51 protein-coding genes (1 of these 51 running past the window's edge) are annotated in these 57,671 nt (G+C 70.8%); 31 read left to right on the top strand and 20 right to left on the bottom strand.

The window, feature by feature from the left end; genetic code table 11:
- The 4 genes in view from IE316_RS34780 to IE316_RS34765 are tightly spaced (each overlapping or abutting the next) and all read left to right on the top strand, a layout consistent with a single transcriptional unit that may run on beyond the window.
- Positions 1 to 237, top strand: partial view of a hypothetical protein gene (locus IE316_RS34780; protein ID WP_190208565.1) — the final stretch only. It extends 411 nt beyond the left edge of the window; the window shows 237 of its 648 coding nt (coding positions 412-648); its start codon lies beyond the left edge, outside the window; it ends in the stop codon at positions 235 to 237.
- On the top strand, positions 234 to 617 hold the full coding sequence (locus IE316_RS34775; RefSeq protein WP_190208564.1) for a hypothetical protein: 384 nt from the start codon (positions 234 to 236) through the stop codon (positions 615 to 617). Before IE316_RS34780 ends, IE316_RS34775 begins: the two co-directional genes overlap by 4 nt.
- A complete protein-coding gene (locus IE316_RS35825) occupies positions 614 to 1,621 on the top strand; it encodes a hypothetical protein (RefSeq protein WP_229910697.1) in 1,008 nt (335 codons plus the stop codon). Before IE316_RS34775 ends, IE316_RS35825 begins: the two co-directional genes overlap by 4 nt.
- The gene (locus IE316_RS34765) at positions 1,618 to 2,751 is read left to right on the top strand and encodes a site-specific integrase (protein ID WP_190208563.1); all 1,134 of its coding nucleotides are present in this window, start codon (positions 1,618 to 1,620) and stop codon (positions 2,749 to 2,751) included. Before IE316_RS35825 ends, IE316_RS34765 begins: the two co-directional genes overlap by 4 nt.
- A 337-nt stretch (positions 2,752 to 3,088) precedes the next feature.
- Here the strand turns inward: IE316_RS34765 and IE316_RS34760 are convergent, their stop codons facing one another.
- Positions 3,089 to 3,646, bottom strand: coding sequence for a hypothetical protein (locus IE316_RS34760; protein ID WP_190208562.1), 558 nt, complete (start codon positions 3,644 to 3,646; stop codon positions 3,089 to 3,091).
- 154 nt (positions 3,647 to 3,800) lie between these two features.
- On the opposite strand from IE316_RS34760, the gene IE316_RS34755 reads away from it, so the two are divergent.
- Positions 3,801 to 5,171 (top strand): IS4 family transposase, encoded by a 1,371-nt coding sequence (locus tag IE316_RS34755; protein ID WP_190208561.1) that lies wholly within the window; start codon positions 3,801 to 3,803, stop codon positions 5,169 to 5,171.
- 174 nt (positions 5,172 to 5,345) lie between these two features.
- On the opposite strand, the gene IE316_RS34750 is transcribed toward IE316_RS34755, so the two are convergent.
- From IE316_RS34750 to IE316_RS34740, 3 genes are all read right to left on the bottom strand, one after another.
- Positions 5,346 to 5,696 carry a DUF6233 domain-containing protein gene (locus IE316_RS34750; RefSeq protein ID WP_190208560.1) on the bottom strand — a complete coding sequence of 117 codons (351 nt, stop codon included), beginning with the start codon at positions 5,694 to 5,696 and terminating at the stop codon, positions 5,346 to 5,348.
- A 116-nt stretch (positions 5,697 to 5,812) separates the two neighbouring features.
- The gene (locus tag IE316_RS34745) at positions 5,813 to 6,496 is read right to left on the bottom strand and encodes a hypothetical protein (protein WP_190208559.1); all 684 of its coding nucleotides are present in this window, start codon (positions 6,494 to 6,496) and stop codon (positions 5,813 to 5,815) included.
- A 21-nt stretch (positions 6,497 to 6,517) separates the two neighbouring features.
- The gene (locus tag IE316_RS34740; protein ID WP_190208558.1) at positions 6,518 to 7,222 is read right to left on the bottom strand and encodes a type II toxin-antitoxin system Phd/YefM family antitoxin; all 705 of its coding nucleotides are present in this window, start codon (positions 7,220 to 7,222) and stop codon (positions 6,518 to 6,520) included.
- Between the two features lie 300 nt (positions 7,223 to 7,522).
- On the opposite strand from IE316_RS34740, the gene IE316_RS34735 reads away from it, so the two are divergent.
- Positions 7,523 to 7,918: a hypothetical protein gene (locus tag IE316_RS34735; RefSeq protein ID WP_190208557.1), complete on the top strand. Its 396-nt coding sequence runs from the start codon at positions 7,523 to 7,525 to the stop codon at positions 7,916 to 7,918.
- Positions 7,919 to 8,255: 337 nt separating this feature from the next.
- On the opposite strand, the gene IE316_RS34730 is transcribed toward IE316_RS34735, so the two are convergent.
- Complete coding sequence (locus IE316_RS34730; RefSeq protein WP_190208556.1) at positions 8,256 to 20,858, bottom strand: helicase-like domain-containing protein; 12,603 nt, start codon at positions 20,856 to 20,858, stop codon at positions 8,256 to 8,258.
- Positions 20,859 to 21,343: 485 nt separating this feature from the next.
- Entirely contained in the window at positions 21,344 to 21,634 is a 291-nt protein-coding gene (locus IE316_RS34725) for a hypothetical protein (RefSeq protein ID WP_190208555.1), read from the bottom strand.
- 303 nt (positions 21,635 to 21,937) lie between these two features.
- On the opposite strand from IE316_RS34725, the gene IE316_RS34720 reads away from it, so the two are divergent.
- The 3 genes from IE316_RS34720 to IE316_RS34710 all read left to right on the top strand — a co-directional run bounded on the left by IE316_RS34720 (position 21,938) and on the right by IE316_RS34710 (position 24,494).
- Positions 21,938 to 22,645 (top strand): hypothetical protein, encoded by a 708-nt coding sequence (locus tag IE316_RS34720; RefSeq protein WP_190208554.1) that lies wholly within the window; start codon positions 21,938 to 21,940, stop codon positions 22,643 to 22,645.
- Positions 22,646 to 22,827: 182 nt separating this feature from the next.
- Positions 22,828 to 23,595: a ParA family protein gene (locus tag IE316_RS34715; protein WP_190208553.1), complete on the top strand. Its 768-nt coding sequence runs from the start codon at positions 22,828 to 22,830 to the stop codon at positions 23,593 to 23,595.
- Positions 23,595 to 24,494, top strand: a complete 900-nt coding sequence (locus tag IE316_RS34710) for a hypothetical protein (RefSeq protein WP_190208552.1) — start codon at positions 23,595 to 23,597, stop codon at positions 24,492 to 24,494. The genes IE316_RS34715 and IE316_RS34710 overlap by 1 nt, the downstream gene beginning before the upstream one ends.
- 55 nt (positions 24,495 to 24,549) lie before the next feature.
- On the opposite strand, the gene IE316_RS34705 is transcribed toward IE316_RS34710, so the two are convergent.
- From IE316_RS34705 to IE316_RS34650, 12 genes are all read right to left on the bottom strand, one after another.
- Positions 24,550 to 24,804: a hypothetical protein gene (locus tag IE316_RS34705; protein WP_190208551.1), complete on the bottom strand. Its 255-nt coding sequence runs from the start codon at positions 24,802 to 24,804 to the stop codon at positions 24,550 to 24,552.
- Between the two features lie 100 nt (positions 24,805 to 24,904).
- Positions 24,905 to 25,366, bottom strand: a complete 462-nt coding sequence (locus IE316_RS34700) for a Pycsar system effector family protein (protein WP_190208550.1) — start codon at positions 25,364 to 25,366, stop codon at positions 24,905 to 24,907.
- Between the two features lie 104 nt (positions 25,367 to 25,470).
- Entirely contained in the window at positions 25,471 to 25,809 is a 339-nt protein-coding gene (locus tag IE316_RS34695; protein WP_190208549.1) for a hypothetical protein, read from the bottom strand.
- An 11-nt stretch (positions 25,810 to 25,820) separates the two neighbouring features.
- On the bottom strand, positions 25,821 to 26,321 hold the full coding sequence (locus IE316_RS34690; RefSeq protein WP_190208548.1) for a hypothetical protein: 501 nt from the start codon (positions 26,319 to 26,321) through the stop codon (positions 25,821 to 25,823).
- A gap of 85 nt (positions 26,322 to 26,406) precedes the next feature.
- Entirely contained in the window at positions 26,407 to 28,776 is a 2,370-nt protein-coding gene (locus IE316_RS34685) for a hypothetical protein (protein WP_190208547.1), read from the bottom strand.
- A gap of 113 nt (positions 28,777 to 28,889) precedes the next feature.
- Entirely contained in the window at positions 28,890 to 29,369 is a 480-nt protein-coding gene (locus tag IE316_RS34680; RefSeq protein WP_229910696.1) for a conjugal transfer protein TraB, read from the bottom strand.
- Positions 29,370 to 29,380: 11 nt separating this feature from the next.
- Positions 29,381 to 31,525, bottom strand: a complete 2,145-nt coding sequence (locus IE316_RS34675; RefSeq protein WP_190208546.1) for a hypothetical protein — start codon at positions 31,523 to 31,525, stop codon at positions 29,381 to 29,383.
- Positions 31,526 to 31,831: 306 nt separating this feature from the next.
- Positions 31,832 to 32,056 (bottom strand): hypothetical protein, encoded by a 225-nt coding sequence (locus tag IE316_RS34670; RefSeq protein WP_229910695.1) that lies wholly within the window; start codon positions 32,054 to 32,056, stop codon positions 31,832 to 31,834.
- A gap of 3 nt (positions 32,057 to 32,059) precedes the next feature.
- Positions 32,060 to 32,617, bottom strand: coding sequence for a hypothetical protein (locus tag IE316_RS34665; RefSeq protein WP_190208545.1), 558 nt, complete (start codon positions 32,615 to 32,617; stop codon positions 32,060 to 32,062).
- Positions 32,618 to 32,701: 84 nt separating this feature from the next.
- Positions 32,702 to 34,513 carry a coiled-coil domain-containing protein gene (locus IE316_RS34660; protein WP_190208544.1) on the bottom strand — a complete coding sequence of 604 codons (1,812 nt, stop codon included), beginning with the start codon at positions 34,511 to 34,513 and terminating at the stop codon, positions 32,702 to 32,704.
- Between the two features lie 58 nt (positions 34,514 to 34,571).
- The gene (locus tag IE316_RS34655) at positions 34,572 to 34,874 is read right to left on the bottom strand and encodes a hypothetical protein (protein WP_190208543.1); all 303 of its coding nucleotides are present in this window, start codon (positions 34,872 to 34,874) and stop codon (positions 34,572 to 34,574) included.
- A gap of 112 nt (positions 34,875 to 34,986) precedes the next feature.
- A complete protein-coding gene (locus tag IE316_RS34650; protein WP_190208542.1) occupies positions 34,987 to 35,373 on the bottom strand; it encodes a hypothetical protein in 387 nt (128 codons plus the stop codon).
- Between the two features lie 494 nt (positions 35,374 to 35,867).
- Between IE316_RS34650 and IE316_RS34645 the strand changes: the two genes are divergently transcribed.
- The 18 genes from IE316_RS34645 to IE316_RS34560 all read left to right on the top strand — a co-directional run bounded on the left by IE316_RS34645 (position 35,868) and on the right by IE316_RS34560 (position 51,742).
- A complete protein-coding gene (locus IE316_RS34645) occupies positions 35,868 to 36,668 on the top strand; it encodes a GntR family transcriptional regulator (RefSeq protein ID WP_190208541.1) in 801 nt (266 codons plus the stop codon).
- The gene (locus IE316_RS34640) at positions 36,665 to 37,252 is read left to right on the top strand and encodes a GNAT family N-acetyltransferase (protein WP_190208540.1); all 588 of its coding nucleotides are present in this window, start codon (positions 36,665 to 36,667) and stop codon (positions 37,250 to 37,252) included. Before IE316_RS34645 ends, IE316_RS34640 begins: the two co-directional genes overlap by 4 nt.
- 556 nt (positions 37,253 to 37,808) lie before the next feature.
- On the top strand, positions 37,809 to 39,113 hold the full coding sequence (locus IE316_RS34635) for a hypothetical protein (RefSeq protein WP_190208539.1): 1,305 nt from the start codon (positions 37,809 to 37,811) through the stop codon (positions 39,111 to 39,113).
- 88 nt (positions 39,114 to 39,201) lie between these two features.
- A complete protein-coding gene (dnaB, locus tag IE316_RS34630; RefSeq protein WP_190208538.1) occupies positions 39,202 to 40,599 on the top strand; it encodes a replicative DNA helicase in 1,398 nt (465 codons plus the stop codon).
- Positions 40,577 to 40,843, top strand: a complete 267-nt coding sequence (locus tag IE316_RS34625) for a hypothetical protein (protein WP_190208537.1) — start codon at positions 40,577 to 40,579, stop codon at positions 40,841 to 40,843. Before dnaB ends, IE316_RS34625 begins: the two co-directional genes overlap by 23 nt.
- Complete coding sequence (locus tag IE316_RS34620) at positions 40,840 to 41,130, top strand: hypothetical protein (protein ID WP_190208536.1); 291 nt, start codon at positions 40,840 to 40,842, stop codon at positions 41,128 to 41,130. The genes IE316_RS34625 and IE316_RS34620 overlap by 4 nt, the downstream gene beginning before the upstream one ends.
- A complete protein-coding gene (locus IE316_RS34615) occupies positions 41,123 to 41,419 on the top strand; it encodes a hypothetical protein (RefSeq protein WP_190208535.1) in 297 nt (98 codons plus the stop codon). Before IE316_RS34620 ends, IE316_RS34615 begins: the two co-directional genes overlap by 8 nt.
- A 584-nt stretch (positions 41,420 to 42,003) precedes the next feature.
- Positions 42,004 to 42,348 (top strand): hypothetical protein, encoded by a 345-nt coding sequence (locus IE316_RS34610; RefSeq protein WP_229910694.1) that lies wholly within the window; start codon positions 42,004 to 42,006, stop codon positions 42,346 to 42,348.
- 90 nt (positions 42,349 to 42,438) lie between these two features.
- Complete coding sequence (locus tag IE316_RS34605; RefSeq protein ID WP_229910693.1) at positions 42,439 to 43,008, top strand: hypothetical protein; 570 nt, start codon at positions 42,439 to 42,441, stop codon at positions 43,006 to 43,008.
- 138 nt (positions 43,009 to 43,146) lie between these two features.
- Positions 43,147 to 43,650, top strand: a complete 504-nt coding sequence (locus IE316_RS34600; protein ID WP_190208534.1) for a hypothetical protein — start codon at positions 43,147 to 43,149, stop codon at positions 43,648 to 43,650.
- A 185-nt stretch (positions 43,651 to 43,835) separates the two neighbouring features.
- Positions 43,836 to 44,864: a hypothetical protein gene (locus IE316_RS34595; RefSeq protein WP_190208533.1), complete on the top strand. Its 1,029-nt coding sequence runs from the start codon at positions 43,836 to 43,838 to the stop codon at positions 44,862 to 44,864.
- Positions 44,865 to 44,953: 89 nt separating this feature from the next.
- Positions 44,954 to 45,832 (top strand): phosphoadenosine phosphosulfate reductase domain-containing protein, encoded by an 879-nt coding sequence (locus IE316_RS34590; RefSeq protein WP_190208532.1) that lies wholly within the window; start codon positions 44,954 to 44,956, stop codon positions 45,830 to 45,832.
- Positions 45,833 to 45,926: 94 nt separating this feature from the next.
- Positions 45,927 to 46,541: a DUF6248 family natural product biosynthesis protein gene (locus IE316_RS34585; protein WP_190208531.1), complete on the top strand. Its 615-nt coding sequence runs from the start codon at positions 45,927 to 45,929 to the stop codon at positions 46,539 to 46,541.
- Positions 46,542 to 46,703: 162 nt separating this feature from the next.
- Positions 46,704 to 47,345, top strand: coding sequence for a hypothetical protein (locus tag IE316_RS34580; RefSeq protein ID WP_190208530.1), 642 nt, complete (start codon positions 46,704 to 46,706; stop codon positions 47,343 to 47,345).
- 605 nt (positions 47,346 to 47,950) lie between these two features.
- A complete protein-coding gene (locus IE316_RS34575; RefSeq protein WP_190208529.1) occupies positions 47,951 to 49,606 on the top strand; it encodes a DNA cytosine methyltransferase in 1,656 nt (551 codons plus the stop codon).
- A 154-nt stretch (positions 49,607 to 49,760) separates the two neighbouring features.
- Positions 49,761 to 50,987 carry a helix-turn-helix domain-containing protein gene (locus tag IE316_RS34570; RefSeq protein ID WP_190208528.1) on the top strand — a complete coding sequence of 409 codons (1,227 nt, stop codon included), beginning with the start codon at positions 49,761 to 49,763 and terminating at the stop codon, positions 50,985 to 50,987.
- 108 nt (positions 50,988 to 51,095) lie between these two features.
- Positions 51,096 to 51,530 (top strand): ATP-binding protein, encoded by a 435-nt coding sequence (locus IE316_RS34565; RefSeq protein ID WP_190208527.1) that lies wholly within the window; start codon positions 51,096 to 51,098, stop codon positions 51,528 to 51,530.
- Positions 51,527 to 51,742 carry a hypothetical protein gene (locus IE316_RS34560; protein ID WP_190208526.1) on the top strand — a complete coding sequence of 72 codons (216 nt, stop codon included), beginning with the start codon at positions 51,527 to 51,529 and terminating at the stop codon, positions 51,740 to 51,742. Before IE316_RS34565 ends, IE316_RS34560 begins: the two co-directional genes overlap by 4 nt.
- A 311-nt stretch (positions 51,743 to 52,053) precedes the next feature.
- Here IE316_RS34560 and IE316_RS34555 read toward each other — a convergent pair whose 3' ends face one another.
- Positions 52,054 to 52,434, bottom strand: coding sequence for a hypothetical protein (locus IE316_RS34555; RefSeq protein WP_190208525.1), 381 nt, complete (start codon positions 52,432 to 52,434; stop codon positions 52,054 to 52,056).
- Between the two features lie 198 nt (positions 52,435 to 52,632).
- On the opposite strand from IE316_RS34555, the gene IE316_RS34550 reads away from it, so the two are divergent.
- Genes IE316_RS34550 through IE316_RS34540 form a run of 3 tightly spaced genes read left to right on the top strand, consistent with a single transcriptional unit; the run spans position 52,633 to position 56,035 of the window.
- Complete coding sequence (locus IE316_RS34550) at positions 52,633 to 53,115, top strand: plasmid mobilization protein (RefSeq protein WP_190208524.1); 483 nt, start codon at positions 52,633 to 52,635, stop codon at positions 53,113 to 53,115.
- Positions 53,112 to 54,878: a relaxase/mobilization nuclease domain-containing protein gene (locus IE316_RS34545; protein WP_190208523.1), complete on the top strand. Its 1,767-nt coding sequence runs from the start codon at positions 53,112 to 53,114 to the stop codon at positions 54,876 to 54,878. The genes IE316_RS34550 and IE316_RS34545 overlap by 4 nt, the downstream gene beginning before the upstream one ends.
- Before the next feature lie 14 nt (positions 54,879 to 54,892).
- Positions 54,893 to 56,035, top strand: coding sequence for a hypothetical protein (locus tag IE316_RS34540; protein WP_190208522.1), 1,143 nt, complete (start codon positions 54,893 to 54,895; stop codon positions 56,033 to 56,035).
- Positions 56,036 to 56,095: 60 nt separating this feature from the next.
- Here IE316_RS34540 and IE316_RS34535 read toward each other — a convergent pair whose 3' ends face one another.
- Positions 56,096 to 57,160 carry a C40 family peptidase gene (locus tag IE316_RS34535; protein ID WP_190208521.1) on the bottom strand — a complete coding sequence of 355 codons (1,065 nt, stop codon included), beginning with the start codon at positions 57,158 to 57,160 and terminating at the stop codon, positions 56,096 to 56,098.
- Positions 57,161 to 57,451: 291 nt separating this feature from the next.
- Between IE316_RS34535 and IE316_RS34530 the strand changes: the two genes are divergently transcribed.
- On the top strand, positions 57,452 to 57,671 hold a 220-nt coding region (locus IE316_RS34530), incomplete at its 3' end, for a hypothetical protein (protein WP_190208520.1).

The following is a 57,671-nucleotide window of genomic DNA, read 5'->3' as shown; positions in this document are numbered from 1 at the left end:
GAGGACGACATCGTCGGCGCCGTCACCGAAGGCCGGGGCAAGCGCGGCGGCACGGTCTGGCACGCGGCCATCGGGCCCGAATTCCGCCCGCCCGCCCGTGGCCTGTCGGGCTACGCGGTCTGGGCGAAGACCAGCGGCGAGAAGCCGTTCACGTCCGTCGCCGCGGCGGCGAAGTGGGTGGCGGCGGAACTGGACACGGCCGCCGCGACCGAGACGAAGGAGGACCAGGAGCAGTGAGTGCCACCGACCAGATCGACGGCACGGCCGTCGTCGCCACGTACTTCGAGGACCGGATCACCGAGGCGCAGAAGGAGGTCGAGGCGGCCCGGGCCGCGCTCGCCGCCGCCGAGGCCAAGGTCGAGCAGCGGCAGGGTGAGCGGGACGCGTTCGCCCGGGACGGCTCGCTGCCCCCGGCCGCGTACAACAGCGCCACCGGCCAGCCGGAGTGGGAGCTGTGCCAGTGGGCGCAGACCCGCAGCGCCCGCCTGGCCTTCAAGGACCTGACCCCCGCCGGTGACCGCGCCTTCGACCGGTCGCGGGCCGAGGAGAAGGCGGTCCACCTGTGGCTGCGCGAGCGCGGCCGCATCGTCCCCGCACCGTTCGGAGAGAAGGCATGACCGACCAGCACACCTCCGAGAACACGGTCCGCCGCCCCAGAGACGTTCCGGCCGGCACACCGCTCACGGTCCTCGCGCAGCACCGCGCCGAGGCCGGTGCCCGGCTGCACACCGAACACGACCGCGACCAGGACGCCGTCGTCGGCGACGCCCTGACGCAGCTCGCCGTGGGCGAAGCGATCCGGCGGGCCGTGCGCACCGAGCGCGGCGGCATGGTTGCGCAGGCGCTGCGGCTCGGGGCGACGTGGGACCAGGTGGCGGCCGCGCTCGACACCACCGTGCTGGCGGCGGTCGACGACCTGCGGGTGTGGGCCGAGGGGCAGCGCACCCTCTACCACCAGCACCTCGCGCAGAACGCGGACGTGCTGGTCGGCCTGGACGAGGAGACGTACGACGCGGTGATGCGGTGGGTGGCGTTCGGCCTCGGATGGTCCGCCGACGAGGCCCGTGACGCCCGTGCAAAGCAGGCGCCCCGGCTGCGGGCAGCGGTCGCCGCGGCGCCGATGGTGGACACCGTCGGCGAACTGCGGGCCCTGCTGGAGCAGCTCCCCGAGGAGATGCCGCTGTCCTTGGACGACCACCACCGGGCCCTGCCCGGTGAACCCGACCAGGTGCACACCATCCACCCCCGGCTGGTCGCCACCGTCTCCGGGCTCACCACCGAGGCGGAGACCACCCAGCCCGGACTGATGCTCACCCAGGTGTACGTGCCCTTCCCCGCGGAGGACGAGGAGCAAGCCGCCGTCGCCACCCGCGACGACCTGCCCGCGTACGGCGAACTCCCGCGCGCCGCCTACCACCTGGAGCGCGGCGAGCTGCGTCCCGGACTCAAGGACGTCGCCGAGGTTCTGGCGGAGCTGGCCCACCTGGTGGGCGAGGTCGCGGCGGACTTCACGGAGCACGACGAGGACGGCTCGCAGCTCAAGGTCGAGGCGAAGCGGATCAGCCACGCCGCCGAGCGGGTCGGCAAGCTGGCCGACACGGTGGATGAGGTCGCCGAGTGACGACCGCCGAGGAGTACGGGACCGCACTGGAGCCGGTGGAGGTGGTCGACGCCGAGCTGGTGGAGGACGACGTCCCCGGCGCCGGCGAGGTCGCCGTGCACGACCCGGTGGCCGCCGTCCTGGCCGCGCTGGACACCAAGGCCGTCGAGGACCTGTACGACCGCCGCCCACACAAGACCAAGACCGGGTACGCCCGGGACTGGGAGCTGTGGCAGGAGTTCCACCGGTGGCTCGAAGACCAGACCGGCACCCGCCTGCCGGACAGCGCCATCACGGTCGGCACCTACGTGGCGTTCGTAAAGTGGCTGGACGAGGTCAAGGAGGCCGCCCCGAACAGCATCGAGCGCCGGGTGACCGGGGTGGCCTCCGAGGCCCGCAGGCATGGCTACGAGGTGCCCAAGGCTGCCCGGGCGGCGGCCACACAGGCACTCAAGCCGCTCAAACTGGACGAGGAGCGGCAGAGGCGCGGCCGCGGGAAGGCCGCCGCGATTACCCCGGCCGACCTGCGGAAGATGAACACCGCGCCGCGCGAGCGTGCCCCGCAGCCGGACGCCCGACGCCGCCAGGTGCTCATCGTGCCGGAGCTGGCCCGGCTGCGGGACAGGAGCCTGCACACCATGCGGTTCGCCATCGCGGGCCGCAACAGCGAATTGAGCAAGCTGGACGACACCGGCATCCGTCTCGTGGCGGAGGGCCTGGAAGTCCACGTGCCCAGCGTGAAGGGCCGGCCAGCCCGCGACGTCGTCGTCTCCTACGGCGAGAACGCCGACACCTGCGCGGTGCGCTGCTGGCTCGCGTGGAAGGAGGCCAAGCTCGCCGCCGGCGCGGAGCCCGACGGACCCGCGTACCTGCCCGTCGATCAGTGGGGAAACCTCGGCGCTGGGCGGCTGTCGCCCGACGGCTGCGGCCGGGCAATGACCCGCTCCGCGAAGTACGCGGGGATGACCGGGCGGCGGATCACCGGGCACTCCGGCCGCCGAGGACTGGTCACCACCGGTCGCCGCAAGGGCAAGCGGTCGGAGAAGCTGCGGACCCAGGGCGGCTGGTCAAAGAACTCACCGGTGTTCTGGGAGTACGTGGACGAGGGCGACAAGTGGGCAGACAACGCGACCGAGGGGATCGGCCTGTGAAGAGGGAACTCGGCGGCACGCTGTACGAGGGGACGCCGCGGTGGTGGCCGTGTCGACCGGCCTGCCCGACACCGACCTGATGACCCTCGGTCGTCACCTGGGGCCGTACGGCGGCCCGTACTGGCACCTGAGCGTCGGTTGCATCCCGCTCTGACGCCCGATCACGCCCGCCGGACGGCACAGGCCGCGGTGCCGTCCGGCGCGCACCCAGCGCAACCCCTCTCTTCCTGCCCGCGCCGGTCGGTGCCGCGGGGAGCGGGGGTCTGGGGGCCGGCGAAGGCCAATGCAGTTGCCTTAAGCCGACGAACTCCTAGCGTCCGTCGTAACCGTCGACGATTTAAGGACGTCGGTTGAGTTCTTCCTGGGCTGCTGCGGTGAAGGTGCGGATTGCTTCGTCCAGCTTCTCTCGATCGTCGTAGAGCTCGTTGACGGTCTCCCGTCTTGCCGCGCCCCTGGCCCCCCAGGCCGCAGTTGCCACGAGCCCTTCCGCATGGTCGTGAGCTGCACGGACGGACTCTGTAACGCTCTCCGGCCCCTCCAACTCCACTACGGCAAAGGCGGCCCGCACTGGCTCGATGGGAGCTGCCTCAAGCAGTTGGCAGACTCGAACCGCTTGTAGGGCCAGATCAGGAACGAGAACCCCTGCGGCTTGAAATTCTTCATAAGCCTGCCTGTTACAGCGGTCCACGTCGGTTGCGCTCGCGAACTCTCGGAGAGCCTGAAGAAGGGCCGCGTAAGCGTCGCGCTGGTGCTGTCGACGTACTGCGTCAATCGGCCCGTGGTGTGCTCCTCGGGCTTGCAGGCGGCCGGCGGCATAAGCAGCCCCCGCTGCGAGAACAGCAACGGGCGCAGCGATCAGTGCAGAGGTGACGGCAGGATCCACATGCGCGATCATTGCGCACCTGGCCAGCCACATGCACCCGGTATGCAGGCTTCTACTCGCCTCCGTCAACGGCTCGTAAGGCCAGTGCGGTTGCTCTTGAACGGGGTGTGTCGTTGCTCAGCTCGTGGATGGGTGGGGGCCGGGGTGCCGGTCGCGTATAGGGATCTTGACCAAGGTGTTCACGCCGGAATTGGTGGACGCGGCCGTCGTCAAACACGGGCGGAGCGAGCAACGCCGCCGCCTGCTACCCGCCCGGCTCGTTGTGTACTTCGTGCTTGGCCTGTGTCTGTTCGCCCGGGAGTCGTACGAAGAGGTGGTACGCATGCTGACCAGCGGAATACCCGGGAGTCGTGCCCTAGCGAAGGTGAATCGCTCATCGTTGTGCCGGGCACGCAACCGACTTGGTGAAGAAGTGCTGGAGACGGTATTCCGGCAGGTAGCCGGTCCACTGGCCACCCTGGAGACGCCGGGCGCCTGGTGGCGCGGCCTGCGCCTGCTGGCCCTGGACGGCACGCAGTTCGACGTGCCGGACTCGGTGAGCAACGGCGACACCTTCGACGGCCCCTCCACCGGCGGCACGCCGTTCGGCTTCCCGCAGGTGCGGGCCGCCGTGCTCGCGGAGATCGGCACCCACGCTGTCCTGGACGCCGGTCTGGGCGGCTACCGGGACGGCGAACGCCGCCTGGCCTACCCGCTGGCCAGCTCGACCGGCCCCGGCGACCTCGTCGTCGCCGACCGGGGGTTCTGGTCTGTTGAGTTCGTTAACGCCTTCACCTCCTCCGGCGCTCACCTGCTGGTCAGGCTCCAGTCCAACCACCTCGGCACCACACAGGCTGACCTTCCGGACGGCTCTCGGCTGTCGCTGATGCGCCCCGGCAAGGACGTCCGGCTCCGGGCCGCCCGCGAAGGGCGGGTCTTGCCGAAGGAGACCACCTACCGCGTCATCACCTTCACCAAGGACGACAAGGTGGTGCACCTGGGAACGTCCTTGCTGGACACCCAGCAGTACCCGGCGGACGAGCTGATCGCCCTTTACCAGCAGCGCTGGGAGATCGAGCTGGCCTTCGACGAGATCAAGAACCACCTGGGGCCCGGTGGACCACTCCGATCCCGCACCCCTGAAGCGGTGCGACAGGAACTGTGGGCCCTGCTCGCGGTCCACCAGGCCGTCCGCCGGTTCGCGCACGACGCCGCGGCCAACGGCCCCGTCGTGGACCCGGACCGGCTCTCCTACCTGCGCTGTGTCCGGATTGCCCGCCGTAGCGTGCCGCTCCAGCACGGCGCCGGCCACCGCAAGGTGATGGGTGCCTGGGCTGAGGCCGCCGCCGAAGCACGTACCCGACTGCTGCCGCCTCGGTCGGGCCGAGACTGGCCCCGAGCGATCAAGAAACCGTCACGGTGGCCGATTCTCAGAACTCGGAGTGGCCGCAGCAAGGTCGAGCCGGGGCGGTGGGCCGCCAACCAGACCAAGAAGGTGAAGAAGTACCGCGGCGCTGGCAGGCCCGTGCCTCGTGCTCAACCCTCTTCACCTCCCTAAAGCAACTGCATTGGCCGGCGAAGGCCCCCAGCGGCCACCGGCTTCACCCCGTACAAGCCCGTCCGGAGCTGTTCCCGGGCCTGGACCACGTAGGGCGGGCCCGGCTGCTGTGCGCGCGGTGGGCTGTTGCCAGGCTCACGTGTGGGCGAGTTCCCGCACGGGCGCCGGTCCGCGTCAGTCGAGCACGCCCAGTTCTGTGTCCGGGCGGCAGTGCACGCACGGCGTCACGTGCTGCCGCAGGGCATCGAGGGCCTGTTCCCGGCTGACTGGCCGGCACCGGCCGCTCTTGGCTGCGGCCCAGCAACCGCCGAGGTGGACGGCGTCGAGGTTCGCACGGTTCAGGCCGTACTGGATCAGCCAGGCCGGAGGTGGCGGCCGCCGCTCCTCTGCCTGTCGGCGTTCGGCATCGCGCCGTTCCTCGTCAGCGATCCACCCGTCGATCTGGGCCAGCGCCGCCGTCGCCTGCTGGACCACGACGCGGCGCGCGAAGTGGAGCAAATCGAGACGAGACGGCTTGTCGTTCACGCGTTCGATTCTAGACCGAGGCATCTGCCCCGGCCCGACCGGCTCCGTGCTCCGCCCTTCACAAACGAAGACCTCCGGGCGTCCCGGAGGTCTTCACATGCGTACACACGGTAGCCTCAGCCCGTGCGCCCCATCTCGCGTGAGGTAGCCGTGGGGAGCTTGGCGAGCGGGGACCGGCGTCCCTTCGGTGTCGCACGGACGGCATCCCAGTCGACCCGGGACGAGCGGAGCACCCGGTCGAGGTCGGCTTGCCGGTACAGCCGGACGACGACGCCCTTGTACCAGGAGGAGACGGTGGTCTCCGAGTGGGTGAGCAGGCCCGCGCGCAGGAGATGGTCGAAGTCGGCTGCGCGCAGCCCGAGGGCGGCCGCAGCGTCGTCCCGGGTGTAGGTGCGGCCGGCGGCGGAGGCCCGGGCGACCTTGCGGCGGTCGGTGAAGCGCTCCAGCGTCAGCCCGCAGTACAGCGTGTGTCCCTTGTACTCCCCGCGCCGCGGAAGGTGGCCCCGCCGGGCGAGTTCGGCGGCGGTGCCCGGGTGAACGGTCAAGCCCACGAACTTCTCGGCGAGGTGTTTCTCCGCGCGGTCCGCACCGACGTCGGGCAGAGTGCCGACCTCCGCGCGCACCGCGTCGAGGCGTGCGGTGACCTCGTTGAAGACGTCCGCCGACCAGCGGCCGCCCCGGTCGGCGGGCGGGATGAGGCCCAGGCGTAAGGCCCGCTCGACCTGCCACTCCGCGAAGCCGAGCCGGTCGCCGAACTGGCGCGGCCCGTAGTCGGCGAGGGGCTTGAAGGTGGTGGTCACGTCGCTCCTTGTCGTGAGGGGTCAGAACCGTTCGGCGGATTCGGGCAGGTCGGTGACGGGCGGGGAGCCCCAGGGGTCGAACGGCGGCTCGCTGGAGTACACGTGCGCGGGCGGGCGCCACAGGCGCAGCAGGGCCTCCGCGACGCTGTCGCCCTCGCCCTGTCCGATCTCGCGGCCGTCCGCTTCCATGGCGCGGGCGATGTAGCGCTCGGGGATCGGTTCCTGGAGCAGGTCGCCGTCCTCGTCGGTGGCGCCGTCCTGTCCGGGGTCGAATGCGAGGGTGATGGTGCCGCCCTCTTGCAGGAAGGTGTCGATGTCGATGCGCTCGCCGTCGGGGGGCAGGTCGACCAGCGTGAGGGCGGCGACCAGGGCGACGACCGGGCGCCGGTGGCGGGTGAGGATCTGCGGAGCCCCGTCGGGGAAGCGGGTGGCAGCCAGCACCACGTCCGCGAGCTTGGGGCGGGCCGAGGTGAGCGGCCACACCGGGCACCGGCCGGGGTCGGCGACCTTGTCCAGGGGGGCGAGGGCGGCCCATGTCGGGTAGCCGAGGCTCGCCGTGGTGTCCATGGCGATCAGGGTGACCGTGCCGGTCTCGGCGGCGGCCACCAGCTTGCCCCAGCGCGTGCGGGCGTCTTCCACCCCGACCGCCGGGCCCCACTGCTCCACCAGCTCCTTGTAGCGAGGGGGCACCCGCGCGGGCACGCCGGCGGGTCCTGCGGGCTTCATTTCTTCCATCCTCACACCGTAAGGCACCTTACGGAGATTACGCAAGGCGCCTTACGGAATTGACCAGATCGCACACTCCGACACACGGGGCTTCCGGCATTCACCCTCAAACTCACCTCTTAAGAGGGGGGTTGAGAAACGGGCGAATCCGGCCTAGGGCGTGGCGGGTATTCGTCCGAGCCCCGTTTCTCCGCCCCGGACGTCGTCGTTGATCCGATCTAGTCCTGACGCAAGCAGCGTCGGGGCCGCACAGCCCCCCTCACCACCGAAGAACGAACGCAGCATCCCGAGGACACAGCAATGCCCCAGATGTTCAAGCTCCCGCCTGCCCACGCCGGCGCGGTCGTGGCGGCCGCGACCGTCGCCCTCGCCGGATGCCTCACTGCCTCGCCCGCCTCCGCGGCCAGCTCCGGTCACGTGTACTCCAGCGGCAAGGGCGCCGAGGGCTGGTACTACTACGGCTCCGAGCGGGTCTACGCCTGCGACATCAAGAGCGACGGCTACCAGGCCGTCACCCAGGTCTTCTCCAAGGACGACCGCCTGCTCGTCACCGTCACCGACACCCGCAACAACGGCTCGTGCTCCTGGAAGAAGCCGACCCTGTTCGAGGGCACGCACAAGATCCGGGCCTGCGTGCAGAAGGGCAGCGCCAAGCCGAAGAAGTGCGGCACCAAGCGGTCCTGGTACGTCGACTGACGCTCCCTTCCAGATCACCGCTGCCGGGCGGGTCCATCAAGGGCCCGCCCGGTGCCGTTCACGCACACAGCGGAACACCGGTCCCGCAACCCGGGGGCGCTGCGCGGCGCCTGAACAGCCCGGCGGGGGTCCGGCACCATCAGCAGTTCTCCATGCTGCTGATGCCGGGCCCCGCGACGTTCCGCGCCATGCCGATGAGCCCTCACCGGTAGAACCTTGGGGGACCGTGGGAGCGCGCGGGTTATCTGGCCAGATAGACCACCGTGGGCCGAAGCCCGGGCGCCGCGTAGGTGCCCGGGCTTCGGCTTCGAACTGTTCCAATTGGAGCGATGGCCAGTTAGCGCTGGGTGGGCTTGCGCGCCTGTGGCTGCTCAGCGCCGCCGCGGCGAAGGTGGCCGGCCTGCTCGGCGCCGCTGCCGGGTGCAGGGTTCTTTCCTCGCTGTTTAATGGTGGTCGACCGGCCCCGTGCTGCGGTTGCTGATACCCGCTTGGCCCCGGGCATCGGCCGGTTCAGAGCCTCTCCCATCTTGCGCATCGCGGGGATGTCCACCGGGGCGGCCGTTCCGTTCGCCGAGGGCGGGGTACTGCCGCCGCCCGCGCGCCGCGGGCCGCGATATTCAAGGGCCGCATCTCCCAGTCGCAGCAGTGCTTCCGCGCTCGGCAGTTCCTCGCGCCTGGCCGTACCGCGCTCGTCCGGGCGGCGCAGCTTGTCGGCGGCGGCCTGTGCCCACCCGGCGACCGTCTCGCACGCCTTGATCGAGACGCGACGCACGAAGTCGGCGACGCGTCCGTCGGCCATGAGCTTGCCGAAGTGCTCGCCCGCTCGCTCCTTCATGACGTGCATCAGGTGGCCGAAGGCCCCCCGCACGCTCTGGATGCGCTGCCACTCTGGCAGGTCCTGAAGCGCCGGCGCGTGGGCGTCTGCCTCCCGCAGCGCCACGTTGACCGCGTTCGCCGACTGCTTGCGGTCCGGTGCCTTCTCCGCTTCAGCAGGTGCCGCAGCCGCCGGGGCGGTGGGGGCGGGCTGCACCTCGGCGGGCGGGTACAGCTTGGAGAGGGCGTCAGCGAACAGCGCCTCCAACCGCTGAAGTTCGTCCTCCACGGTGGCGAACAGGTCCGCGCTCGTGCCCTTGTCGGCGGGCACGTGCTCGTCCCACGCCTCTTGGACGGCCGCGAAGTCGGCGACGATGTCGAGCGGTCGGTCCTCCTCCGGGCCGGAGGCCCCCGTCGGGCCGGTCCACAGCGGCAGGTCGACGTCCGACTCCGGGGCGGCGGGCGGCGCGGGTTCGGTGGGCCCAGTGCGTTCGACGCGGCCCTCGCGCTGCGAGATGTCGGCCGGTACCTGTTCCTTACCCGGCTCGGCGGCGCCGTCCGGGCCGAGGGCCGCCGGGCTGTCGGGCGTGGCGGGTTGGGCAGGCGTGGCCGTCTCGGTGTCCTCCGGGGCGTCGGGGAGCGGGGCGAGCTGGTCGGGCGCGTCGGGAGCCCGCTCCGGACCGGGTGTGTCGGCAGGCTCGTGCAGTTCCGCAGTCTCGGCGGCCGCCGGGTCTGGAGCAGGTTCCGGCTCCGCCGCCGGGGCCGCCTGCTGCACGGTGTCGTCGCGGACGGGTTCGGCCCGCGCTGCGGCAGCCGCGGCTTCCCGTTCCCGGGCGGCGGCGCGGTCGGCCAGCATCGCGTCCAGGGTGGCCTGGAGGCGTACCTGCATACGCGTGGTCTCGTGCAGCAGGTTCATGAGCGGGAAGGCCAAGTGCTGCCGCTCGTCAAGGGTGGGGTCGGCCGGCAGCGCGGCCCCCCAGGCGTTGACCGCCTCCTGGACGGCGCGGAGATTCGCTGCCATCTGTAGCGAGCCGTGATCTTCCACGTCAGCGGCACCGAGGCGACCGAGTTGACGGCTCAGGGCCTGGAACAGGGGGTTCTGCCCGTAGTTCTCGCTCGCTCGCGCGGCCGCCACGGTGATGGTGCGCAGGTGCTGCTCGGCGGCGGTGCGCAGTTCGACACGCAGTGCGTCCGCACGCGACTGCGCTCCCCGGACGTTGACCGCAGCCGGTGGGTCGCCGTATGGCTCCCCGGTGGCGACCGCGAACATCACCGCGCCCTGGCGTGCGGCGTCCATCGGTGAGCCGTTGAGTTCGGTGACGTCGGCGGGCATACCGTCGATCGCCAGCCGGGCGAACCAGCGCCCCGAGGCAGACAGGCGCACAGCGGCGACGGTGACATCGCCGTATTGCAGCTCGCCCTCGCGGGGGCCCTCGCCTTCCACCGTGGTCAGCCGGAGGCGGTAGCGGGCATCGGCGGGGAGTGGGAACGTCTCGGTGAAAGCCCGGGGAGCGGGCGGGTCTTCGACGTCCATGGCAGGCTCTGCTTCCTCCTGCACGGCGGCTTCCGCCGAGAGGTCTTCCACGGCCGGGGCGACGGCCGGGACGTCCGTCGCGACGGAGCTGGATTCCGGCTCGTCTGCCACTGCTTCCTCCTGGTCTTGCTGGTCGGGGTCCTCATCTGCACCCTGCGGCGCGGTGGCGTCGTCCGGCGCCGCGTTGGGGGCGGTCTCCTCGCCAGGCGAGGCTTTGAGGGCGGTCGGGTTCTCGCCGGCCGTGTCCGGGCCGGGGGCGGTGTCGTCGGTCCCGCGGAGGGGGAGCTGTTCGTCTTCGGTGGCCGCGATGTCCGCCGGCGGCTCCGGTGCGACGCTCTGCGGGGCTTCACGCCATGCACCGTCACGGAAGACGTAGCCGTTCTGCTGCGCGGAGGCGTGGGCCCGCACCCAGGGCATGATCTCCTCTGCCTCCTCGAACCGGCGCAGCCGCTTCGGGGACATGGCGTCCGGGTCCTCGTTCGATGCGACGGCGAACTTCGTGCGCCGGTACTCGATGCTGGGCAGGAACAGCAGATAGCTGGTGCCCGGGAGGGTGATCTCGTAGCGGCCGTCCCAGTGGCCGCGGTACGTCAGCGTCTCGCCGTCGACCAGGCCCAGGCTGCCCTCGCGTGGAGCCTCGGTGTCGGACGCCGTGGTGTCGACCGGGTCGGCCGCCGGTGCCGCCTCCTCCGCGGCTCCGGCGAAGAGGTCGAGTTGCTCCTCGTCCAGGTCGGCGGGCGGGCTCTGCGGCCGCGCAGGGGCGAGTTCGGGCACCGGCTGCGGCGGCAGGCCGAGAAGGTCACGCCGTTCCTGGTCCGACGCCCTCGGCTCGCCGGGGGCGCGGAAGGGCTGTTCCTGCCAGAACAGATCAGCGTGCGGCCCGAGGTCGGTGGGCTGCACGACGGCCTTGGCGTCGCCGGTCCAGCCGGACTCGACGTGGATGCCGTCGGCCCCGATCGCGGTGACCTTCATCCAAAAGCCCTCGGACTCGGACACGAAGCGGTGCCGGGCGCGGACGTAGTCACCCACCGCCGGCCGCCAGCCCGCGCCGCCCGGGTAGAGGACCTCGTCCACTGCGTCATGGAACCGGCGCACGGCGTCCCGGACGTCGGCGTGACTGCTCTCCCCGTACCGGGCCAGGATCGCGTGACTGCGCGCCGTGGCGAGGTGGCCGTCTCCTTCTGCGAGCCGACCGGCTTCGTAGTGGGACCGTGCCCGGTCCCATGCCTCGCGTGCCTGGACCAGGGCCGTGGTGGTGCTGCCGCGCTGGATGGCCTCACGGATGCCCTCTGCGGCGGTGAGGGCTTCCTCCACTTCGGCCAGGGGCGCGGCCAGCGGCGCGGCCGCCCGCTCCGGCTCGGGGGCACGGACGCGTTCGCGTGCCCACTCCAGCACGCCGTCCCACTGCACGTGGCGGGCGCTCGTGCCGTCGGGGGCGGTGACCTCCAGCCGGTGGCCGTCCTGTCCGGGCTGGCCCTGCTGGTAGACCATCTCCACCTGGTAGTCGGAGCCGCCGACGGTGATGTCCCAGCGCGGTCCGTGTTCGAACGGCGCACCGTTGCGGCGCGGCCTGTTGGGGTGGTCGGTGTTGATGCTCTCGCCCTCGTAGAGCGTCAGCTTGCCCGCGTCGGCACGGTAGTCGAAGAACACCCAGTCGTCGCTGTCGTTCGGGTGGGTCTGTGCTGTGCGGCCCAGGGCCGCCCGCTCGGCCAGTTCGTAGCCGGAACTTGTGGAGACGCCGGTGCCCTGGGAGATGCCGTACAGGTCCCGCAGGACGAAGCCCCGGTATCCGCTCGGGGTTTCCTCGGCGAGGCGGTACCGCTTGCCGGTGGGCTGGTGGACGTAGGTCCACTCGTTCTCGGCCGTGCGGCTGCCGGTGACGTCACCCTGCGCGTGCGGGGTCGGCACGATGCGCCGGCCGCCGCGCCGGGCCTCGGCGGCGTCGGCCAGGCGCCGGTACTCCTTGTAGGTCAGGCCGGTGGTCAGCTCGACACAGCTCCCGCACTCGGCGGCCATGGCGCCGCCGGTCTCGGTGCGGGTGTGCCAGGCCCACACCATCGTGTAGCGGTCGGTGTCGGGGGCGCCGCACCGGTTGCACTCGCCGTGCCCGGCGTGCCCGTAGACGCCCAGGCGTCCGTCGTCCGGGCCGCCCTCGGCGCCCGGGTGGATGGCGGGCTCCCTGCGGCTGACGCGCCGCCGGCTGTCGGGCCGACGCGTGGACGCCGGGGGCTCCGGCGTCTCGCTGGGGAAGAGGTCGAGCTGCGTTTCGTCGTCCTCGGCTCCCTCGCCCTCGGGTGCTGCGTCGGTCGGCGGCCCGGGCGCGGCGGCCTCCGTGAGTGCGGGGTCCGGCGCGGGAGTGTCCACCACCGCGTCCTGGGGTGCCGCCTGAGTGTCCTCGGTCTGCGGGTCGGCGAGTACCGCCTCCTCCGGAGCTTCGGCCGGTTCCGGGGCGCCGGCGTCCGCCAGGGCCGCAGGGTCCGCCTCGTTCGCGGCGGATGCCTGCGTCTCGGTGTCCGCGGGCTCAGGGGCCGGGGCGGGCGCGTCCGTCGTCTGCTGCTCCGCCTCGGGCGCCTCCGGTCGGGGGCGAGGCTGGTAGGGCCCGGCGTAGGGGTCCGTCTCCCCGATCGGCGGGATGGTGGCCCGCCACCGGGCGGTGTCGTACACCTCGAACTCGAAGCGCTCGGCGGCGTTGCGCAGCACGCGGGCGGTGCGCCGTTCCTCGGCGGTGACGCCGGGGAAGGCGTCGGCGGCGGCCTGCGCCGCGTCACCGAGGGCCTGCATCTGCCCGACGGTCAGGACGTACTTGCGGTGCGAGGCCACCCACTCCGGCGGCTCGATCGGGGTGCCGTCCGAGTAGGTGGCATCGAGCACCAGGCGGCGCAGCTCCCGGACCTGAGCCGTGGTCAGCCGCACCTCGCGGGCGGCGTACTCGGCAGGGATGGGGCTGCGGCGTGCCGGTTCCTTGACCGCGTGCAGTTCGGAGCGGATGCTCCCGGCCGCCCGGATCGCCGGTACGCCCGCGGTGGGCGGCAGCGACTCGTGGTAAGGCATGTCGTCGGGGGAACCGCCGCGTGCGTCCTGCGCCCACCAGTACCGGCGGCCGTCGTCGCCAATGCGGGCACGGACCCAGCCGATCACCGCGCCGTCGGCGTCGACCACGGTGCCGTGTCCGGCCTCGGAGTCCAGATCGACCAGCCGGTTGCCGTTGCCGTAGCGCAGCTCGATGCCCTCGGAGGTCGCGGCTTGCGCGGCGTCCGCAGCGTTCTGCCGCTCCTTGGCGGCCCGGTCGGTGTCCTCCGGCTGGACCGAACCGTCAGGCCACTGCACGTCACCGCGATCCCAGACCCGGGTGCCGGACTCGGTGGTGACCAGCACCAGGTCGCCATCGTCGGTGCCGATGACCCTGCCGGGCCCGTCCGGCGTCTGCACGACCACCGCGTCCTCGGCCGCCGGGGTGTCCGTGTCGGTGTCGTCGGCCTCCGGGTTACCCGGCTCGTTCTCCAGCACCCCGGTGTCACCGGGTGCGGCGGGCTCGGTCTGCGTTTCGGCGGCGGCCGGCGGGGCGGCCTCCGTGGTTCCTTCCGTGTCCTGCTGGTCGGGGCCGTTGTAGGTGTAGGCGACGCCCAGCCGCTCGAAGGCTGCGCGCAGGCCGCGTACGGCCGCGTCACGGTCCTCGAAGGGGGTGGCACGGCGCTGGTACCACTTCTGCTGACGGCGCGACCACTGAAAGTTCAAGTCGTTCAGCGCGTCCCGAATGCGCTGGTCCCCGCCGCGCGGGGTGTTGCGGACCTCGGTACCTTCCGCGTCGTGGTCAATCACGATACGGGCGGCGGCCGCTTCTTCCGCCTCGATCTGTGCCTCGGACGGCAGCTCGATGACGGTTCCGGGCGGGGCGGCGAGGATCGCCTCCAGATCGACCATGAACAAGGGGTCAGTCTCCCCCTGGTACAGGGTGAGCAGGTCCAGGTTCAGGTTGGTCAGGTCGTCGCTCTGCTGCTGGCGGCGCTCGCCGACCTGGTGGTTGACCCACTCGTTGTAGCTGACGCGGTAGGAGCCGCCGACGCGTTCGGCGACCTTGCCGATCTGGTGAATCAGCTCGGGCAGCGGGTTGTCCGGGTCGTAGGAGAACCCGACGCCGGGCCGGTCGATGTAGGCGACGACGTCACGGCCGGACAGCTTGTGGCGCTGCAACAGCGGCTCGTAGTACCGCAGGACGGCCGCGCACCGGGCCATGGCCGGGGAGGGGCCGGTGTGCTGCTCCGGCTCCGGGTCAGGCTGTGGTTCCGGCGCGCTTGCCGGGCTCTCCGGTTCCCCGGTGGCCGCCTCGGCGGCAGGCTCGGCCTGACCGCCGATGTGTGTCACCGACACGCGGTCACCGAGGGCGTCGATCAGGTCTTGGAGCGGTGCTGCCTCCTGCGGCTCCGCAGTCGCCGCTGAGGGCGCCGGTGTCTCGGCGGCCACCGTGGTGTTCTCCCCTTCCACGTCGGCGGCCAGCAGGTCTTGAACCGCGGCCAGTTCGCGGTCCCGGATCGCCTTCAGGGCGTCAGGTGCCAGCTTGCCGTCGAGGCGGTCGATCAGCTCCGCTGGCGTCACAGCCTCCAGAGCGGCGGTGGTGAAGCCGTCGCGTGCCAACAGGGGTAGTTGGTCGAAGCCCAGCACGACCCGAGCCTTGGGAGTGCCGAGGTCATGCCAGCCCATGTACAAGGGGATGCCCCGGATGCGCCCGTAGAGAATGCGCGCGTCGGCGTCCAGGTTTTGTCGCTCGGGAGGCAGCTCGGCGAACTGGCGGAAGGCACCCAGCAGTTCATCCCGCATGTAGGCGCCGGCGGCTTCCCGGTCAGTGAAGGTGCTGCCACGCCGGTCCAGGCGGAAGGTGGCCCCCTGGTCGGCGAGGTACTCCATCGCGCTCTCCAGCGCCCGCACCTCGTGCATGCGCGCTGCGGCGGGGTGGTCCTGAGTTCGCTGCACCGCCAGGACATCCAAGGTGGCGGCCAGCCGCTGCGCGTATCGGGCAGCACTGTTCGCCACCTGCAACAGGCGGGCCCGGTCGGAGTCAGAGACGTATCCGTCTTGCTCCAACAGATGGGTGTCCGCACGCCGGGCAGCTTCTGCCAGGCCCTCGAACTGCTCGACCACCATGCGGCCGCCCGTGGGCCCCGCGGTGGTGGCGGCCACCCGGCTGCGGTAGTGCCAGGACGCGACGTAGCCGGCGGGGTTGGTGACGTCGGATTCTTCCCCCTCCAGTTCGCCCTGGGCATCCACCAGCATGGGCAGTGCCGTCTGGGTCGCCGCCCACCGCTCATAGGCGGCGTGCACCCGGTCCCGCTCGTTTGCGGCCTCCTGCTGACTGCCGAAGGGCTGCACGACCTCAGTCCAGCCCTGCCCCGCCATGGCCGCCATGTCCTGGGCGATGAGCTGCTCCAGGACCGGATCGTCGTCGCCAGGCTCCGGTTCGGAACCCTCCGGTGTCTCGCCCTCCCCGGGAACAGCGCTACCGAAGAGGTTGGCCAGTGCTGCACTCAGGTCTTCTTCGGGATCGCCGTCCGGCGACGATGCCGCCTCAGGTGGGACGGGTTCGGAGGTGGTGTGCGCGGGCTCGGCGGCCGGGCCGGACGGAGCGGGGCCCGGCTGATCCTCCGGTTCGGCCGGCGGGGTGGCGTCCTGCTGGTCCGTGGCGGGAGCCGACGGCTCTGCCGGGCCGCTCTTGCCCGGCGCAGTGCCGGTAGCAGCCGCGGGTTCGGCGGGTGCCTCGCCTTCGGCCGTCCCCGCGTCGGCGTCGTCGGAGCGGGTTTCGTCCTGCGTCAGGCCACGGGCCCGGGCCTGGATCTCGTGTTCGTCGGTGATGGTCTGGCGCAGCTTGGCGATGTGCTCGCGCAGCGCTTCGAGTTCCTCGTTGACCTCCTCGGCCGCGTTCTCGTTGACGCTCGCGGCCCGTTCGACCCGCTCGGCGAGGGCGGCCTCCTTCTTGTTGGCGACGACCAGCTTGCCCAGCGCCTTCTCCTCCCGTTCCTTGGAACGGGCCTGGATGCGGTAGGGGTTCTCGTCCTTCGGGCGGAGGTTGGAGGCGATCTCCGCGCGGCGGGCACGCAGAGACTCGGCCGACTGCTCCAGCTTGGCGAGGTCGTCGTCCAGGTGATTGAGGAAGTGCTCCAGGCTCTGGATGGCGCCGCGACCGTTGGACTGGGTGACGGATGATGCCTGCCACTGCGCACGGTCCTCGCGCTGGCCCAGCGGTACGACGTACCCCCAGGCGAAGCGCAGGCGCATCTGCCGACGGCCGCTGGCCCCGTAGGCGACCTCCGCGTGGAAGTCCTGCCCGCCGAAGGTGCCGACCGGCACGCGCTCGCCGGGCCGCAGCGACTGGTCCTGGGCGATGGCGACCATCTTGGCCCCGAGCGCGTTCGCGGCCGCGTCGCGGCTGCGGTAGGTGGCGTCGCCCACGGTCATGGCGAAGTCGTCGCCGGTGGTCGGGCGCCGGTTGGGGGCCGCGGCACGCATGCCTTCCAGGGCGGTGTCCGCACGGACGAGGAAGTCGTCAATGTCGCCGAGCTGCTGCGTGCGGGTGTCCTGCTGGCGGTCCCAGCTTCGGGCCAGGCCCTGGAGCCGGGCGCGTTCGGCGGTGGCCTCAGCCAGTTGCAGGATCGCCGGGTCGCCGGAGGCCAAGGCGGAGAGCATGCCGAGGTTGATGGCGTCGGCGCCGATGTCCTCGATCTCCCGGGCGCTGAAGTCCTTGCGCTGGATCTGGCCGATGAACCTCGCCTTGCGGGCGAGGGTGGTCAGCCGGAACTCATCGAAGGTGCGCTCGGTGATGTAGTACAGGATGCGGACGTGGTCGGGGGTGTTGTCGATCCACGGGGCGTTGAGGTTGCCGCGCCGCTCGATACGGCCGTCACGCTGGGCCATGTCCGCCGGCCGCCACGGGTAGGACAGGTGGTGCAGCGCGACCGCCCTGTCCTGGATGTTGGTCCCGGTTCCCATTTTCTGCGTGCTTCCGACCAAAACGCGGACGCGTCCGGAGCGGCAGTCGGCGAACAACTGCCCCTTCTTGCGGTCGGTGGCCGCCTCGTGGATGAAGCGGATGGACTCGCGCGGCATCCCCCGCTGCACCAGTTCGTCGCGCAGGTCCGCGTACAGGTCGGCGGCGTAGCGGGCGGTGCTGCCGGGGGTGCCTTCGTCCAGGAAAACAAGCTGGAGGCCGCCGGGCAGTTCCTGCGGGGTCGGGTCGTCCCCCGAGACCGGGTAGACGATGTCCTTCGTCTCCTGCCAGATCTCCGCGATCTTCTCGGCCGCATACGGGATCTTGCTGCCCATCTCCTTGCTGCCACCGACGCTGCGCATGTCGACAGCGGCGGCGTCGGCGAGGTCGGCAACCTTCTCCATGTCCAGCACGCGCCCGCCGCCCGCCGGGTCCTCGCTGGAGATCTGGTCGGCCGTGATATTCAAGCCGAGGTTGTGCAGCGCCTCGGTGGCGTCGACCAGGTCCAGGTCGACGGAGGCGCGCAAGCCCTCGCCGAGGGCCTTGAGGACGCCGCCGGGCTTGCGCACCCAGGGCTTGTGCGGCAGCTCCTCGATGAAGCGGCGCTGTGCCGGCGTCGGCGGGATGAGGACGGTCTCGCCGCGCTGCCCGTCCTCGTTCTCCAGCACAGGCGGCGTGGGCAGGTCCAGGTCTTCCGCCATCCGCACGTCGGCGAACGACCTGTATGCCGACATCAGCTCCGGCACGTTGAAGAAGCGGCTGAAGCGCGCCTTGTACTTGTACCCGTCGCCCTTGGGGTCGGGCTCCAGTTGGGAGACGACCTCGCCGAAGGTGGCGGCCCAGTTGTCGAAGGCGTCGAGCCCCATCTCTTCCAGGATCTGCGGGGCGAGGTAGCGCTTGAGGACGTATGCCTCGGTCACCGAATTGGCGATCGGGGTGCCGGTGGCCAGGGTCGCCACGCGGTTGGACTCATTGGTCGTGCGCAGGTAGTTCAGCACCATGTGGAGCTTGGTGGCCTTCGCCGAGCCCTGGATCGCGGCGCCGGGGATCGCCGAGACGGTGCGCAGGTTCTTGTACTCGTGCGCCTCGTCCAGGAAGACGTAGTCGACGCCGGTGTCCTCCAGGTAGACGCCGTTGTCGTCGCCCATGGATTCGATCTGCTGCTGGAGTCTGGCCTCCGCGTTGGCCAGGCTCTCCTCGATCTGCTTGACCGTGTTGCGGTGCATCCCAGCCTGAGCGGCGATGTCGAGCTGATCGCGCAGCGACTTCATCTCGTGGTCGAGGTAGGCGCGCTGGGTGTCCGGCCGCAGGGGCACCCGGTTGAACGCCTCGTGCGTGAGAATCACGGCGTCCCAGTCGCCGCCCGCGATCCGGCCCATGAACTTGGCGCGGCGCTTCTTGTTCAGGTCGCTCGCGGTGATCGCCAGGATCTTCGCGTTCGGGTAGAGCTGCCGGAACTCGCGGGACCACTGCTTGAGCATGTGGTTGGGCACGATCAGGCACGGCTTACTCGCCAGGCCGGTTCGGCGCAGCTCCATCGCGCCGGCGGCCATGGTCGCTGTCTTGCCCGCGCCGACGACGTGGGCGAGCAGCGCCGTCGGCTCGTTGACGATCCGGCGGATCGCGGCGTTCTGGTGCTCCTTCATCGTCCAGCCGCTGATCAGGCCGGGAAGGGTCAGCGCGGAGCCCGAGTACTCGGGCAGCACCAGGTTGTTGAACTGCTCGTTGTAGATCTTGGCAAGGTTGGCGGCGCGGGTCTCGTCGGCCCACACCCAGTCCTCGAAAGCCTCGGCGAGCAGCCGGGCCTTCTCCTGCGCCTCGTCCGTGGCGGCCTTGTCGACGTAGGTCCGGCCCTCGTGGTCGCGGTAGGTGACCTGGATGGTCGAGTCGGCCTGCCGCAGCAGTGCGCTGAACAGGTCCTGTGTCGGTCTGGCACTGGTGCCCCACTCGGTGCGTGCCAGGTCTCCGTGCTTCGCTCCGCGGACCTCCCACACGGTGCCGCCCGCGTGCAGCACGCTGGCGTCCTCGAAGCCCAGATGGGCGAGGAAGTCGTTGTAGGTCTCGACCGGCATCCACGGGGCGCCGATCTTCGCCTTGATCTCGGAGGGCGCCAAGTCGGCGGGCTGGACCCGTTCCAGGGCGGAGACGTTGCCCTGGAACGTCGGGTCCTCGGCGGCCCGCTCCCGGGCGGCCGCGAGCTTGACACGCACGTTGCCGGACAGGTAGCGGTGCCGGGGCTCCCACGCGTCGCCCTGGAGCGGGTCGCGGTAGGCGAGCCCGGCGTCCGCGCACTGCGCGGCCGCGCTCTCCTCATCCAGCCCCAGGAGGCTGGCGACCCGGCTCATGTCCAGGCGCCCACCGTCGTACTCCATCGCCAGGGCGATGGCGTCCTCATGGCTGTTGGCCCGGGCCGGCAGGACGCGCGGCTCCAGGACGCGGGTCAGCAGCACCTTCTGCTCGGTGCCCTTGCCTGTGCGCTCGTCCCACTCCTCCAGGCCGAACAGCAGCGAGGCGTCGGGATCGTCGTCAATCCAGGCGAACGCGGTGCGCTGCTTCCACGCGGCCGGCACCTCCTTCAGGCCCTGCGCCTTGGCCTGCTCGCGGGCCTCGGGAGGCGTGAAGACGTAGTGCTGGCGCGGCTTGGTCAGCGGCGGGTGCTTCTTGCGGTAGTCCCGCCAGGCCACCCGCAGCTCCGCGCGGAGCGCCGCGAGCTGCGGAGTCTCACCCGGCTCGGGAGTGTCCGCCTCCGTCTCGTACAGCTTCAGGGTCAGGCCCTTGAGGCGGATGAGCTGGACAAGCTGGTCGCGCTGGTCGGGATGGACCTCCAGCAGGACCGGGCGGCCGCCGTCGATGATCGTGGGGTTGCCCTCGGCGTCCAGCCCGAGCGCTCCCTCGGTGCCGCCGGTGACGATCGTCTGCACCGGCTCGGTGCGCTGGTCGGCGGCCGCGGTGAGCCCGGCGGCCCGGGCCTCCACCGCGATGGCGGCGGCCGCGGCCGCCAGGGATTCCGCCGGCGCCTGGTCGGTACGGCCGACGACAGTGACCTCCGGCCCCCACTCCCGGGAGCCCGCGCGCAGCTCGCCGAGCACATACTCGGGGTGCGCGTCGAAGTAGGAGTTCACCGCCAGTTCGTCGTCATGGCCGGGCAGCACCCGCTTGCGGGAGGTCAGCCACGTCTTGTCCCCCGGCTCCTCGCCGGGCATCCGGCGCCGCAGGAACAGCACGTCGGTGACGACGTCCGTCCCGGCCGCCGCCGCGTGCGCCCGGGCGGGCAGCCGGACCGCGCCGACCAGGTCACCGAGCTGGTACATGCGCTCACGCGCGTCCGGCTTCTCCGCGTCCATGGTGTAGCGCGAGGTGATGAGCGCGACGACGCCGCCCGGCCGGGTCGCGTACAGCGACTTCAGCACGAAGTGGTCGTGGATCGAGAGCGACAGGTCGGCGTTGTGGACCTTGTCGAACCGCTTGTAGCGGCCGAAGGGCACGTTGCCGACGACGCCGTCGAACCCGCCGTCGGCGAGCGGTACCTCTTCCAGGCCGCTGGTGATGATCTCAGCATCCGGGTACAGGTGGCGGGCGATGGCCGCCGTGGTCGGCTCGACCTCCACGCCGGTCATCTGCACCGGGGTCGCGGTCAGGATCGGCGCGAAGCCGATGAAGTTGCCGCTGCCGGAACCCGGTTCGAGGACGCGGCCGCCGACGAAGCCGAGGCCGCGGACCGCCCCCCAGATCGAGCGGACCAGGTCGGCGTCGGTGTAGTGCGCGTTGATGGTGTTGCGGCGGGCGGCCGCCCATTCGTCCTCGGTGAGCAGTTCCCGGATCTGCTCGCGCAGGTCACTGACCGCATCCCAGCGCGCTACGGCCCGCTCGAAGGGCTCATCCGCGTCGAACGCGGCCCGCGCCAGCCGCGGGTTGAAGATGACGGGCAGGGCGCCCCAACCGGACCAGCGCGCGAGGGTCCGCTGTTCCTCCTCGGTGGCCGGGCGCTGCTCGCGCTCCAGGACGCGCAGCGCCTCCAGGGCTGCGAGGTTGGCCCGGGCCCGCTCCCCCTGCCCGGCCGGCGCGAGGTCCCGCTGACCTTCCGGCCGGAAGCGGAGCGGGGCTACATCTCCCGGTGCTCCGTCCCCGGCTCCTTCTCCAGCCAGATCTCCTCCGCGTACACCAGCTCCTGCGCCTGCGACCGGGTCGCCCGCCGGGCCGCCGCGCGCTGCTCCATCGGCAGCTTCTGGAGAAGTTCGGTCGTCATCTGCCCGATCTTCTCCCCCACCCGCAGGTCCAGCTCCTGGAAGAACGCTGCCTGCTGTTCCGGGCTCCCCAGCGACTCCAGGGCCTGCGGCCGGTACGTCTCCCAATACTCCCGAGCCGTCTGCCCGTGCCTGCTGAGCTGCGTCACTACGGTTCTCCTTGTCCTCGCGGAGCGGCGGCTCCACTCCCCCGATGCTCATACGCGTTCTCCCCCGTGATGCTGGTAGGGCACAGGCATTCGACCCTGTCCAGCACACCGCCACCACGGACGAACCCGGGAGCTTCCCCCGGCCTCGCCCGGATACTCAACGGCAACCGGACACGATCCATCCTCTTTGACCCTACGGCTCACCAACAGCGGATTTCCCCTGCCGCACCGCAAGTTGCCTGACGGCCCCTCACATCACGGCGACAGCAGCACGCGGCTCCATTATCTGGCTACATTTCCACCATGGCGAGGGTGAGCATGAAGTTCCACGTGGCGGTGACCGAGAACGCCTTGAAGGCACTGAACGCGCGCCGCAAGGACGAGCGGGACCGCGAGGAGGATTGGATCGCCGCACGCCGCAAGGAGTTGATCCTGCCCGGCATGTCGCGGCGCGCTGCCGCAGCCGTCCGCAGGGACATCCGGGCCCAGGTCGCACGGATGCGACGGACCGGTGAGTTCGGCGGCACCCGGGACGACATCGTGACCCGCGCCGTCCGCGAGGAGCTGCGCGCCCGCGGCTTGGACCGTAAATGGCCCAAGCCCCCGGAGGGCGAGGTCGAGGCGCCGGGCCGCCCGTGGGGCACCCCACCGAGCACACCCATGGGTGACGGCGGGTACACCCATCGCGTGTCGGTGAACCTGCCCTACAGCCTCGGCGACACCGTACGCCGCGCCGCGTACTGGACCAGCAAGGACGCCGTCGACGCTCTCCAGGACTGGGCCGACCGCTGGGGCGATGGGGTCGATGTCACCCTGCGCGAAGCCGAACGCGACGGTATCCCCGCCGAACTCGCCCTCATGTCCGCAGCCGGGCGGCCTTCCGCACCACAGTCTGCACTGGAGATCCGCGACCGTCTCCGCGCCAAGGTCCTCACCACCGGGGATCTGCTCCGCGCGGCCATCGACCGGGCCACGGAAGCGAGTCAGCCCGAGATCCCTGAGCAGACCTGAGAGCAGAAACAATCGTTTCCACGCCGTTCCAATTGGAACGCTCCCGTTCGACTCGAAATAGAACAACGAGCGGGTTCTCGCGGGCTCCGCTCACCCCTGACGACTGATGCTCGGTCGACGGCTCGACCTCTGGCAATATGACGGCGTCCGAGTACCCACCAGGGGAAGCCCACGGAGGTCACATGCCCCCCCATGACAATCCCGAGCCACACCGCGCCAAGGTCATCACCACCTTCCAACAGAAGGGCGGTGCCGGGAAGTCCACCATCGGCGTCAACGTGGCGGCCGTTCTGGGTGAGAACAACCCCCCTTCCGACCCAAGCGACCCCGACTGCCCATGCCCGATCGTCGCCGCCGGCATCGACCTCCAGGGCTCCCTTGACGAGTGGGCGCGGAAGGTGCCAGAGGAACGCCTTCCGTTCGACTACGTCATCACGCGCGGCAAGCTGGGCGAGCTGCCCGCCCTCGTAAAGGACCCCGCGGTCACCAGGATCATCGTCGACACCCCCGGCTTCGCCGACATCGACCCGACGAAGGACTTGGACGCAGAGGACCCGCTGGGAAGCGGGCCAGCGGCCGAGGCGATGCGCGAAATTCTGGCCCTTACCGACCTCGCCCTGGTACCGGTCGTTCCAGTAGAAACGCTGACCCACGGCCCAGCCGAATACACCATCGAGCGCCTGCTGCGTCCACACGGAATCAAGTTCAGGGTGGTCATCAACAACTGGGACTCCGGGGCAGATCGCACGCGAGCCGATCTCAAGGACATGCAGGAGTGGTGCGAGGTGCGCGGCTACCCGTACATGCCTCAAGCGATCCGGCGTTACAAGATCCATGCGAAGGCGCCCGAAGCCGGACTGACCGTGATCCAGTACCCGGAGAGCGGCACGGCGCTCCGGGCGCGCGAGGACTTCTACAAGTTGGCCCTGGCAGTGGAAGGACTGATCTGATGGGACGCCAGCGTGGCGGGTCGGCCCAGGAGCGCTTCGAGTTCAGAAGCGCCATCGACATGGCTCGGGCTCTGCCGAACCTGTTCCGCCCCATCTCGGCACAGCCCAAGACCCTCACCTCCGACGAACGACAGTCACTCGCTCAGTGCGAGGCGGCCGTCGACACGTTGAAGTGGGCCTTCTGGTTGGCCGGCAAGGCGTTGCAGATCATTCGGGACAGTCGGCTGTACCGCGCGGAGCACAACAGCTTCGAGGACTACTGCTGGACCCGATGGGGGATGAAGGCCAACTACGCAGGCAAGCTGATCCGCACCTGGCAGGTCGCGGAAGCTTTGTTCGATTTGGCATCGAACGATTCGGTTCCAATTGGAACGCCCCGCCTGTCCCTGGAGCAGGCGAAGAAGGCCAACCAGGCCCAGGTATGGGAGCTGGTCTCCGTGCGCGAGACGTGGAGCGTTGAGGAGGCGGTCTTCGTCTACGCGACGGTGGCCGCTTCGGACGTCCCGGTCACGGCCGAGGTACTTCGAGGAGCCGTCAATGCGCTCCCGAAGGGCGAGGAGTTCGACAAGGAGGTCGCCAAGGCGGCCATCCATGCCTTCCTGGACAACTGGAGCGACGAGAAGATCGAGGGGGAAGTCGACATCACCGCCAGGGCGCAAAAGGCGGTCTCCATGCCCTGGGTCAGACGCTTGGCCCGGAAAGACAGGGCGGCCGCCGAGCGCTATCTCAATGCGCTCGAAGCGGAGATCGCGAAGTGCCGAGAGCAGCTCACCGAACCTGCAAAGCCGAAGCGGGGATCTGGGGAGGCGGCAGAGCCGCAAGACAGGACGGTCGAGGCCGCAGACAAGCCGGAAGCCCTAAAGGCAGGCACTGAGACCCCTGAACCTGCGGCAGCATAACGACCCCGAACGCAAAGAAGCGGGCCCCGTCCAAGGACGGGGCCCGCTTGGTGTGTCAGCTCAGATGTCGTGCGCAGGCCGCGGTGAACAGCTCGGTGAATGGGTCGTCGCCCGGGTCCTGGAGGAGTTCCCACCAGGCGAGGACCACCAGCTCGGCGAGTTCATCTGCCTGGTCGGCGCCGACCAGGATCGGAGTGGCGCCGGTTCCGCAGCGGGGGCCGGCGGCGGTAAGCCAGCCGGGCAGCCCACCGTGCGGAAAGCAGACGTGCAGCGCGGCGTACAGGCCGACGGACACCGTGCGACCGGTCATCAGTCAGTCCGTCCGTGGGCGGTGCCGATCACCCGGCGTCCGGCTCGGCGGGTGGTAGTGGGGGGGGTCGAGGTCGGTTGCCATGCGGTTCTCCTCCGGGTCAGGTGATGAGGGCGGCGAGCAGTGCGGCGCCGAGGGCGACGAGCGAGGCGCGGGTGATGGTCCCGGCGAGGCGGAGGCCCGCGTACTTGCGGCGGGCCATCCGTGAGAGGTGGATGACCTGGGCCACGCGGTCGGCCGGGGTCTGGAGGTCCTTCACCAGGTCGTCGGACGAGCACAGCGACCAGTAGAGGAAGCTGCCGCGTGCGGCGCCCGACAGGCGCGGATGGACGACGCCGAGCACGACGACCATCGCGGCGATGAGGCCGACGGCGCCGACACCGACGAGGAGGCCGACGACGGGCGGTAAGTCGCGCCCGGGGACGACCGCGACGAGCGCGGCGAGGGGCAGGGAGAAGCTGGTGAGCAGGACGCTGGCTTTGGCGTCCGTACGGGAGATCTCGGCAAGAACGGTGGCGTTGGCCGCGTCCAGGCGAGCACCGAGGCTGTCGGGGCAGTTCATCGAGTCGAGTCCCTTACGTGGTTGCTGAGCCGGTCAAGGGCGTGCGCAGCGGCCGCGCATCCCCGTCGGGGTGCGCGGCCGCTGCTGTGCCGGTGGGGCGGGTGCTACGCCGCGGTGTCGGTGTCGACGTCGAACAGGCCGATCTGCATGTCCATCAGTTCCTGTCCGCGCTGCTCGTTGGTGCGGGCCCGCTCGGCGGCGAGCGCCTCGCGCCAGCAGGGCCAGCACCAGGGCCGCAGCTCCTTCAGGGGCGCGGCCGCGTTCTGCACGTCCGTGGCGTGCGGGGTCTGAGGAGCGGCCAGCAGGGGCTTGTTCTTTCCGCTGCTCGTGGCGTTGCAGCGCTCGCCGTCACCCGTGTGTGTCTTGCCGCAGGCGCCGTGGCAGGCGCAGCGCCCGCCGTGTGTTTCGAGGACGGTGGCCAGGACGTTCCCGGGTCGCTTCACGATCGGTCTCCTCAGCGGTCGAAGCGGTTGTGGGTGTTGGCGATGACGCCGCGGGTGTGGGTGGTGACCTCGCTGTTGTCCTGGATCACCGTGCCCTTGTAGTGGTGGTGGATGACGGGCGGGGCGGCCTCCACGACGTCCTTGGCCCGGCGGACGAGGCGGCAGAGGGCAAGCACGACGACCGTGGGGGCGCCGAGGACGACGCCGCAGACGACGGGGTCGGCGTACTGGGACAGGTACATCAGGATTCCGGCGGACACGCTGACCATGGACACCGACCCGGCGCCGGCCAGCATGAGGACGCTGGTGTCGGTGGCGCGCTGACTCATGGCGGTCCGGCCGGGCTGCGGCTCGGGCGGGGCGGTGCCGACGGCGGGGACCGGTGCCACGTCCTTGTAGAAGGTGGCGACGGGGGCGTTGGTGCTGTAGCCCTCGGCGATGAGGCGAGCGGCTTCGGCCTCCGCCTCGGCTTCACTGAGCGCGCGGCCGGCGGGGCGGTCGGGGTGGTTCACTGGGGTGGCTCCTTCGATGCGTCGGGGGAGTGGGCAGGGGACCGGCTACTCCGTCAAGATCGGCCGGTCCCCTGCCGTTTCTCGGTCAGGGCAGGCGGTAGACGCCCTTGCCGAGTGCGACTAGGCCGCCTTCGCTGGCGAGCGTGCTGACCTCGTTGTTCACGCTGCGGGTGGCGGGTCCGCCCTCGGTGCCGCAGCCGACGGCGGTGCGGATCTCCCGGAGCCCCAGGCCCTCGGGATGGCCCTGGAGGGCGGCGAGAATCCGCTCGCGGATCGTCGGGGCCTTCGCCTTGGCGGCCTCCATGGGTGACGGCGCTTCGGAGAGTTCCTCGGCACCCTGCTCTGTGGCCTTGCTGGCGGCCCTCTGCGGCCCCGTGGCAGGCCCCGGCTCGGTACTGGAGGTGCTGGTGCCGCCGGTCCCCTGCGGGGGCCGTGGCGGGCCGTCTGCGGTCTTTCCTGTGTCCCCGGCGGCCGCGGTGTCCCGGCGTGCGTACGCGGCGCCGGCGGCGCGGGCTTCCTCCGGGGTGAGGGTCGGCATCGGGCGGCCGTCCATCAGTTCTTCGAGCTGGGGGTACAGGCCGTTGACCTTCTTCAAGACGAAGGTCCGGAAGAGGATGGCCTTGCCTTCCGTAATGAGCCAGCCCATGCCGGGCGTGGGCACGCCCTCGGTGGCGGCGGTGCCCTCGAACAGCTCCTTGGCCCCGGCGCCCTCGTAGATCCGCTCCGGGATAGGGGAGACGTGCGCGCCGACCGGCGCGATGCCGTCCAGGCCCATGCCCTGGGTGGAGGAGGACGCGGTGCGCAGCAGGAAGACGTGGCCCTCCTTGCCCTTCTCGCGGATCTCGTGGTTGTCGCCCAGCTCCTTGAGGTGGAGCGACTGGACCGCGAGGTCGACGCCGATGCCGACCTTCTGGCCGGTCTTCTGGAGGTCGCCGATCATCCAGGCGGCTTCCTTGCGGATCTCCTGGTCCAGGCTGCTCAGCAGGCGGTTGATCTCGTCACCGGTCCACTGGATCAGGCGCCACCGGCCGTGGAAGTCGAAGTCGCCGCGGCCGCGCGAGTGGGCCTCGCGGTATTCCTTGACCGCGTGCAGCGCCCGGAGTTGCTGCATCGTCTCGACGGGCCCCTTGGCCATCCAGTCGATGCGGCCTTCCATTTCCGGCATCGACATGCCGCCCTGGACGTCGGCCATCCAGGAGATGATGCCCGAGATTCGCTGAGCAGCGCCGAGGATGCGCATCAGGCCCGACTTGCCCGCGCCGGTGGTTCCGGCGGTGATGCCGTGCTGCGCCCTGCCCGTGTCGAAGTTGAACAGTTGAATCCTGGCGGCGCTCCCGTCGTGGGCGACGCCGATCGAGATGCGCCCGCGGTCGTCCATCGTCAGGTCCTCGACCGTGGGCGACCGGACGTGCAGCAGGGGGTTGGCCCGGTAGATGTAGACGACCGCTTCGCGCGGGCCCGCCCCCTCCATGACCAGGCGGGAGATGTCGTCAATCCCGAGCGCGGAGCATAGGGCCTCGTGGTTGACCCGCAGCGTCTTGCCGCGCGGGGCCGCGATCAGCAGCCGGATCTGGTCCTCGCCAATCGCGTGCGCGACCAAGTCGACGCCGGGGGCGGCGCCGCCCGTGCAGTTGACGTGCTCGGCCCAGATGCGTTCCAGGGAGGCACCAGGGTCCTCTGCCTCCACCTCCAGGGCCTCGCGTGCACGCCGAGTCCTAGCGAGGTCGGGAGCGACCTGGATGGCGAGGCGGCCGGGACCGTACCCGGGGACCGGCGCCGTGTCGACCGCGTCGACCGGCACGTCGAAGACCCCGGCGATGGCCCGCTCGTCCAGGGTGCGCGGCACGGTGTGGCCGGCGGGGGCCAGGACGATCGCCTCGAAGTCCGGCCCGTCGGGGTCGTACTGGCGGATGCCCTCCAGGGTGGTGTCTCCGGTGGCCTGCGACTGGTTCCACAGGGCCCGCATGTGGTCGGCGAAGGTGACCGGCTCGGCGTCCACGACTTCCGGTTCACCCGCTAGGACGGGGAGGTTGTCGACGGCCCGCTTCAGGCTCTTGGAGCGGGTCCAGGGCGTCATGGGGACCATCACGGCCGTCCAGGCGGCCGCGCCCAGCATCGGCCACCCGTTGGGGTAGTCGCAGACGGGAACCAGCAGGCCGCCGGTGTAGGCGGCCGTCCAGCCGAGCACGGGCAGGGCCCGCAGCGACGAGGTGAGCCGCCGCGTCCAGTCGTCGGTGTCGCTGCGCTTCCACAGGCCGACGCTGGTGAGGGCGCCGGTGGTCAGGGCCGCGCCGTGCGCCCACCACGGAACGTTCGTCACCGGGCCGACGGCGGCCCAGGTGCCGGCGGCGGCGTACACGGTGCGCTCCGCCCAGGCGAGGCGGCGGGCGGTCTTCCGAGTCAGCCCCCGCTCACCGGCGGCGGCATCGGCTTTCGCGACGTCGGTCGTCGTCATCGTCATTTCCCCTCCGGGAGGAAAGAAAGGGGGAGGGGCCCCGGCGCTTTCGCCGGGGCCCCTCCCGCGGGGCTTTCCGCTCCGACGCCTACACGGCCGGGGCGGCTGTTCGGTTACTTGACTTCGTTGAATCCGGGCTTTGGCTGCTGCACGCCCATGGACTGCACGGTCTCGTAGATCCCGCCGTATTCGCTCTGGTGGGAGTCGGCGAAGCCCTGCGCGTCCATCTGCATCTGGTCGGCGGCGTTCACCAGGTCGCCCGATTCTTCGGCGACTTCCCGCAGCGAGTTGGCGCCTTCCATGATGAGAGCGGTGAATCGCGGCTCGACTTCTGCCGCGTCACACATCTCCGACATGTGGCTCGCCTTATCGGCGTTGCGGCGAAAAAGGCTCTGGAGAATCCAGATCTTCTCTTTGAGCCACAGCGCCCGTGCGGCGAGCGTGATGACGGCAGCTCCGAGGCTGACGAAGCCCAGGTTGCTGTCCGGGATCGCCGGGAGGTTGTCGCCGCCGGCGGGGACCGCAGGGACGTAGCTGTCGCGGGGGACGATCGACCCGGATACGACCTGGCCGGGCACGATTTCTCCGGACACGAGGTGACCTCCTAGTTCTCGTTGTGCACGCGGGCGGACGGGGTGCGAAGGCCCGCATCAGCGGTCGCCTGGGTGAGCGGCCGGTACGCGTCGTCCATCTCGGTCTTCGCGATCTCGCACGTCTCGGCCGCGTGGAGCGATTTGACCGACATCCCCTCGGCCTTGCGGGAGAGGACTTCCATCGAGTCGGCGAGCTTGCGCATCGCCCAGGCGGTGACGCGGCCCCTGACGTTGTGCTTGGCGGCCAGCCGGACGGACACCTCGTCCAGCGTGTACATCAGCTCCTTGGCCTTCCCGGAGAGCTGGAGGCATTCATCGTGCGCGGCGAACGCCTCCGAGACCACCTCGTCCAGGAAATCCACAACGTCATCGAGCGTGACTTCCGTCGCGTGCTCGGGGTCCATGCCGTCGTCCATCGCGGTCGTGACGGCTCCGGTTTGCACGGCGGGCGCGTTGCCCACTGGCGCCTCCTTCATGTTCGTGGTGGGACTGCCGTTTCCGGCGGGGAGGCCGCGGGTTCCGGTGGTCAAGGGCTCACGCGGGGAGGCTTGGTAGCCGGGCGGGAAGACCTGCTCAGTCACCCACACCTCCTGTTGCTGTGGGTCGGTGTCCCGCATGGAGTCGTAGGCGCTGCGCCGTTCCCCGCGCGGCGGCGGGGTGTAGAACTTCCAGCCGCTCCCGGCCGATCCGGCGGTGTCCTCCGCCTTGGCTCGGGCCCGTTCACTCGTGCGGCGGGCCCGCTCCTTGCGGCTGGCCTTGCGCCGGTCGGCGGGGCCGGTGCCCGAGGCGGAGCCGCCGCGCTTCTTCGACTTCGGCTTCACCCGGACCTTCTTCCTGTCGGGCCGGGACCTCTTCGTGCCGCCGCCGGGCTTCGGCTTCTTGGTCAGGTCGACCTTGGGTGTGGTGCCGCCGCCGGGCTTCGGCTTCTTGGTCAGGTCGACCTTGGGTGTGGTGCCGCCGCCGGGCTTCGGCTTCTTGGTCAGGTCGACTTTCGGCCCGGCCGGTACTGACCCGCCGCTCTTGCCTCCCTTCTTCTTCGACTTCTTACGCTTGACCGCGGTCAGCACCGGCGGGGCGAGGTTCTTGCGGCGCTTCTTCAACCGGTGCCGTGCCGCCTTAGCTACGGCCTGCCCGAGCGTCGTACGGTCCGCGTCGGCGGCGGCCGCCGTCTCTTTCTCCTTCCGACGGGCCTTGGCCCGGGCCTTGCGTGCCTGCTGCTTGGCCTCGAAGCGGTCCTGGCGGACCTGCTCCCTGCGGGCCTGCTTCGCGTCGGCCCGGGCGTTGCGGACCCGGTCCTTGGTGTCCTGCCGGGCCGCCTGCCGGGCCGCCTGCCGCTGGTTCTTGCCGTCCTGCCGTGCGACGGCCCGATCCTGGCGGCCGCGGGCTCGCTCCAGTGCCGGGCTGGACTTCTGCGAGCTGGGGGACTTGCCGCCCGAGGGCGACTTGATCCCCGACCCCGAGCTGCTGCCGTTCTTCCCGGACGAGCCGTTCTTCCCGGAGCCCGGAGTCTTCGAGCCGCCCTTGCCCTTGCCCTTGCCGCCGACCGAGCCGAGCCCGGTGGACGTCTTCGGTGGTGAGGTCTTCTTGCCGCCCGGAGTCAGCCCACTGCCCGATCCGCCCTTGCCGCTGCGGCCGGGCCCGGTCCCGCCGGCGCCCTTGCTGCCGCCGGTTCCGCCTCCCTTGCCGCCACCTCCCATGAGGGAGCCGCGGCCGCCGCCGAGCGACTTGCGGCCGAAGTCCTGGCTGGAGGGGATCGACTTGCCGCGCTGCTGCGCCTTGTCGCCGATGCTCTGCATGGCAAGGGCGTGCTTGGCGGCGGCTTCCTCACCCGCGAGCCGGTGCTTGAGGCGGGCCTCGCGCAGCGGGGCCAGCTCCTCCGCCCGTTCCTGGCGCCGCTGGCGCCACTCCGTCAGGGCCGTCGCGGTGCCCCGCAGCGCGGCGAGCGCGATGGCCAGGGTCGCCGCGAGGCCGAGGGCGGCGACGCCGGGGCCGTCCGCCTCGTCGTCACCGTCGTCCCGACGAGCGGACACCGTGCCCTCCGAGCGGAGAGCGACGGTGCCCGCGCTGCCGGTCGCCCCGGGCGTCGGCGGGAGCGTCGGGGTGAGGTCGGCCAGGGAGTCGGCCACCGACCGGCGCCGCCGGACCGGGATCACCATCCCGTCGCCGCCGCCCGTCTCCGGCCCGGGAGCCGGGGGAGGGGGTTCGGCGGGCGGGGCCGGGGGCGCCGGGGGAGCGGCGCCCGGGATCGGGGGGAGCCCCGGCGGGGCCCCACCCCGAGATCGGAAGGAGACGACGTTGCCGTTCCGGTTGTCGTCCCGAGGGTCATCAGCCACGTGCTCTCCAGGTTGACAGAGGGTGACCGGATAGGAGATCCTCGCGCGCCCGCGCGCCCGTGCGCCCGCGCGCCCGCCTTGACCCCCAAAAACCGGCCCGCCCCCGGGTGATGATGATGGTGATGACGCTTACGCGCCGTGACCGCCGTCGTGACGGCCGGTCCAGTTCTCCAGCGTCCGCGCGAGGTCATTCCACAATTCCGGATTGGCCTTGCAGATCGCGCGGGCCCGGTCCCACCAGGCATCTGCCAGACCCGCGTCACCGCGCGCTTGGACCTGCCGGGCCTGCCGCTCCGCCCAGTGGGCGGAGCGACGGGCCTGCCGGACCTCGGAGATCGAGGGCACCTGCGGCACTGATCAGGCTCCCTTGCGGTCGAACAAGTCGTTGACGCCCCGGACCGCGCGGCCGCCCGACGCCTCAACGGCGTCCTGACCTGCGCTTTCGCTGCTCTCCTCGGTGTCGCTGTCGGGCCGGGCGGTCATCGCGCCGATCGTCTTGTTCAACGACTTCGTGGCGAAGGTGTTCACCTGGTCGCGCCGGTCGGCCTTCGCCTTGGCCTTGGCCGCCCGCTGACCGGGCAGGGCCTGGATGGTGCGGACGTAGTCGGCGTACGCGGTGCGCAGACCCTCCGCCCCCCGCGCCGCCTCCCGCGAGCCTTTGACCAGGCGGTTTAGGTGCTTCTCGACTTTCCGGGCCCGCCGCAGGGCCGACCACCTGCCGTCTCCCTCCACGTGCTGGGAGCGCAGGACGGCCTGGAACATCGCCCGGGCCGCCTCGTACTCGCTGTGGTCGTCGTTGTGTACGCGCTGCCGGTCCAGCGTCCAGGTGGTCAGGTGGTCCAGGTTGAGCAGGGGCCGGAACTCCGCCGGCACCCGGTTCAGGACCTCGTTGTTCATGTGCTCGATCTCGGGCACGGGTGATCTCCTCTCAGGGGGTTGGGGCCCGCCGACTCTCGGGGGCAGTGGCGGGCCCGGTCCGCGACGTACGCGCCGCGTGGGTCAGCGAGCGGCGAGGTGCTTCTCTCGGTCCGCGGGGCTCAAGAGCCCCGCTTCGTCCAGCAGCCGTACGGCTCGGTCGCGGTTGCACCCGACGGCCGTACGGGCGGCGTTGACGGTGACGAACCCGTCCTCCCCGCGGGGCAGGCCCCGCAGGATCTCGATCGCCTCTGCGTCCGTACGGGCCGCCGCCGTACGGCCGCCCGTACGGGGAGCGTCCGTACGGTCCGTACGGGTCTTTGCCGTACGGGCCGCCGTACGGTCCGTACGGGTCTTTGCCGTACGGGCCGCCGTACGGTCCGTACGGGGTGTGTCCGTACGGTCCGTACGGGCAGGGTCCGTACGGTGCGGCTCAGGGCTCGCCGTACGGTCCGGCTCGCCCCGTTCGGCGGACGGGTCGGCCGCGTCCGCCCCGGGCTTGGCGGGCACCGTCGCCTTCTCCTCGTGGTCGTTCTCCAGGAGGCGGTGAACCCGCCAGACGATGGCGACGACGACGAGGACCGCGACGACGATGAGCCCGATGCTCGGGTGCTGTTTGCCGTCGACCACCGTCACGCCCGTGCCCGTCATGTCGGCCACGTGGTAGGTGATGTTGGTGGCGGCCATCAGCCCGAGCGCGTACGGCACGTCCTTCCGCATGCGGAAAGCCGTGACCGCATAGACGTCCAGGCCGACCGGCATTGCCCATCCCAGGTCTCCGAACGGGGTGCTGCCCAGTCCGACCATCCGGGCGAAGGCCCACTCACCGGAGGCGGTCAGGGCGATCACGGCCGCGAGCGCGATCCAGATGCTGCCCTGCTTGATGACCTCTCCCCGGTCCCGGGTCCGCTTAAGGCTGGCCGCGCGCTTTTCGGCGATGCGGCGGGCCTCGCGGGCGGCGTCCAGTTCGCGGTTGGCGTCCGCGAGCTTGGCGTCCGCCTCCTTGCGCACCGCGCCGGCGGCGGTCCGAGCTTCCTCCTCCGCGTCCCGACGCAGCGCCTCGAACTCGGCTGCGAGCCGAGCCCGCTGCGCCTGCCGCTCCCGCTCGTGCTGTTCGCCGAGCTGACGGAACTGGCTCTCGATGTCCGCCCGGGCGGCGTCCACCTCCTCGCGGTAGGCCGCGAGTTCGGCGTCGATCTCCGCGCGGCGGGCGCTCAGCTCCTCGTCCAGGTCGAGCCGGGCCGACCGACGTGTCAGCTCCAGCTCCGAGTCGAGGGCGGCCCGCGCCGTCCGGATCTCCACCGCTTGGTCCTGCGCCTCACCGAGGATGCGGGCGGCGTCGTCCAGGGCCTTGCGGTAGGCGGCCTCCGCCGAGGCGCGGCGCAGCTCCACCAAGGCGTTCGCCCGGTCTTCCGCCTCGGCGAGCACAACGCTCACCTGCTTCTCGGCGTCGGCGAGCAGGCTCTTGGCCTGCCCCTCGGCGGCCGCCATGACCTCTTCGGTCCCGACGGCTGCCTCGCTCCGGGCCCGGTCGAGGATCGCCTCCGCGTCGCTGCGGGCACCGGCGCGGATAGTATCCGCGTCGCCCTCGGCTCGGCGCAGCCGCTCCCCGGCCTCCTCGGCGGCGTCCACCAGGACGCGCTTGGCGTCGGCGGCCGCCACCCGGCGGATCTGCTCCACCTCGCTCTTGGCGGCCTGGATGAGCGCCGCCGCTTCCTGAGCCCCCGTCCACCGGGCGCCGTCGATCACGTCGGCGGCGCGGTCACGGAGATCCGCGAGGGCCTCGCTGTCTTCCCGCGCCCCCGATTTCGGCGGCGGGGCCGCCACCTTGGCCGGGCGGCGCGGCGGCTTCGTCTTCCGGGCGTTGGCGTTGCGGGCTGGCTTTCGGGCCCCCACACCGACCTCCTCTCATGCAGGTGGCCGCCTCCCGGCGGCCACCTCGGTGTTCGGTCCGTCAGCCCCGCACGCGGCGGGCGGCGGTGCGGCCAACAGCATTGGCCGCGGTCGAGATCCACTCCACGGCGCTGCTGGCGCGCTCAACCAGCGCGTGGTCACCGGCCCGCCTACACGCGGACTCGATGACCGAGCAGCGGTCGTCCACCCAGTCGGTGAGCGCCTCCAGTCGCGCAGGAGTACGGTTCTGCACCGCCCACAGCAGCTCACCGAGGACGTAGAACAGCATCGCCACGCCGGTCCACATCAGTAGCGTCAGCCGCAGGCGGAGCCGGGCCAGCAAGCCGGAGGCGTTCACCGTCACCGTCGTCCTCCGAGCTTGGTCATGGCCTGGCCGTGACGCTGCAAGTCGGCTTGTGCCTGCTGTCGTGATTCCTCTGCTTTGCGAGCCGCCTCGGCAGACTCTGACGCGGTGCTCACAGCAGGTCGGAGGGGTCGGCGTCGGCGGTGCCGGTCAACACCGCCAGTTCCCTGGGGCTCACCCACGTCGGCGGGATCACCACCTTCATGGTGACCGTGCGCTCGCACATCGAGCCGAGAACGATGAGCTGCCCGGTGCCCGACTGGACCGGACGGGCGTCGTCGATCTCTTCCAGCAGCGCCGGCAGGACCGTCACCGCGTCTGCGGTGACGGTGATCGTGGCGACGATGCGCGAGGGCGCCACCTCGAAAGCGACACGTACGCCGAGGCGGGCCAGCTTCTGGATCGAGGCGTAGAGCGGGAAGACCTCGTTGACGGTCTCTTGGACCTCCTGGGCGATCCCGGTGGACGACAGGGGCATGTCGGCGGGCATGATGGTCATGCGGATCGGTTCCTTCGCTGGTAGATCCGTGGACCCCCGGCACATATGGCGCTGCAATCGCCGTGTCGGGGGTCGCGCCGTACGGAGGACGGCGCGGCAGGCGAGCGGGGACTCGAACCCCTGTCTCCGGAGAGCCCGAACCAGTCGGGCACGCCCCTCATGACCTGTGCCTTTGAATGCCGCCGGGCGCCCCTCCATAGGAGGAGGCCCGGCGGAATTCCGGCCCAATTACTCATCTTCGGCACGCTGTTGAGTTCTCAAGAAGCGGACGCCCCTGCACCGGCCTTCCGTCATTCGACGTTGGTTCCGAACCGCTATGCGGCGTAAGCAGTGCGTATCATCCACGCATCACAGATCATCTGGCCGGATTGCATTGACCAGACAATGCGTTGCGAGGACGACTCTCGCATCCGCTGAGCGCCACGTCAAGCACATCAACCAGTCTCCACACATTGACTGGACAATGCGTGAGGTGGAGCTGTACACATGACGGCATGAAGCCCGCGCCCGTCTACCAACAGATCGCTGATGATCTCCGCCGTCAGATTTCCGACGGCACGTTCCCGCCCGGCTCCCAGGTGCCCACCGAGGCTGAACTTCTTGAGAAGTACGGTGAGCTGCACGGAGTCCGCTCCCGGCAGACCATCCGGCAAGGCTTGGGCGTGCTCGTGCACGAAGGTCTGATCGAGGCTCGCCGCCCGAAGGGCTACTTCGTCATCCAGCGCAAGCGGCTCGTCTACCGGCCCCAGGCGGAGCTGAGGCAGAAGCCGCCCGAGATCGACGTCTTCACGAACCTGGTCCAGGAGGAGGACGGTCGGACGCCGTCACAGGACATCGAGGTCTCGATCGTCAACCCGTCTCACATGATCCGCGAGCGTCTGGGTCTTGAGCCGGGCGAGCTGGCTGCGGCCCGCCGGCGAGTGCGCAAGCTCGATGACGTCCCGTACAACCTCAACGACTCGTACGTGCGCCTTTCGCTCGTCCAGGGGACCGACTTCATGCACCCTGGCGACGTTGCGCGCGGTACGAACGCAGTGCTGGGGGAGCTGGGGCACGAGCTGGTCTACGGCTTCCACGAGTTCTACCTCCGGATGCCTATGCCGGACGAGGTGCAGCGCCTTCAGCTTGGGGCGGGCGTCCCTGTCGCTGAGCACCTGTCGACCACCTTCGACAGCGAGGGCAACGCGGTTCAGGTCACCGTGAACCTCATCCCCGGCGACCGGCACGTGATCGTGTTCGAGACCCACCGCGGGGCTGAAGCGAACGCGCCTCGCATCCCGTGGGGGAACCCGTGATCATCGTTCCTGCCGAGGAGGCCGACCTTCCCCGGCTGATCAAGTTCCGCGCCGACGCGTCCGCGTGGTTGCAGGACCTCGGCACCGACCAGTGGGCCAAGCCTTTCCCAGCCGACCACATTCTCGGCTCGATCCGTCGCGGCGAGGTCTTCATGATCCGCGAAACGCCGCGTGCTGACGCTGCGGCCACGATCACCCTGGACCGTGACGCTGACACCCGCCTGTGGACTTCGGAAGAGATCGCGGAGCCTGCCCTGTACGTGCACAAGCTCGCCGTGGACCGTGCTTACGCCGGCATGGGACTCGGCAGCGCACTCCTGGACTGGGCGGGTGAAGAGGCTGTCCAGCAGGGGGCCAAGTGGCTCCGGCTGGACGCTTGGAGCACGAACCGGCGGCTCCATGCCTACTACCTCGAACGCGGCTTCACCCACGTCCGGACCGCCGACGATCCCGAAGTGGTTTCGGGCTGGGCAGCGCAGCGACCGGCTGAGTTCCGGTCAGGTCTTGGTGCGACACACCGGCTGACGTCCCGTTCGGCGCCGTCGCCGAACGGGAGAGGGCATGATGGCACCGCATCCGAGTAACCGCGTGCGCGCGGTGAAGCCCACGGAAATTGAGGCTCCAGACATGACGTGCCCAGCCGCATCGCCCTTCACCCCCACGCGGGCGCCCTTCCCCCCACACGGAAAACGCGTTCACCGGTGGGCAGGGTGCGGGGCAAGATCGGTGGATGCCACGTTCAGTGCCGTCGCGTCGCCGGTTCATCCGCTGGCGCGGTCGCCCGCCCAGCCGGACCCGCGCCCTGATACGCCGATGGCCGCCCTGCCTGCCAGCAGAACGGCCATCTAGATCGACTCCCAGCCTCCACAGCGCGAGTCGTTAGGTCGGCGATGACGCCGGGGCCCGAGCCTAGCCACAGGCCCGAGGTCACCACTCCCAGGATAGAACGAGTAGGCCCAACACGCAGCAGCGTGCCCCCGCTCAACGTCTCTTTTTCTGTCACTTGCCGGTCTGCGACTCCCCAAACCTCTAGGGGAGACCCCACACGATGTTCGAGATCCACCCGACGCCACGCAGCGTCGCGACGCCAACTCTCACGGTCGCGTCCGTTGCGGGCTCGGTCGCCGAGGCGGTGACGCCGTGAAGCGCCCGAAGAAGGCCCTGGCCGCCGCCGTTCAGCCGGACGACGAGGAGTTGTTCGAGTTCTCCGGCACCATCACCGACTACTGGTCGTACACGCAGATCCGCGACTACGTGATGCTGATGCCGGGGATGACGCACACCGCGTACCGGCTCTACAGCCTGCTGCGGTCGATGATCGCCGAGGCGTCTCGCAGGCGGGACGAGCCGTGGAACGGCGGCATGCGGCGCATGACGATCGATCAGCTCTGCTGGCTGCTGCCCGGCCCGAAGGACAAGCCGATCAGCGTCTCCACCATGTACGAGACCCTGGGCACGCTGGAGGAACTCAACCTCGTCGTGCCGAAGGACGCGCTGGAGGTGGAGGGCATCAGCCAGCTCAAGGGTAAGCAGCGGGCCGCCAAGGGCATCTCCCGCGGCTTCATCGTCAACGACCTGCGCCCCGACGCCGCGTACACCGGGTGGCGCAACGCGTGGGACAAGCTCGACGCCTATCGGCCGGACTGGCGGGAGAACCCGCCGGCGCCGCCCACCCACCTCACTGAGATCGAGACCACGCCGAACGGTCAGATCCGGGCTCGGGTGCGGCTGGTCGACGCTCACGGCGAGCCGTTCCAGAAAACTGGAACGCCGCAGGTCGGAGCCCCTGAGACTGTCTCGTTCCAGAAAACTGGAACGCCAGCCCAGAAAACTGGAACGCCAGCCCAGATTTCTGGAACGGATCTTCCCCTGACCAGCGAAAACGATCACCCTCTAAGAAGCTCTCTCGAAGAAGCTTCTCTCTCTGGTGACCCGGGTGCCCCAACGGTCCCCTCCGTCACGGCCGGGACCGGGACGGAACGAGGAGAGGAGACTTCGGCTTCGCCGGAGAACGACACCGCCCCCTCGGCTGCCGCCGAGGAGCCGGACACCCACGACGACGTGCGGGTGGCGGAGGCATGGATCGCCTCCCGCCAGAAGCACGGTCACGGGGTACCGGCCCGCAGCCGGGTTGCGATGATCCGAGACGCGGCTGCGCTGCTCGCCGACGGCATCGACGTCGAGCACCTGGTCGCCGCGGCCGCCGACATGGGCAGCCGGGCTAACTGGTACTCGTTGGAGCGCCACCTGGAGCGGTTCGTCCCGCCGAAGACCGTGGTGCCCGGGCAGCGCCCGGCCATGCCCGACTGGTGCGGCAAGTGCAACGACGGCATGGAGCCCCGCCAGCCCGGCCAGAGGATGCGCGAGGGTGACGACGGCCGCCTGGTCCGGTGCGAGTGCCACCCGAGTCACCCCAGCAACGCCAGGGAGTCGGTGTTGGCCTAGAGCCTCCTCCGCAGCACAACGGCGGCAGGGGAGCCCGTGGAAAGGCCCCTGCCGCCGCTCGAATCACCCAGTCAGAAGGGATTCACCAATGAGCGTACCCACTCAGCACGACGGCATCGAGGACGAGGGCGGCTCGCTGTTCGATGAGGGACCGCAGCCCGTTCCGTTCGAGCGTGTACCCCCGAACGACGTGCCCGGCGAGCAGTGCGCGCTCGGCGGCATGCTCCTGTCGAAGGACGCGATCGGCGAGGTCAGCGAGACCGGTCTGACCAGCGAGGCGTACTACCGCCCCGCGCACGGCACCATCCACGACGCGATCATGGACATGTACGGGAAGGGTCAGCCGGTCGACCCGATCACGGTCGCGGCGTACCTGACGAAGTCCGGCGACATCGAGCGGATCGGCGGCGCGTCCTACCTGCACACCCTGGTGCAGGCAGTGCCGACGGCGGCAAACGCTTCGTACTACGCGGAGATCGTGGTCGAGCGGTTCAAGCTGCGGCGCCTGATCGAGGCGGGCACCCGGATCGTGCAGATGGGCTACGCGGCCGAAGGCGAGGTCTCCGATGTCGTCAACGCGGCGCAGGCCGAGATGCAGTCGGCGGCCCAGCTCGGCGCCGGCGGAGGGCTGGACCGGGTCGCGGCCGTGAGCGACATGCTGGAGGAATACCTCGCCAGCATGGACGCGCCGCCGCCCGAGCGTTTGCCCCTGCCGTATGCCGACCTTCAGGCCACCCTCCCGATGGAGCCCGGCGACCTGATCGTGATCGCAGCCCGACCGGCGATCGGTAAGTCCGTGGTGCTGCTCGACATTGCCCGGCACGTGGCGATCGAGCACCGCAGCCAGGTGCTGGTGTCGTCCATGGAGATGAGCCGCTCCCAGCTCATGGAGCGGATCATTGCGGCCGAGGCCCGCGTCCCGCTGAACCGGGTCAAGGACCGTCAGTACCAGAACGACGATCGGCAGCGCATTTACGACGCGGCTCTGCGGATCGACGGGGCGCCGCTGGTGGTGGACGACGGTCCGGCGGCAACCATCGTCCGGCTCCGTTCGCGGCTGCGCTGGCTCCAGGCGCAGGGCAAGCTCCCGCGCGTCCTGGTCGTGGACTATCTCCAGATCATGAAGGCATCCGGCAAAGGCGGACAGAACCGCACCGGCGAGGTGGACGAGATCAGCCGGGGTCTGAAGGAACTGGCCGGCGAATTCAGGATTATCGTCATCGCCGCGGCTCAGCTCAACCGTGAGGTGGAGAAGCGCGAGGACAAGAAGCCGATGATGGCCGACCTGCGCGAGTCGGGGGCGATCGAGGCCGAAGCCAACGCCGTCATCCTGCTGCACCGGCCCGACGCGTACGACAAGGAGCACGAACGAGCGGGCGAGATGGACCTGATCATCGGCAAGAACCGGCAGGGCCCGACGGGCACCGTAACTGTGGCCTTCCAGGGGCACTATGCCCGCGCCCGTGACCTCGGTACGGGCTTCTGACCTGCGTATCGCCGATCGCTCCTTCGCCCAGGTCCGCGAGGTTGTGAACGTGACGTCGATCGGCCACACGGACGCTGGCGCGATCCTCCGGCTGTGGGCCGAGCTGGCCGAAGCCATTGCCGAGGAGGCGGTCGCACGCCGAGCCGAGTGGGAAGCGGGGCGGGCCGCGGTTCCCGCGCAGCCGGTCGACGGCGGCCGCCGTGAGCGGGCAGACTCGGAGCAGACCGAGAGGGGCACGCGATGACTGCACAGCCGATCCACCCGCACGGGCCGGAGCGGGTGCCGCGCAACGCCGAGGGCATCGCGGCTGTCCTCGATGGCGCGCAGCGGATGGAGTTCTACCGCGAACTGCTGGCCGCCGCGCCCGAGGAGGCGGAAGGCGTCCTGCGGCGCTGGTGGTGCGAGGCGATGCTGGAAACCGACCCGGCCGGGGATCGGCTGACCGCGGCCGCACTGGACGGGACGCTGCCCACGACTGCGGTCGGCGATGTGATCGAGCGCCGCCGCTCGGCGGGCCTGCCCGTTGAGTGAGCCGCACGGCGAGGAGCCGGCGGGTCTGCCCTGCGTGTTGTCGGAGGAGGTCACCGAACTCCTCATGGACAAGAGCCTGCCCGGCGCGGTGTTCGGTGCGATCGTGGCCGCCACGGTCGTGATCAACGAGACGAGAGGTGAGGTGCCGGGCAGCACCGCGTCGGCGAAGTGGCCGCAGCAGCGGCGCATGCCGCTCGGCGCGGACGGCTCGCTCGGCATCGCTGAGTACGTCATCGTCGCCGACGCCCACCCGCCGCACATCGTCCTCACCCGCGTGCAACTCTACTGACCCGGCCAGCCCGACCGGGGCCCGGCGAGACACCCGTCCGCCGGGCCCTTCGGCGTTCATGGCGGCGACGCCGGCGGGGGTGACGGGGTGGGTGCGGGTTTAAGCACGCGGGGGCTCCGCCCCCACACCCCCGGCCCTCCACAGAGGGGAGGGGGCCGCCGTTTTTGATCTTGCGGCCCGTGGGCGGTGCTGGGGTGGGTGGGGTCGGGGGGTTCCCTCCGCGACGGGGCCCCCGGAGGGGACCACAGCCCGTGCCGGGGTGCCAGGCCAAGCCGCTACGCGGTCGCCTTCGGCGAGCCTGGCACCCCGACACGGCCCGCGGTCGGCTGCGCCTGCCCCGCCGCGGAGGGAACCCCCCGACCGGCCCGTCGTGCGGCGTTCCGCCGAGGGCAATTCCGGTCCTGTCGAGGCGCCGGAATCACCCCTGGAATTCTCTTCAAAATAGCCTCTGACCTGCTGTTTTGGGCGTGTCGAGAGTTGACCTACGGGCTAAAACTTGAGAGTATTGTCTACGTCGGAAGGGGGCGGGAATCCCCTCCCGGCACCGGGCTCCGGCCCACACCGAGAAATCTCAACGAAAGGCCATGTCCATGCTGGACCTCACCAACATCACCCGCCTGCCGATCATCGACTGCACGGCGATCGAGTCGGTCAACGCCGAGCTGCGGCCGGTCTACGACCGGATGCTGCGGACCTTCTCCGTCCAGCTCTGGAAGGACGGCGAGCCCAGCGGTATCCACGGCCTGACGGACAACTTCCGTTACGCCGACCAGCCGCTGGAGGCCATCGACGCCTTCCTCGCCGAGCGCGGCGTCCGCGCCCTCACCGACGACGAGGCGGTGCTGCTGTACGCCGGTCTCGTCCACGCCAAGGGCGGCCCGGACTGGGAGATCTTCCAGATGCAGCTCGCCGCCGCCGAGCAGCTCTGACCGGTCATCACACCCTGCGAGCGGGCGGGGGCGGGAATCCCCGCCCGCTCGCAGGGCCCGGCCACCGAACCACCTCAACAAGGAGCAACCATGAGCGCCACGACCTTGAAGACCCGCATCGGAGAGCCGGACATCGAGTGCCGCTATCCCGTGATCATCGGAGAGAACCGGGTCATCGGGCATGCCTACCGCTGGCACCGTGACTGGCTGGTCGTCACCAGCGAGGGTGAGCACAACCTCCGCCGCCCGCCCAAGGGCACCAAGGGCATCGACATGGCCGCCGCGTACCTCGCCGAGGAGTACGCCGCCGGTCGCGTCGCGGCCGTCGCGCTGGACCTGCTGCTCGCCGAGGCGCCCCAGCCGCTGAACGGCCCGGTGCCCCTGCTGCACCCGCGGATGCCCGCCAGTGACCGCAACCGCGCGGGGGCGAAGACCGCGTTCGCCGGTCTGGCCGAGCAGCGCTGGCGGCCCGTGCTCCACGGCTTCCCGGGGTCGGACAACCCGTGGTACCTGCTGTGCGAGCTGTGCGGCTGGTCCGGTGTCCGCTACTGGAGCCACCACCGCGGGCGCAACGGCAACCCGCCGTCCGCCCACCGTCACGACGGCGGATGCATCGGCGAGGACAGGGTCCGCGCGCTGATCCCCGCCTACCGGAAGTAGCCCGTCGTCTGCCGGGCCCGGATCTCCCCGGGCCCGGCGGCATCGGCCACACCAGACCGCCCGGGCGCCGGCGGGGCGGGAATCCCGCCGCCGCCCGGGGTGCACCGAGAAGCCTCAACCCCCTGGAAGGAACCCGACATGACCGTCTTCGAGCCGACCGAGCAGGCCCGCGCCGCCGCCGTCCGGGCCGCCGCGCTCGCCGACATCGCCCGCCGCCGCACACTGGTCGCCTCCGCCTGGAACGGCCGCGAGCTGATCAATGTCGCCGAGTTGCTCGACGTCGTCATGCTGTCGCTCTACGAGGAGGAGCCGACCCGCCCGGGCGGCATCTGCGAGAGCGCCCGGCTCGCCCTGGCCGACGCCGAGGCCACCGCCGCCGAGACTCCGGGCACCGGTTTCCCGGTGGGCTTCGGGCAGTACGTCACGCACGCCCTGGACCGCCGTCCGTTGACGGTCCCGGCCCTCCCCGTCCTGACTGGCTGGAGCCTCGCCGACGAGGACGCCCAGCTTGTGGCCGCGCTGGACGCCCTGCACGGCCACCTCGCCACAGCCGCCACCGAGGCGGTCGCCCTGGCCCTGCTGGAGGCCGTGTTCGCTCTGCACGGCAAGCGTGCCGACCTCGCCCAGCTCTCCCACGGCTGACGTGCCGTCCATCCCGGCCCGCCGCTCGTGCGGCGGGCCGGGGGAGGGGGTCTGAGCTGCGGAGAGCTTGACTTGGACCCCAAAACTTGAGAGTATTGTCTACGTCGGAAGGGGGCGGGAATCCCCTCCCGGCATCGGGCCCCGGGCCCACACCGAACACACCTCAACGCGAAGGAACAGCCACGATGACCAGCACTCCGCGACTCGACAGCCTCGCGGCCGGCGGGACCAACGGCGTCTACGACGGCATCCGCCTCGCCGACGGCCACATGCTCACCCTCGTGATTCACCCCGGCGCCGACCAGGCGGAGAGTGTCTTCCTGTTCCCGGGCCTGACCGCTCCCGACACCGAGGCGTGGGAAAACGGCGACTCGTTGGAGGACTGGCTGACCGGCGGCCCGGGCGAAACGGTCTACGGGGACGTGCCGGTCGAGGCCGTGCGCGAGCTGATCGTCGCGCACGGTGGTGAGCATGAGGACCAGGAGCCCCCGCAGGACCACGCCGAGAAGACCGACGAGGCCGAGACGGCGGAGGCCGCCGCGACCCGCGCCCTGGCCGAATGGGGCATCACCGCGCACCGCGACGGTGACGCCGGGAACACGTGGCTGGTCGTCGGGTACGACCAGACCAGCCAGGGCTTCCCGCACATGCTCGCCGAGCCCTACGCCGTGCTCTACCTCTACACCGGTCCCGACGGCGAGGAGATCACCGTCGACCGGGCGCCCGTGAACGGCTACAACTGGCACGTCCTGACGGGCGACGGCACCGGCGCCGAGCGCACGCTGCTGGAGTGCCCGGCCAATCAGCTCGCCGCGTGCGTCGAGGCCATCGCCGACTGGATCACCACGCCGCAGGCATCGCCGGACCCGCTGACCCAGCTCGCCGAGCTGCACGGGGTGTTCGAGCTGGGCTACAGCGCCGACGACGTCCGGTCGGTCTTCGGGCGCATCACGGACGAGGGCGGCCCGTACCTGGTCTGCGTCTGGGAGTACGCGGACGAGTACGGATTCGGCGGCAACTCCGAGTTCTACGCCGAGGGCGAGGACGGCACCCTCTTCGAGGTCCAGCCCGACGTCCACCGGTGGCTCAGCGGCCAGCAGGAGACGCCCGGCCCGCTGGACACCTGGGTGTGCGCCCCCGTCACCGAGCCGACCGACGTCCCGGTCAGCGACGACTTCCACAACTACGCCCGGGCCGACCGGACCGGCGACTGACCGGCCGCCGGGCGGAGGGAGCGGGGCGGGAATCCCGCTTCCTCCGCCCGGGCCCGAACACACCGAACAGCCTCAACCAGGAGAAGACCGTGACGAAGAAGCCCTTCACCCCACCGTGCGCCGCCGGGTGCGTCTCCGCTCAGATGGAACTGTTCGCCGCGCCGGCCGCCGCGCCGGCCGCGCCCGCGGAGGCCGTCGAGTTCGACTTCGACGCCCACGACGTTGTGGTCGTCGGCGACAGCGGCGGCAAGGACAGCGGGGCCACGGCGCACGAGGTCTGCACCCGCGCCGACAAGGCGGGCCAGCTCCACAAGGTCCGCATCCTGCACTGCGACCTCGGCACCACCGAGCGCGGCCACCTGGTCGAGTGGCCTGGTGCGCTCGAAGTCGCCCGCTCGCACGCGAAGCAGTACGCAGTCCCCTTCGCCGTCCGTCGCAGCAAGCTGTGGGGTTCGCTGTGGCAGCGGATTCGCTCCCACGGCAACTGGCCGGGCCACTTCGCGCGCTACTGCACGAGCGACACAAAGACCGCGGTTGGCCGCGACTACGTGGACGAGGTCGGCGTCGAGCTGCGGCTCGGGCGCCCGGTCCGTGCCGGGTACGCGATGGGCATGCGCGCCGAGGAGTCCCGGGCCCGCGCCAAGAAGCCGGTGCTGGAGCGGAACCGCATGAGCGGCAAGGGCACGCTGCGCGTCGTGACGACCTGGCTCCCGGTCCACCAGCTCAGCACCGAACAGGTCTGGCAGGTCCACCAGGAGAACGGCATCGAGCACCACGAAGCCTACGACCAGGGCATGCGGCGGCTGAGCTGCCGGGCCTGCCCGCTCGCGCACACCGACGACCTCGTGCGCAGTGCGCAGCTCAACCCGGAGCTGTTCGAGGAGTACGCCGAGGCCGAGCAGGAGATGGGCCACCAGTTCAGGAAGTCGATCAGCCTGCGCGAGATCATCGAGCGCGCCCGGAGCTGACGGCCGTGGCCGGCGGGGGAGCGGGGCGGGAATCCCGCTCCCCCGCCGGGGCCGCGCACCACACCGAATCCCTCAACCCGCGAAGGACCGCAGCATGGACCACGTCATCCGCCGACCGCAGCGCACCCTCACGACGCAGGAACTTGAGACCGTACGGGACACCGCCCTGCTGAACCTCCAGGGCGGCTTGATCCTGGGCATCATCGACCCGGTGCCCAACCCCTCGCCGATGACCGAGGACGAGGGAGCGTGGGTCCGTGAGCAGGTGTGGCCCGAGTTCATGACGGAGATCGACCGCAAGTACCCGTGGGGCTTCTGGCGCTGGTCGACGTGCGAGCGCGGTACCTGCTGGAACTGCCTGGCGCGCCGCTGCGACCTGTGTGTCCACCGCCAGGAAGGAGGGCCGCACGTGGATGACAACACCGGCTGGGTGTACCGCGCTGGTGGGCAGGGCGTCGTCGCCAAGCTCATTCTGCGGCCCGACGGCGCACCGTGTGTGTGGTGGTGCCGTTGCCCGTGCGCCAAGGACGGACCGGCCCCCGACGCGCCCGCGCGGCGCCGGCGGCGGGCGAAGCGGTCGGCTGCGGCGAAGCCCGAGCCTGGGGCAGCAAAGGCGGACAGCGCCGCGCGGACGGACCGGAGTGCCGCCCCGAGCCGGGGACGCCGTGCCCCCGACCCTGCGGACGAGGCGCAGTACACCCTGTTCTGACGGCGGCCGGGGCCACCCGGAGCCGGACGTTGAGCGGCCCGGCGGGGCGCAAAAGCGTGGGAATCCCGCCGGGCCATGGTCCGGCCACCGAGGGCCCTCAACAGACCCATAACCGAACCAGTCACCATCGTATCCACGACCGAGACCACCAGGAGCACACCTGTGAAGACCGCCGACGACGGCCGCCAGTGGGCGAACCGTGAGGACCTGATCGAGCACAGCGGCTACGGCGGCACCACGCTGAAGCGGTTGTGGCGCGACCGCCGGGCCAACGGGCACCCCGACGCCCGTGAGATCGACGGCGTCATGCACTGGGACCTGGAGGAGTGGGACGAGTGGTTCGCCCGGCACCGCGAACGGCCCCGGGACCTGTCCCGCGTCGACCGCAACGGCGACCCGGACGAGCAGCTCCCGCCGGCGGGGCAGGCCCGCGTGCTCGGCGTCGACCCGGCCCGGATCACCCAGTACACCAGGAATCCGCCGCCGGAGTGGCCCGCCCCGGTCCGCGTCGAGGAGCTGGCCACCCGCACCCGCGAGTACCGCACCCGGGCTCAGCTCTGGGCCTTCGCCGACGACCCGGCCAGCGGGTTCGGCACCAAGGGCGGTCGCCCGCCCGGCCCCGACCCCAAGAAGCGCGCGGTGACGGCGCCCGACCCGCGCGTCCGGCTGGCCGCCGAGGCGCTGGCCGCGATGCCCGGCCGGAAGGCCGGCGAGGTGGCCGCCGCCCTCGCCGAGCGCCACGGCCAGTCCGTCGACACCTGGAAGCGGGTCATCACCCAGGCCCGCAAGCAGGCCCAGCGGTAGGCACCGCGCCGACACCGGCCCGCGCACCCCGCCACCATCGGGGAGCGCGGGCCGTCGCCGTACCTGCCGCCGATCCGCCGCGACATCCCCTCTTAAGAGGTGAGTCCGTGGTGCCGCCGGTCGGCGTGTACCGGCCCAGACAGCGGGGGCTCCGCCCCCACACCCCTGGCCCTCCCTCGGAGGGGGCGGGGGGAGCGCGGCGAACTGCGGGCCGGTGGGATGTGATCGGTGGGTGGGGTCGGGGGGCTCCCTCCCCGGACGGGCCCCCGGAGGGGACCACAGCCCGCGCCGGGCCGCCAGGCCAAGCCGCTGCGCGGTCGCCTTCGGCGAGCCCGGCACCCCGACACGGCCCGCGGTCGGCTGCGCCTGCCCGACCGAGGAGGGAGCCCCCCGACCGGCCCGTTGTACGGCGCCGCCGGAGGGGTGGTGAGCGATCCCGTGAACCTCATCAAAAAGCCCTCTGACCTGCGACTTTGTGGGGTGCCAAGGGTTGACTCGGGCCTCAAAACTTGAGAGTATTGTCTACGTCGGAAGGGGGCGGGAATCCCCAACCGGCCGCCGGGCCCCGGGCCCACACCGAAAAACCTCAACGATCAAGGACGGTCATGGTGAGCACCCCTGTGCGCGACGCCGCCCCCGAACCGGCGCTGGATGAGGACGGCCGCCCGTACGCCAACGGTTTCCGGCCGGCGGTGCTGGAGTGGGACGGCTGGACGTGCGCCGACTGCATCGTCTGCGGCACCGGCACCCAGTGCGCCGACTGCCAGGCATGCACCGACTTTGCCTCTCCCTACCCGCCGCACTGGGCCCGGCCGTGGGCCGAGGGCGACCCGGAGCGCGGCATCGAGCTGTTCGGCGGCCCGGGCGGCATGTCCGCCGGTCGCAACCTCGTGGACAACGGCGGCGACTGGGTCCTGATCGAGTGGAACCGCGACGCCGCGGCGACCGCCCGGGCCGCCGGTCACTGGGTGATCGAGGCCGACGTGCGCACCCTCGACCCCCGTCACCCGGCCCTGCGGGGAGTGCGCCGCGTCCACGGCTCCCCGCCGTGCCAGACCCTCTCCGGCGCGGGCAAGCGCGCCGGGTGGAACGCCGACGAGGTCGCAGAGCTTCAGTCCATCATGTGGCAGGCCAGCGAGGCATTTGGCTACCTCCAGGTGGACGACTTGTGCAGCCTCTACGGCGGCCCGCACGGCTACTTCGGCGGCGACGTCCTGGACGGCATGGAGGACCACCCCGACGCCGACGGCTGGGGCGAGCTGTGCGGCGGCGGCCACCTGCCCCCCTGCATGAGCCCCGCCGACTTCCGCAAGTGGGCGGCCAGCGTCGTCTCCGACGACCGTACGGCGCTCATGGCTGAGATGCTGATCTGGCCGATGTGCCTCGTCCAGATCGGCGCCCCGCTGATCTCCATCACGATGGAGCAGAGTGCCAACCTGCTCAAGCAGTCCCCGGCCCTGGCCGAGGCGATCCAGTCCGAGATCACCTCCGTCGAGGGGTTCGGGTGGGCCTGGTGCTCGTGGCAGGTCGCTGACGCCGCCGACTACGGCGCCGCCACCCACCGCGAGCGCGCGTGGATGGTCGCCACCCGCTACGGGCGGCCCCGCTACGCCGAAGAGGTGGACGGCGACAAGGCGGCCCGCGCGATGTGGGCGCACGTCCTCAAGCGCACCGGAGCCCTGCCCGACTGGACGCCGGAACTCGACCGCCGTATCGAGCCCTACCAGGGCCGCCCCGCCCTGCCGACGGTGACCGTCGCGGCCGCGCTCAACCTCCCGGCCGACTGGTGGGCCGACACCCGCGGCAAGCGTGGCATCAACCCCGAGACGGGCAAGCCCAAGGGGGGCGGATCGTTCCCGCTCAACGACGTCGGCCCGTGCGTCACCGCTCCCTGGTACAGCATCAAATTCCGCCCCGCGCACGTCCCCCAGGGCGAGGGCACCAACACCATCACCGCCGCCGAACTCGGCGTGCTGGTCGGCTTCCCCCGGGACTACCCGTGGACCTACATCCCGACCCGCAAGAACGCCCGCGGCGTACGCAACATCGCCCAGATGATCGCCGACCCGGTGAGTCCCTTCATGGGCGCCGCCGTCTCCGCTGCCATCCAGGGCGAGGACTGGTACGAGCCGACGGCCACCTACCAGGCCACGCTCTACCGACTGGACGAGCAGGCCGCTGACACCGACCCGGCGCCACTGCCCGCCCCACGCACCGAAGAACGGGCGATCGAGCAACTGGAGCTGTTCCCCGCAGCCTGACCCATCCTCACGACGAAGCCCCGGCGGGCCACTGGAGATCAGTGGCCCACCGGGGCTTGCCGGTCCCCTTCGAGGTACTCGACCCGGAGACCGGTGTCCCCGAATGCTCGCGCACCGGTACCGTCCTGAGTGCGACGTCAGAACGGAGTCCATCATGGCGCACGACGCTGAAAATGGCTCGCCCCTCACGTTCGGCCAGCGGGTCCGACGCGAACGGGAGCGGAAGGGCCAGACGCGACCGGTGCTCGCCGGTCTGGTCGGCCGCAGCACGGAATGGGTCAAGGCGATCGAGAACGACCGACTCGGCATGCCACGCCTGCCGCTACTCCTGCGCCTCGCGGAGGCGCTCGGCGTGGACGACCTAGCCGCCCTCACCGGCGACGAACGCATTGCGGCCGCCACCTACACCAAGGCCGCCCACCCTTCACTGCTGCGGGTGAAGGAGGCCCTGACGACCTACGACCTGCTCACCCGAGACGAGGAGCCCGCGCCGGCGGCGGTGCTCGCCACCCGCGTACAGAACGCGTGGCAGGCATGGCACGGATTCGGCGACCACCGCAGCCGCGTCGCCAACGTGCTGCCCGCCCTGCTCGCCGACCTCCAGCATGCTGCCCGCACCCATGAAGGCGCCGACAGGCGCCGGTCCCAGGTGCTGCTCGCGCAGGGATACCACCTCGCCCAGCTCTACCTGTCGTTCCAGCCCGCACCCGAGCTGGTGATGCTCACCGGCGACCGGTCCATGACGATGGCTCAGGACGCCGACAGCCCGCGCGCCATGGCCGCCTCCGCGTGGTACCTGAACCACGTCTTCCGTGACGCCGGAGAGCGGCACGAGGCGCGCGTCGACCTGGCGATGAAGTCGGTTCGGCTGCTCGACCCGGAACGCGGCCCGGAGGACATCGCGCTCGGCGGACTGCTGCACCTGGCCGCTTGCCTGTCGTTCGCCAAGGTCGGCCAGAAGGGCAACGCCGAACGGCACTGGGACCGTGCCGACGCCGCCGCCAAGCGACTCGGCGACGCGTACGTGCACCCCTGGCTGATGTTCGGCCGGGGCATGGTCGACGCTTACGCGATCACGATGAACAACGACCTGGTGCGGTCCGGCGCGGCGGTCGACGCGGCCACGCACATCGATCTCGGCTCGATGCAGAGCGCCACCCGCCGCAGCTTCCACCTCATCGAGACAGCCCGCGCCTACGGCCTCGCGGGCGAGACGGTGGCGGTCGTGCACCTGCTGAAGAAGGCATACGAGGCGAGCCCCGAGACGGCCTGCTTCAACCTGTTCGCACGCGGTACGGCGGCGGAACTGGCGGAGAACGGTAGCGCGATCATCCGGGACGACGCCCGCGGCCTCGCGCGTCAACTCGGCGTGGCCGCCTAGGGGTACAACCTGTACCCCTTCGCAAGGGGGTAGCGACTGTACCTGTCGCTACCCCCTTCTGCTCTTACGGTCGTGTCTCGACCCACCCGCTACCCCCGAGGTTCGGCGATGCCCGACACGACCACCCAGTCCCGCGCAGCGGGATACCCCGGCTACAGCGAGACGATGACGCGCACCCCTGAGACGGCAGGGAAGGCGCGGCGCCTAGCCCGCGTGGCCATGGGCGCCTGGAACATGGACGAGGCGAGCGAGGGCGCGGCACTGCTGCTGACGGAGCTGTTCGCCAACGCCGTGCGACATGCTCGCGGCGACTGCGTTCGCGTCATCATCAACCGCCCCTACGACGACCGGGTCTATGTGGCCGTGGTCGACCGGGAACCCCGGCGTCTGCCGGAGCTGTGCGAGGCCGGGCCGGACGACATCAACGGCCGCGGGCTCGCCCTGGTCGAGGAGATGGCGGACCGGTGGGGCTACGACCTGTTGGGCAGCGGACGACGTCCGTGGGGCAAGCGCGTCTGGGCAGAGATGAAGGTGACCCGATGACCGAGACCAAGACCGAAACCGAGCCCGCGCCGACGGTCGGCGACGAGGTACTGGAAGGCACGACCCGGGCCATCGTGACCGACATCCGCGGCGGAGTCATCTGGCTCCGACCGGCGAACGGTGGCGGCGGAACGGAGTGGCCGGCGGAGGACCCGCGCAAGCTCACCGTGCGCCGGACCCGCGCCGAAATGATCGAGTCGGGCGACCTGTGAGCGCCCGCCGGACCAGCGGGCCGTAGCCCGCACTCGACCCCCGCTGCCCGCGCCACCCCCGTCGCGGGCAGCGGCCGGAGACGGTGCCCCGGAAATCCCACCCTTGAGGGTTCCGGGGCACCGTTGCGTGTTCCAGTTTTCTGGAACGCCCCACCCTCCCGGCCGCACCCGCGAGACGGCCCGGGCCGCCCGCCGGACCCTGGGGCGCCTTGACGCGGAGGAGTCCGGCCGGACACTGGAGAGGCCGGGGGGATGCCTGCACAACGTAAAGGGCCCCGCGCAGCGGGGCCCTTTTCCCTGCGTTCTTCGCGTCAGCCGGTTGTGCTTCCAGCGGCCGCCGTCTCAAGTCCCGCGGCACCGTTCTGCGTCGGTACCGCAGCCGCCGGCGAATCGGTCGAGGAGTCCGCGGACGTCGTTTCCGTCGCCGCCTTCTTCGCCGCGGCCCGCTTGCTCCGTTGTCGCCTACTCGGGCGCTTCGCGGGTTCTTCGGCGCCGATTCCCTTCAGCTCCTCCGCAGTCCAGCCCGCCGCCTCTGCGGCGGCAAACGCTTCGGCGTACGGCGCGTCCAGCGCCTCCAACTGACGCTGGAGTTCAGCCCGCTGTCCCAGGATCTCCGCCAGCGGCTCGAACGCCTTCTCGCGGGCCGCTTGGACTTCCCTCATTCGCTGCATGATGTCGTGTGCACTGGCCATGCCGTGATCGTACTGGCACGGTAGGTGGGGCAGCAGCGAGAGCATGCTTACCGCCCCAGACACAGGGATTTTTGACGGTCGACCACAAACACCGCGTGCGGCTACTGACGGCATCAGCCACCGGTAGCAAGGTAGTGCTTACTGGGCCCAGTAAGCGGCGATGCCGGGCGCCCTCCATTAGGGTGGCGGCCGGTGGTCATGGGTCCGAGCACGGACCCCGGGGGCGGATCGGAAAGGGCTGTGGTGGCAGAGCCGACAGCGGATAAGACACGTCAGCGCCCCGCTGCGCGGAGACGCGAGCGCGAGGCCGGCGGCGCTCGTGAGACACGCATCAAGGTGTCCTACAACGAGGACGAACACGCGATCGTGAAAGCGGCTGCTGAACGCGAGCGTCTGGCAACAGCGTCCTGGATCGGGCGCGTCTCCCTGGACGTTGCCGAGGAGATCGTCGTGCCTACGCCGGTCAACGCCAAGGCCGTGGTCGCAGAGCTGATCGAGGCGCGGAAGCAGCTCAGGAGGATCGGAGTCAACTACAACCAGATCGCGAAGGTGCTGAACTCCGACGGCGTCGTGACCGACCGAGAGATGCTCGCGGTACACCAGGCACTGCTGGCGGCGATCCGACGCCTGGACGAGGCCACGCTCCAGGTGATGAGAGAGAGGAAGGAGCGGGGCGGGTGATTCCCGAGAAGCTGGACGAGGGCAGCGACACCTACGGTCTGCTGCACTACCTCTATGGGCCGGGGCGGCGCGATGAGCACACCGACCCGCACATGGTGGCGGCATGGGACCCGTACGTCGATGACCCGGGCCGGTCGTCGGACATGACGATCTCGGATCTCGCCTTGCTCTTGGACGCCCCCGTCTTCGCGATGCGGGGGAAGAGACCGAAGCTGCACGTGTACCACGTGGCTGTCCGCAACGCTCCCGAGGACCGCATCCTCAGTGATGCGGAGTGGGCCGAGGTGGCACGCGAGATGATGCATGCCGCCGGGATCGCCGAGCACAATGACGACGAGGCATGCCGGTGGGTGGCCGTCCGGCATGCCGACGACCACATTCACCTCGTGGCGACCAAGGTCCGGGAGGACGGACGGCAACCGAACCTGCGCCAAGACATCGTGAAAATGCAGACTGCGGCTCGCGCTTTCGAGGTGCTGTTCGGACTCCGTCGGCTCAAGCACGGAGACAAGACCGCAGCGCAGTGGCGGAAGGCCGGAGAGCTGGAGAAGGCGGAACGCCGTGGCCTGAAGGAAGCGCCGCGCGTGACCCTGCAACGAACGGTGCGCGAGGTGGCAGCGGCGGCAATGAATGAGGCTGACTTCTTCGCTCGGCTGGGGACGTCCGGGCTGCGTGTGAAGCAGCGCATTGCCCCGGACGGCAACGTGACCGGCTACTCCGTCGCGATGCCGGGGGACCGCAATCCGGAGCAGGCACCTATCTGGTTCTCCGGAGCCCGGCTTGCGCCGGACCTGTCCCTGCCTCGGGTGCGCGAGCGGTGGAGCAAGCAGATTCCGCTGCCTCGCGTCGCGCCGGCGGAGCTGTGGCGGGTAGCCGAGAGCAAAGTACGCGCGGCCGCCGTCCAGCTCGGCGCCGAAGGGCTGCATGAGGGAGCCGGGGAGGTGGCCGCACTCGGGGACCTGATCGTGGTTGCCGCCGTCATCTCACCGCGTCTGGTCCGCAGCGAGATCAAGGACGCTGCCTACGAGTTCGAGCGGGCCGCCCGGGTGCCCGGCGACCGTGCCCTGGAGAGCCAGGCGCGGACGCTGTACCGGGAGTCGGCGCAGTTGCTGTCACAGTCAGCGGCTGCGGCGGGCCGCAGTGACGCGGTCGCCGCGCTCGGCTTCCTCCTAGCCCTGGTGAAGGCGGTCGAGGCGTCCCGGCGCTGGCACCAGGCGCAGGAGCACCGAGCGCAGGCGGAGGCGTCGGGGCGGGCCGGTCGACTGCTGCGTGAGGCGGTCGAGGTGACCGCCGGCGCGGCTGCTGCCCGGGAGTACCGGCCCCGCCCCAAGCGGGCGGCCGCACGACCCGGTGGGCCCCGCCGTGCACCAGCCGTCTCCGGTGAGCGGCCGATGGCTGGCGTGCTCCAGCAGGCTCTGCCCGAGCGGGCGACTGCGATACTTGCAGACCCGGCGTGGCCAGCACTGCGCACGCGCCTGATCGCGGTCGAGGAGATGGGGGAGGACCCGGTCGAGGTGCTCTCCGCAGTCGCGGCCCGGAGGGAGTTGGCCTCAGCGGACTCGGTCGCCGAGGTGCTTACATGGCGGCTGGACGGGTGGAGTCGCCAGCGTGGTGCAACGGCGGCGGCCACCGGCAAGAGCCCGTCGCCGACGCCCACGGGCGGCACCGGCCGCAGCAGTGGGCCGCGCAAGACGGGGGTGCCCGGGCCGACACGTCGGCCGCCGGGTGACGAACAGCGCAAGGGCCCGCGACGGGCCCGGTGACGAGGGGAGCGAACATGTCGATGCCGACGCCAGAGGAGCGTTCCGGGGAGGCATTCACGGAGGCCGCCGCCGAGGCGGTGCAGACCTCCGTGATGGCGTTCCGTCTGGTGATGGCCATCGCGGACGCGGTGCGCCGTCAACAGCAGAAGAGGGCCGGGAAGGAGGACGAACTCCCGGACGCCGAGAAGGCAGCGGCGGAAGCATCGGAGGAAGTCAAGAAGTTCCTCCCGGTCGACATCGCCGCGGCGTTGCTGCAAGGTGCGGACTGGCCCCAGCTCGCTCAACAGCTCATGGCGCTCAAGCGGGCCGGGGTGGATCTGGAGACGATGCTGCCGCGCGTCGGCGAGATCACCGTGACGGTGCGGGACCAGGTCGTGGCGAACGCCGAGAAGGTGGCGCGCGAGGGCACCGAGGAGTGGGCGAAGGCGTTGCGTGAGACGCTGCCGGCGGGACCGGTGCGTGAGGCGATCCTGTCCTCCCCGGCGTGGCCGGAGATGGCCAGGACGATGGCGACGCTGAATGAGCGCGGAGTCGACGTGAGGGCAATCCTCGGGGCCGCGCACGAGGAGGGTGTCGGCGTCGACCAGGCCATTGCCAAGGTACTTTCGGCGGCCGAGGTGCCGACCACGAGCCGGGACGCGACGCTGTCGTATGGGCCGCTGACGGTCGGGCTGGACATCCCCAAGGATCTCGACCTGGGAGACCGGGAGCGGGCCCTCCGGCAACTGTCGATCTCACCTTCAGAGAACCAGCGGTTCGGGCGCATGGTGCGGGGGGCGCTGCCCGGGGCGGAGCGGGAGGCGGACCTCCTGCTGTCGGCGCGTCAGTGGCCTCTGGTCGCCGCGCGGGTGGCGGACATGGAGAGCAAGGGGCAACCGGTCGCGGAGCACCTGGCCCGGCTGTCGACGGACACCTCGTGGCAGGAGGGCCCGCAGTCGCAGGTGGGGCGGCGTCTGGTCCAGGCCGCCGTTGACGCGCTGCGCAAGCCGGTCGGTACGCCGGCGGGGCCGGGGCCGACGGTGAGTACGGCGGCGGCCCGATCGACGTCGCCGAGTGTGGGCCCTACTAAGGCCGCGAAGGGGGCGGCACCGACCACGCCCGGAGTGGCCGCGCACCGCGAGGCCGGACCCGCGCCGCAGAGTGGCAAGACCCGGTAGAACGGCCGATGTACGTGTGCCGCAGACCGGCATCCGGTCTGCGGCACACGTCGTTTCGGGTCAGGGACGGGTGGCGCCGACGTAGTCGCCCTGCGGCATCGCCGAGGTGAGGGGTGCCACCTCTACGTGGCGGCCGGTGCGCGGTGCGTGGAGGACGTTGCCGTCGCCCGCGTAGAGCGCGACGTGGTAGATGGTGCCACTGCCGCCGTGCGCCCAGAACAACAGGTCGCCCGGGCTGAGGTTGGTGCGGGAGACGGGCCGGTTGCTGGTCGCGCCGTACTGGGCGTCGGCCGTCCGGGGCAGTTTCACCGTGGGCCAGTAGGCGTACTGCACGAGGCTGGAGCAGTCGTAGCCGACGGTGCTGCTGGCGGCGCACCGGCCGTTGAGGTAGCCGTTGGTGCCGTCGCAGAAGCCGGTCGACGGGCCGGCGGGGCCGCCGCCTCCGTAGGCGTACGGGGTGCCGATTCGGGTGGCCGCCTTGCGCAGGGCGGCCGCTCCGGTGCCGGACCCGGAGACCGTCAGCAGGCCGGGCCCCTCGAAGCGGCGCATGGTCGACAGGATGGTCTGGACGTAGTGGTAGGTCTCGCCGCCGGCGAAGGACTTCGGGGGCACACCGCCGTACTCCTCCACGCGGCCCCAGCCTGCGTTGTACCCGGCCAGTGCGAGCGCCCGTACGTCTCCGGGGTAGCCGCTATTGCGGGCCTGTTTGAGCAGGGAGCACATCATGCGGCCCTGTGCCATGACCGCGTCGCCGATGTCCCAGGGCGATGCCTCGCCGTTGCCGTCGGCATCCCGTCCCCACGTGGCCCAGGTCGCGGGCATGAACTGGGCGGGACCCTGGGCGCCGGCGTGGCTGGTGGCTTCCTCGCGGCTGGTCTTGAACTTGCTCTCCTGGTAGAGCTGCGCGGCAAGCAGGGAGGGGACCATTGCCGGGTCCGTGCATGCCTTGTCCGCTGCGAGGATCCACTTGCGGAACTCTTCGGGTACGCCGCGCAGGCCGCCTCCTCCGTCGGCCGTCTCGGTGGCCGAGGCGTCGTCGTCGGCGATCACCACTCCCACGATCCCGAGAGTCACCACCAGGACGAGCCCTATCACCGCGGCGGCAACTCCAACGAGCACCTTCACGCGTTATCCCCCCGTTTGTTCTCTCTTCGCTGTCGTGCCGGTCGTGTTGCTGCCGTACTAGATCACGAGGTGCTTGGCGTGTGCGCCTCCCTTGGGCGGGCCGGGCCGTGCCCGCGATTACGGTTCGCGTAGGGTCGGTGACGGATTCGCGTGAAGGAGCCGGGGGGTTTCGTGCTGCGGGCGGAATGCTGCTTCCTTCCCCACCTGGGTCTGACAGGGGTTCACGCTAGCCTCAGTGGTCCCAAGAGCCCAATAACGTGACGTAAGGACCTGCATTCAGGGGGAGTTGGCTTGACCGCCCAACCGGTGACTACGACCCCGGGCACCGGCACGCCGGTTGTGTTCCGGTACGCGCTGATGCCCGTCGACGGAAACGGCATTGCAGTGGCGACGGTTGCCGCCATGCTCGACAACGGCGCTGGTGGCGCCCAGGCGCGCGTCCTGGCGCCGGGGGAGGTCCTGCCCTACGGGACCGTCCCGGTGCTGGTGACCGACACGACGGTGTACGGGG

The sequence above is a fragment of the Streptomyces fumanus genome (genome assembly GCF_014655295.1).
Classification (GTDB): Bacteria; Actinomycetota; Actinomycetes; order Streptomycetales; family Streptomycetaceae; genus Streptomyces; species Streptomyces fumanus.
This window is presented reverse-complemented; position numbering and strand designations above follow the sequence as displayed.

Excerpts from the sequence above, each read along its gene's own strand:
- IE316_RS34595 (WP_190208533.1), top strand. The coding sequence starts at position 43,836 with ATGACCAGCACTCCGCGACTCGACAGCCTCGCGGCCGGCGGGACCAAC.
- IE316_RS34760 (WP_190208562.1), bottom strand. The coding sequence starts at position 3,646 with ATGATCGCGCATGTGGATCCTGCCGTCACCTCTGCACTGATCGCTGCG.
- IE316_RS34730 (WP_190208556.1), bottom strand. The coding sequence starts at position 20,858 with ATGACCGGCGTGGAGGTCGAGCCGACCACGGCGGCCATCGCCCGCCAC.
- IE316_RS35825 (WP_229910697.1), top strand. The coding sequence starts at position 614 with ATGACCGACCAGCACACCTCCGAGAACACGGTCCGCCGCCCCAGAGAC.
- IE316_RS34585 (WP_190208531.1), top strand. The coding sequence starts at position 45,927 with ATGGACCACGTCATCCGCCGACCGCAGCGCACCCTCACGACGCAGGAA.
- IE316_RS34715 (WP_190208553.1), top strand. The coding sequence starts at position 22,828 with ATGCCCCCCCATGACAATCCCGAGCCACACCGCGCCAAGGTCATCACC.
- IE316_RS34650 (WP_190208542.1), bottom strand. The coding sequence starts at position 35,373 with ATGACCATCATGCCCGCCGACATGCCCCTGTCGTCCACCGGGATCGCC.
- IE316_RS34600 (WP_190208534.1), top strand. The coding sequence starts at position 43,147 with ATGACCGTCTTCGAGCCGACCGAGCAGGCCCGCGCCGCCGCCGTCCGG.
- IE316_RS34620 (WP_190208536.1), top strand. The coding sequence starts at position 40,840 with ATGACTGCACAGCCGATCCACCCGCACGGGCCGGAGCGGGTGCCGCGC.
- IE316_RS34735 (WP_190208557.1), top strand. The coding sequence starts at position 7,523 with ATGCCCCAGATGTTCAAGCTCCCGCCTGCCCACGCCGGCGCGGTCGTG.
- IE316_RS34605 (WP_229910693.1), top strand. The coding sequence starts at position 42,439 with ATGAGCGCCACGACCTTGAAGACCCGCATCGGAGAGCCGGACATCGAG.
- IE316_RS34720 (WP_190208554.1), top strand. The coding sequence starts at position 21,938 with ATGGCGAGGGTGAGCATGAAGTTCCACGTGGCGGTGACCGAGAACGCC.
- IE316_RS34700 (WP_190208550.1), bottom strand. The coding sequence starts at position 25,366 with ATGAACTGCCCCGACAGCCTCGGTGCTCGCCTGGACGCGGCCAACGCC.
- IE316_RS34740 (WP_190208558.1), bottom strand. The coding sequence starts at position 7,222 with ATGAAGCCCGCAGGACCCGCCGGCGTGCCCGCGCGGGTGCCCCCTCGC.
- IE316_RS34560 (WP_190208526.1), top strand. The coding sequence starts at position 51,527 with ATGACCGAGACCAAGACCGAAACCGAGCCCGCGCCGACGGTCGGCGAC.
- IE316_RS34575 (WP_190208529.1), top strand. The coding sequence starts at position 47,951 with ATGGTGAGCACCCCTGTGCGCGACGCCGCCCCCGAACCGGCGCTGGAT.
- IE316_RS34610 (WP_229910694.1), top strand. The coding sequence starts at position 42,004 with ATGTCCATGCTGGACCTCACCAACATCACCCGCCTGCCGATCATCGAC.
- IE316_RS34705 (WP_190208551.1), bottom strand. The coding sequence starts at position 24,804 with ATGACCGGTCGCACGGTGTCCGTCGGCCTGTACGCCGCGCTGCACGTC.
- IE316_RS34550 (WP_190208524.1), top strand. The coding sequence starts at position 52,633 with ATGGGTCCGAGCACGGACCCCGGGGGCGGATCGGAAAGGGCTGTGGTG.
- IE316_RS34570 (WP_190208528.1), top strand. The coding sequence starts at position 49,761 with ATGGCGCACGACGCTGAAAATGGCTCGCCCCTCACGTTCGGCCAGCGG.
- IE316_RS34565 (WP_190208527.1), top strand. The coding sequence starts at position 51,096 with ATGCCCGACACGACCACCCAGTCCCGCGCAGCGGGATACCCCGGCTAC.
- IE316_RS34645 (WP_190208541.1), top strand. The coding sequence starts at position 35,868 with ATGAAGCCCGCGCCCGTCTACCAACAGATCGCTGATGATCTCCGCCGT.
- IE316_RS34540 (WP_190208522.1), top strand. The coding sequence starts at position 54,893 with ATGTCGATGCCGACGCCAGAGGAGCGTTCCGGGGAGGCATTCACGGAG.
- IE316_RS34710 (WP_190208552.1), top strand. The coding sequence starts at position 23,595 with ATGGGACGCCAGCGTGGCGGGTCGGCCCAGGAGCGCTTCGAGTTCAGA.
- IE316_RS34555 (WP_190208525.1), bottom strand. The coding sequence starts at position 52,434 with ATGGCCAGTGCACACGACATCATGCAGCGAATGAGGGAAGTCCAAGCG.
- IE316_RS34675 (WP_190208546.1), bottom strand. The coding sequence starts at position 31,525 with ATGGTGATCCCGGTCCGGCGGCGCCGGTCGGTGGCCGACTCCCTGGCC.
- IE316_RS34685 (WP_190208547.1), bottom strand. The coding sequence starts at position 28,776 with ATGACGACGACCGACGTCGCGAAAGCCGATGCCGCCGCCGGTGAGCGG.
- dnaB (WP_190208538.1), top strand. The coding sequence starts at position 39,202 with ATGAGCGTACCCACTCAGCACGACGGCATCGAGGACGAGGGCGGCTCG.